We start from the raw sequence: 57,671 nt of genomic DNA on the forward strand, positions 1-57,671 counted from the left end.
CTTCCGTGATCTCGAGCCTGGCGACCGCATCGTCGCCAACCGCGGCATGTCCCACATCCTCGCCATTGGCACCGTCAACGGCGGTTACCGATTCGACGAAACCCGCACCGTGTCACAGCATGTCGTGCCCGTCGACTGGGACACTCACTACGCGCAGGAACTCCCCCAACCACAGCGTGGCTGGAGGCCGACCTTCGCCAGAGTCCCCGAAAAGCTGTTCCAGTCCCTCCTCGAGGGAGGGACTGAGAACCTCGCCGAGACCGTAACCCCTTTGTTGGTGCCGGTACCCGAAGACGTCGCCCCGGTTTTGGCGGCACTGGACCGGAAGAGCCAGGTGATCCTGCACGGGCCGCCCGGCACGGGAAAGACCCGTCTGGCGCTCAACGTCGCGCTCGCCGCGAGCGGTCGTACGGCCTTGATCGACGCACCGGATCGTTCCCGCGCCTTAGCCGACATGCTTGCGGCAGGCCGTGTCTGCTTGGTGACCTTCCATCCGTCCTACGGATACGAAGATTTCGTCGAGGGCTACAAACCTGACCACTTGTCCACCGATCCCGGCTTGCAGCTCGCCCTGTCCGACGGGTTGTTCCACGAACTGTGCACCGCGGCCGCCAAGGACCCGGACCGTCAATTCCTGCTGATAATCGATGAGATCAACCGTGGTGATCTGCCGCGCATATTCGGTGAACTGATCACGCTACTCGAGCCCGACAAGCGCGGAATTCCGGTGCGCCTGCCGATCAGTAAGCGCGAGTTCGCGGTTCCGCCCAATGTACGGATCATCGGCACCATGAACACCGCCGACCGTAGCGTCAGCCACCTCGATGCCGCGATCCGCCGCCGTTTCGCCTTCCTGCACATCGGCCCCGATCCCGAACTCCTGTCCAGCAGCATCGGTCCGCTCGATCTGGCGGCCTTTCTCGAAGCGCTGAACACCCGCATCACCGCATGTCTGGACGCCGACCACCAGATCGGCCATGCCTACCTGCTGCGTGGTGACGAGCCCGTCGCAACCGAGGAGGAACTCGCCGCCGCCTTTTATCACGACATCGTCCCCCTGATCGAGGACTACTCCCTTGGCCGCACCGAACTGCTACGCAGGATCCTGGGCCGCCTGGTCGATGCCGACACCGGTCGGCCCGCTCAGATCGCGGTGCACGATCTCGCCACCTCTCTCGCCGCCGAGTTCACCACCGGGAGTGGCGAACTCGATGACTGACATCTGCCTGGCCGAATACGAATCGGTCGTGGTGCGCACCGACCAAGTCACCGACAGCGACCTCGAGCGGCTGCGCGCCCTGCAGGCCTCCAAGCGATTCACCGTGACTCCCGAACGCACCGGTTGGCGCCTCACCGCGAGCGCGACTGTCGGTGTACTCGGACTCGACCGCCTGCGTCTGATCATCACTCCCAAGATCGCCTTCGACGAGGCGTCGCTGCTGCGGTGGCTTTGCTATGCCGCCCACACGCCCGTACCCACCGACGCCACCCACCGCTGGATTTCCGGCCGGCACGGCCTCACCGATGTCATCGCTGCGGCGCTGCTCGATGAATGCCGAAACCTTCTGCGGGACGGGCTGCGCCGCGATTACATTCGCCGTGCCGCCGTGGACAGCGTGCTGCGCGGACGCCTGGACGTGGCAGCCCAGGTCTCCCGGCGATACGGCATGGTCGACAAGTTGCACATGCAAACCTTCGACCGCGACATTGACACCTGGGAGAACCGCGTCTGCGGCACAGCCCTGCGCACCGCACGCACCTTGGCGATCGACGACCATCTCGCACACCAACTCGGCACCATCGCAACGGAATTCCCGACAGAGATCATTCCAGGCGAGGCGGTTCGGCTGCTCGACCGCGCCTCCTATACCCGCGTAAACCATCGCTACCGCAACGCACACCAGTGGGCGGGACTGATCCTACGTGCGGGCGGCGTCACGAATCTGCTGACCGATCAAGGACATTCGGCCGGCAGCCTGCTGTTGGACATGCCCCGTTTGTGGGAAGCCATCGTGCACCGCCTCCTCAGCGACGCCGCCGCCCCACTCGGCGGCACCGCCGTCTCCTCGACCGGACCGCTCGGCCTCATAATCCGTGGTGACCTGTCCGCACGGCCGCCGTTTCGGCCCGACGTGCTGCTGCGACTACACACCGGAACGCCCAACGAGGCGCTGTTTCCAGCCGACGCGAAGTACAAGCATTACGCCACCCGCACCGTCAGCGCCGCCGACGTCCATCAACTCCTCACCTACATCGTCGGCTACAGCCCCGAGCACACCCCAGTCGCCGCGATCGTTCATCCGCAGCCTGGTGGCAGTACCCGTCGCACTCTGCGGGTGAACGGCAATGACCGGCGGTTGGGCAATGTACATGTGCTGGGCATCGATACCCGCACTGAACCGACACGGGCAGCTGAATGGGTTCGTGCGACGCTCTGGGGCGACGGCACCACCGTATGAAACCGCGGTGAGTGGTGAACCGATCGACCGGTGCCGGGAGTGCCGACCGATTTGACGGCCGGTTGAAGGACGGTCGATTGAGTCAGGTCCGAGCCCGCCCCTCTCCGATCTTGCCTGTCTGGTGAAGTGCCCCAATAGATTCGGATGCGTCGCTCGGGTTTTCGGCGTTACGCGTTGCCGACGCGTCCGACGCGCCGGAGCACCGCTATATCAGCCCCGTCGCGCGTCGTCGCGTACCGCCATCGCCCGCGCGCCGCATTGAACCTATATAGCAAAATTCAGCAGCTTGGCGAACGGATAGACCGATGCCGCACGAAGCTGCGCGGCAAGTTCCTGCCAAGTTGTCGGCCAACGACCAGGAAAGTCACCACTGTTACGAACGCCACGTACATGGAAGCAGACAACGTAATCGAGATCAGAAATACCAATTGCTGTCAGGAACTGCACCGAAATACCGAAGCTGACCGTTATCCGTCAACTTACCGGGTAGAGTCCTGAATCATCTTCGTATGTACAAGCCAAGGCTGTCGTACATACGAAGAGATGGCCAGGCCAAGGAATCGGCCTGGCCGGTGGTGTCAGCAGAACCCCGTCAACGTGAATATAGGTACTGCACTGCTGGTAGCAGGATGGCCCCTGCGACAACCAGCCAACGACCACGCACGGAGACCTCGGCGGTCAACCTGATGACTGCCGAGGGGCTCCGCTCTCTCCTGCGATTGTTAGTCGCCATGGACTCTCCTTCACTGAGACGAGGCGACGTGCCTCGTGTGGGTACATCCCCACGTCCCCACGAAGGTGAGCCCGCTCAGCGTAGCGACCGGATCGCTTGAATCACCGAGCATTTCGAGAATTTTCGTATTCCGTGGGTTTGCCCAGCATGGAATCCAAAATTCGAGCATGTGGGATCCAAGAATCGAGCGCACCGGATCCAGATTCGCCGCAGCTAGGTGTGACGTCTCACGAACCGGGCACGATGTAGCGACGAAACCGCTGACCGATTCACGACGGGCGCAAGGTCGAACGAGTCGCTCACCCTGTGCCGGAGTGTTCGTGAACGTGCTGGTCTCGACGGCTGTCGACCGAATGAAGTGTTGTCGCTGCGCTGATCCGATGACGGTCACTGGCACGATGGTTGATCACGGCGCGGTCAAAGGTGAAGCGCTGCACAGTCAAGATGAACGCAACGGCAATGCGCCCCTCTCGCGGTGCGTGCCTACGCTGGCAGTGGAGGCGTTGGCGAGTCTGCTCGGAAGTGCCGCCGGAGCCGATGGCCCGGGCGCTCACCAACTGCGATGGGTCTGGCGAATTCGCGGCGGCCCATGTAATGGATGGTTTGCAGTGGGAAAGTAGTGGGATTCGCGTGAATTGGTCTGACAACGAGAAAGCCCCTCACCAACTTGCGCTGGTGAGGGGCTTTTCTGGGCTCCCCCATCTGGACTCGAACCAGAAACCTGCCGATTAACAGTCGGCTGCTCTGCCAATTGAGCTATAGGGGATTGTGTCCCGGTTGCCCTCTCGGGCGACCGGAGAAAACTTTAGCGTATGGGTTGTTCAGTTCCCAAATCGTGGCTCTACCTGGGGACATGCGGGTGGAGGGGCGGCGTCGACAGGGGGCGGGGCTTCGGGCAGGATGTACACGCGGACAGGGCCAACGGGAGGAGCTTCTCGACATGCTGCGGTTGATCATCGGCGTCGCGGCCGGGTATGTGCTGGGCGCGAAGGCCGGGCGAGCCCGGTATGAGCAGATCAGTAAGACTACCCGCGCCATCAGTGAGAGTCCGGTCACACGGAAATTGGTGCAGGCTTCGCGGCAGCGGCTGTCGGACAAGTTGAGTACGCAGCCGAAGCTGGAGCCCATGGAGCCGCTGGATGAGCGCACCACCATTCTGGTGCCGCACGACCAGTTGCGGCGGTAGCTTTACCGCAAGACCACGAAACACCCGAAGTTGGCCGGATCTCAGCCAGTTTCGGGTGTTTCGGCGTGTAACCAGGCGGTTAGCGGCCGCCGAAGTCGTCGGAATTGCCCATGGCCTGGGTGAGCAGGCTCTTGCGGTACTGCTCCAGCGCGACCAGGTCACCGAACAGGGCGAAGTACGCCTCGGACTGTTCGGTGGAGGAGATGCGCTGCAGCTTGGACTTCAGTTCGGCGATCTGACGGCCGACCCACGCCTCCTGAACGCGCGCCAGCACGCCGGTGACCAGACGGGGGATATCGGCCTCGGATTTCACCGGTAGCTGCTCTGCGGCCAATTCGGACACCAAAGCGCGCATGGTGAGATCGTCGGTGTTGTCGGCGACGGCGGCAACCCATTCCGCGCCGCCCAAACCCGCTGCGGTACCGCCCGCTTCGACGATCGCGGCGCGGGTCGCCACATAGGCGGCGTGCGTGAAGGCTTCGGGTTCAAGGGAATCGAAGACCGGGCCCGCGAAGGCGGGGTACTGCAATGCCGCCGTCAACGCCTGCCGCTGCGGAGCCAGCACCGGATCGCGCGGGTTGGGGCGCGCCGCCGGTTGATCGGTAACCGGTTGCGCCGCTTCACGTTCGGGCACACCGGTGCGGCGGGTGCCGCCCGCCGCGGCGCCGCGGGCGCTCTTGCGAGCCTCGTCACCCACCCGGCGGACGACCATCTGGATGTCATCCCAGCCGACCCAGCCCGCCAGCTTGGTCGCATACGCCTTGCGCAGGGCGTTGTCCTTGATCTGCGCCACCACGGGCACACCGCGGCGCAGCGCGTCGACCTGTCCCTCGGGCGTATCGAGATTGTGCTCGGCGAGCAGACCGCGAATCACGAACTCGTACAGCGGGACTCGGCGCGCCACCAGATCGCGGACCGAACCGTCGCCGCTGCGCTGGCGCAGTTCGCACGGATCCAGGCCGTCGGGAGCCACGGCGATATAGGTCTGCCCGGCCAGCTTCTGATCGCCGGAGAACGCCTTCAAAGCCGCGGCCTGGCCTGCGGCATCACCGTCGAACGTGTAGATGATCTCGCCGCGCCAGAAATTGTCGTCCATCAGCAGCCTGCGCAGCATGGCGAGATGTTCGTCACCGAACGCCGTACCGCAGGACGCCACAGCGGTTTTCACGCCGGACAGATGCATGGCCATCACATCGGTGTAGCCCTCGACCACCACCGCCTGATGCCCCTTGGCGATCTCGCGCTTGGCCAGATCCAGCCCGAACAGCACCTGAGACTTCTTGTACAGCACCGTTTCCGGGGTGTTGATGTACTTGGCGGTCATGGTGTCGTCATCGAACAGGCGGCGCGCGCCGAAACCGATCACATCACCGCTGAGATTGCGGATCGGCCACAGCAGGCGGCGGTTGAAACGGTCCATGGGGCCGCGCTGGCCCTGCTTGGACAGGCCCGCCGCCTCCAACTCCTTGAACTCGAATCCCTTGCGCAGCAGATGCTTTGTGAGGGTGTCCCAGCCGCCGGGGGCATAGCCGCAGCCGAACTGCGCGGCCGCGTTCGCGTCGAAATTGCGGTCGGTGAGATATTTGCGGGCCGTCTCCGCCTCGGGCTCACCGAGTTTGGCCGCGTAGAACTCGTGCGCGGCGGCGTTCGCGGCGACGAGCCGGGAGCGGGTGCCGCGATCGCGCTGCACCGAGGTGCCGCCACCCTCGTAGGTGATCTTGTAGCCGATCTTGTCCGCGACCTGCTCGACCGCTTCCACGAAACCGACATGCTCGATCTTCTGCAGGAAGGCGAAGACATCGCCGCCTTCACCACAGCCGAAGCAGTGGAAGTGACCGTGATTGGGCCGCACATGGAACGACGGCGACTTCTCATCATGGAAAGGGCACAGGCCCTTCATGGAATCGGCACCGGCACGCCTCAGCGCCACGTACTCGCCGACCACATCCTCGATCCGAGCGCGTTCACGAATCGCCGCGATATCGCGGTCTGGAAGTCGGCCTGCCACGCAGCGAGTCTAGCTCGCCCGCCTCCCCTGAACTCGGTCGCACGGCCCGGGAGCCATTGACCGCACCGGGGGCGACGTCTGCCAGGATCTACCGGTGCTCAGCCTCTATCACGACTCCTCGACCCCGGTGCACAGCGTGCCCGCCGGGGCGAAGCTCGTGGTACTCGCCGTGGCCGGAACCGCGCTCTTCCTCGTGCCGTCGATCATGTGGCTGGCGATCGCGCTCGCGGTTGTGCTGGCGCTGTACGCGATTGCCCGGATCCCCTGGCACGCGACCGCCCGCCAGGTGCTGAGCCTCGCGCCGTTCCTGGCGCTGATCATGCTCGCGCAGCTGCTGTTCACCGGTTGGCAGAGCGCGGTCCTGGTCGGCGAACGCGTGCTCACCCTGGTCCTGCTCGCCAATCTCGTGACGCTCACCACGCGCACCTCGGCCATGATCGACACCATCGAAAAGGCGCTGCGCCCACTGCGTCCCCTCGGTGTGCGACCGGATCGCGTCGGCCTGCTGATCGCGATGACCATCCGATTCATCCCGGTCATTCGCGAACAAGCCGAGCTGGTGCGCGCCGCGCAACGCGCCCGCGGCATCGAACGCAGCACCGTATTCCTCATCCCCCTGCTGATTCGCACCCTCCGCATGGCAGATCAGGTCGGCGAGGCCCTGGACGCGCGCGGCCTCGACTGACGAGTTGCCGGAAGTGTGCGCACCAGACGTGGCCCACCACCCCGGACCCCGGTCCGCATAGGATGCCCCGGTGCGTAGTAGGGATTTGGCGCAGGTAGCGCTGTTCGCGGCAATCATGGTGGTACTCGGGTTCTTCCCCCTGATCCAGTTGCCGGGTGCTTTCGCACCCTTCACCTCGCAAACCCTCGGCGTGATTCTGGCGGGCGCGATCCTCGGCGCGAAGCGCGGCTTCCTGGCGATCCTGCTCTTCGACGCACTGGTGTTCATCGGTCTGCCGGTGCTCTCCGGTGGCCGCGGCGGGCTCTCGGTGATCATGGGACCGACCGGCGGCTTCGTCATCGCCTATCCGATCGGCGCACTGGTGATCGGCCTGCTCACCGAACGCCTGTGGCGGTACTACAACCTGCCGATCGCCTTGGCGATCAACTTCTTCGGCGGCGCGGTCGTGCTCTACGCCATCGGTGTGCCGTGGATGGCGGTGGCCGCGCATCTGCCGCTGCACAAGGCGATCGTCACCTCGGTCGCGTTCCTGCCGGGCGATGTGGTGAAAACCGTGATCGGCTCATTGGCCGCTCTCGCGGTGCGACAGGCCTATCCGATGATTCCGGATCCTTCGAAGAAGAGTGCGGCCCGCACGTGATCGAACTCGACGCCGTCTCGCACAGCTTCGGTGACCGCGAGGTGCTGGCACGCCTGGATCTGACCCTCACCGAACGACGAATCGCGGTGATCGGCTCCAATGGCTCGGGCAAATCCACCTTCGCGCGCCTGCTGAACGGTCTCCAGGTCCCCAGCCAGGGCCAAGTGCGAGTGGACGGGCTCGATACCCGCAAACAGGGCCGGGCCGTGCGCCGCCGCGTCGGATTCGTCTTCCAGGATCCGGACGTGCAGATCGTCATGCCGACCGTCGCCGAGGATCTGGCCTTCGGTCTCAAACACCACGGTCTCGCCAAAGCCGATATCGCCGAACGGGTTTCGGAGGTCCTGGCCGAATACGGTCTCACCGAATTCCGTGATCACCCCGCGCACCTGCTCAGCGGCGGGCAGAAGCAATTGCTGGCCATCGCCGCGGTGCTGTCGATCCGCCCCGACCATGTCATCTTCGACGAACCCACGACCCTGCTGGACCTGCGCAATAAACGCCGCATCACCCGGCTGCTGCGCGAACTCCCGCAGCGGATCGTGGTCATCTCACACGATCTGGATCTGCTCACCGACTTCGACCGGGTGCTGGTCTTCGACGCGGGCCGCCTGCTCGCAGACGGCCCGCCCGCCGAAACCATTCCGTTCTATCTGAACCACTGCGGCTGAATCAGCGCGGCAGTTTGCTGTTCAGCTTGGTCTCATCGTCCTGAATGGCGATGCACTGCACCGACGGATCGGTATTCCACTCCGACTGGCTGTGCGGCCGGTAGTAGAGGTAGCTCAGGCCGGAGACCTTGGAGTCGATCCGGTCGAACACCTCGGCGCATTTGGTCTCGGCGTAATCCTTGGACTGCTGATCACCCTGGAAGCTGGGCAGATTGAAGTTCAGGAACACCTCACCGTCATGCGCGCTGGTGCAGGAGGTGACGGTCGCACCGCTGATCGACACCTTGCGATGCACACCGTTGACGCAATCGCCGTCCTTGAGATTGCGCAGCAGCGTGTACCCGGCACCGGATGTGGACGGCGCCGTGGTGGTCGGCAGCGCGGGCACCGAGAACGACGGCATCGCCGGCATCGAGAACGACGGCGGCGGCGAGATCGAGTCGACGCTGTCCTTCGTATCCGCGACACCCACCGCGAATACGATGACGCCGACCAGCGCCCACACGCCCGTCAAAATCAAGCCGGTGATCGCCAATCCCTTGCCCTGCTGATTGCGATCCTTGATCTGGCTCAGCGAGATCACACCGAACGGCACCGAGAGCAGGCACATGCCGAGCAGACCGGTGATCAGCGCCGCGATGGCGAAACCATTGGTGCCCTGCGGCGGACCCGCCGGACCCTGCGGCGGATACGGCTGGGGGTACTGCTGAGGCGGGAACTGCTGATAGCCACCCGAACCGCCGTAGGGGTCCGCCGGGAAACCACCGGCGGGCGCATACCCCGGCTGCTCCGGGTAGCCACCGGGCGCGGTGTAACCGGGCTGCTCGGGGTACCCGCCGGGCGCGGTGTACCCCGGCTGACCCGGATAGGGCTGCTGCGCACCGTAAGCCGGATCCGACTGATTCGGCCACTGCGGCTGACCCCAGGCCGCCTGCTGATCCTGGGCCGGAGCGCCCGGATACGGCGGCTGCTGCGATGACCACGCCACCACCGTCGGATCCGGGGCGGCCGGCTGTGCGGGCTGCTCGCCCCCGGCCTGCTTGTCCAGCCCGACGGGCTTATCCGGCGAATTCGGGTGATTCGGATCCACGATCCCCCCTCCGCGGACTCGTTGCGGCCCGCTCTAGCGAATTTTCCCGCTCACCGTAGCGGTTTCCGATTCGGTCCGCGAAACCTATATATCAGGGGATTACCGCGGCGACCCGCTCCAGGCGGCTTTCGGTGTACGAGGCGATCTGATCGACGATCACCCGAACCCGAGCGGAGTCATCGTTCGCATCCTCCCACCAGGGCAGCAGCAGTCGGTCCAGGCCACGCGGGGCGATATCGAGCAGATGATGCGCCACCATCAGGATGCGTTCACGCTGCCCCGCCTGGCGGACCTGATGGATCGGATCGGACAGCACATAGCGCAGCGCCATGGTCTTGAGCACCGCGACCTCGGCCGCCACGATCCGCGGCACCTCCAGATCCGCTGTGTACCTGCACAATTGACGACCACCCCAGGCTGCGCGGGTGGCCTCGACGGCGGCGGTGGCGAAACGGCCGACCAGATCGCTGGTGAGGCTCTTCAGCGCCACCGACGACGCCAGCGAACCGTCATAGGAGGCCGCGGCGGTGACCACCGGAAGTTCGGACAGGCGCTGCGCGGCCGCCACCAGATCATCCACGCTGGGCGACTTCTTCTGGCGCGCACCGAGTTCCGCGAGCGCGGCCTGTTCCACCGGATCCGCCAGCGCGCGCAGATCGATGCGGCCGACGATGATGCCGTCCTCCACATCGTGCACCGAATAGGCGACGTCATCGGCCCAGTCCATGACCTGCGATTCCAGGCACTGCCTGCGATCGGGCGCGCCCTTGCGGACCCAGGCCATACGATCCATATCCACGTCGTACGCGCCGAACTTGGAGCCGGGACCCGTTCTGCCCCAAGGGTATTTGATGACCGCGTCCAAAGCCGCACGGGTCGGGTTCAATCCGTAGCTCTGCCCCTGCTCGTCGATGACCTTGGGTTCGAGCCGGGTGAGAATGCGCAGGTTCTGCGCATTGCCCTCGAATCCCCCGTGCGCGTCGGCGAATTGGTCCAGGGCCTTCTCGCCATTGTGCCCGTACGGCGGATGCCCGATATCGTGCGCCAGCCCGGCCAGATCCACCAGATCCGGATCACAGCCCAGACCGTCGGCGATGCTGCGGCCGATCTGCGCGACCTCCAGCGAATGGGTGAGCCGGGTGCGCGGGGTATCGCCATCGCGCGGACCCATGACCTGCGTCTTGTCCGCGAGTCTGCGCAGCGCCGCGGAATGCAGCACCCGCGCTCGATCGCGTGCGAACTCGCTGCGCCGCGCCGGGGCGGGCGACCAGCTCAATCCGGCGGTTCTATCGGTCTCCGGGACCAGGCGCTCCCGATCGTGCTCGCTGTACACCCGGTCGTAGTCGATGCGCATATTCACTGCTCCGCCGTGTAGGTGAAATCGGCCGAATAGTGGGTGAGCTGGTACCACAGCAGCGCGAAGGTCTCGCGAGTTATGCCGTGCGCCTGCGATTCCCGCGTGTACACCGCGGGCCCGGTCCTGGTCGGCGCGGTCCATGCCGAGAGTCCGGCATCGCGCGCCATGGTGCGGGTGCGCAGCGAATGCCAGGGATCACTCACCAGCACCACCGACGACTTACCGCGTGCCAGTAGGGCTCTGGATACCGCTTCGACGCTCTGCAAAGTGTCCGAACCGGTTTCCACCGCCAGCACCCGATCCGCCGGGACGCCGCGATCCTTGAGATAGTTCTTGCCGGACGCGGCCTCGGTGTAGTTGTCCCCCACCTGTTTTCCGCCCACCGTCACGATGAGCGGGGCCACACCCTTCTGAAAAAGCTTGTACGCCTGATCCAATCGGGCCTGGAAGACCGAGGAGGGGGTGCCGTCGTACTGCGCGGCCCCCAGCACCACGATCGCGTCGGCGGGCGCCCAATCATCGATGCGGGCCACCTGCCAGACCCGCACCGCGGTACCGCCGATCACCAGCAGCCCCATGAGCACCCCGCCGATCAGCAGTCGACGCGCCCAGGCCAGCCATCCCGCGACATTGCCGTCACGGGACTGGTCGACCTGCGCCGGCGCCGAGGCGGGCTCGAGGTCGCGGTTCCGGAGTTTTACCAACCGCGCCGCCGCCACTCGGGCAATTGCGGGCGCTCCACACCGAGGGTGGTGTCATCGCCATGGCCGGGATACACGACGGTGTCATCCGGGTAGCGGGCGAAAAGCTTGGCTTCGACATCGCCGAGCAACGAGGTGAACTCCTCTGGCGAGCCGGTCTTGCCGACGCCGCCCGGGAACAGCGAATCTCCGGTGAACAGGTGGGTGCGGCCGTCGCCGTCGGTGTAGGCGAGCGCCACCGAACCCGGGGTGTGACCGCTCAGGTGAATGGCCTCGAACTCCAGCTCGCCGATGCGGATCTTGTCACCGTCGGTGAGGATGCGGGTCGGCGGGACGGGCAGCGCCTCGGCATCGAGTTCATGCGCGGCGGACGGAATCTCGCGGGCGGTGAGCACATCGGCAAGGGCCCACCAGTGATCCGGATGGCGATGCGTGGTGACCAGCAGCTCGACCCCCTGGGGAGCCTCCTGATCCAGCAATTCCAGAATGCGTTCCGCTTCATTGGCGGCGTCGATGAGCAGCGTCGAGCCGGTTCTCGCGCACTGCACCAGGTACACGTTGTTATCCATGGCGCCCACCGACATCTTCACGATGCGCGCGCCGGAAACGCTCCGCTGCTGCGGGTTGGAGCCGGGGGCGAGATGACCCGTGTACGGGGAATCGATCGTGATCACGCCTTTGATCGTAGTCATGGCCGCCGACACGGGTGACCGGATGAAACCTCGCGCCCCGCGTGCGCCGGATAGATTCATACGATGCGGCTTCCGAAGCAGCTCTCCATGCTGCTGTCCGGCTTCGTGCTGGCCTTGATTGTTCCCATCGGCGGGGGCGCTCCCGCGCACGCCGAGCAGCCGCAGCGGCTGCCCAGCTATGTCACCGATCTGGCGGGCGCGTTGCGCGGCGGGCAGACGGCTCAGGTGCAGTCGGCGATCGACGAGCTGTACACGAAAGACCATGAGCGACTGTGGGTTGTGTATGTCCACGACTTCGCGGGGATGGACGCGCAGAGCTGGGGTGAGCAGACTGCGAAAGCCTCCAACTTCGGCAATCGGGATGTGCTGCTCGCGGTCGCGGTGGGTGATCGCGGGTACGCGTTCACCGGCAGTGCGCCCGAATCGGTCAGTGAGAAGCAGGTCGACCAGCTGCTGATCGATCAGGTGGAGCCCAAGCTGCGCGCCGGGGATTGGGCGGGGGCGGCGATCGCGACGGCCAATGGGTTGTCGGCGGCCATGAACGACAGCGGGGGCGGGACCAGCATCTGGGTGGTGCTGGTACTCGTGCTCGTGGTGGCGCTGGTGGTGGGCGCGGTGCTGCTGTGGTCGCGCGGGCGCAAGGCGCGGCGTTCGCGCGCCGAGCTGGAGGCGGCGCGCAAGGTCGATCCGGCGGACACCGCGGCGCTGAACGCACTGCCGCTCGCCGCACTGGACGCGCGATCCAAAGAGTTGCTGGTCGATACCGACAATGCGATTCGCACCAGCGCAGAGGAATTGCGGCTCGCCACCGATGAATTCGGCGCGAGCGCCACCGCGCCATTCACCGCGGCGCTGGAAGCGGCGAAGAACGCGCTCGCCAAAGCCTTTTCCATCCGCCAGCAACTCGACGACGATATTCCCGAAACACCCGAGCAACAGCACACCATGCTGGTGGAACTCATCGGCACCTGCGGGCGCGCGGATCAGGAACTCGACGCCAAAGTCACCGAATTCGACGCCATGCGGAATCTGCTCATCAACGCGGGCGAACGATTGGACGCGCTGACCCGGGATCTGGTCGAGCTGACCGCCCGGGTGCCCGGCTCGACGGCGACGCTCGCACAGCTGGTGGCGGCGCAGCCCGCCTCGGTGCTGGCACCCGTGCATGACAACGTGAATATGGCGCAGGAGCGGATCACCTTCGCGGACAAGGGCATTCAGGAAGGCCGCGCGGCGGCGGCCCGGCCCGTCGGCGAACAGGGCGCGGCGGTGGCTGCCATTCGCGGGGCGGAGGCGGCCATCAATACCGCACGGACACTGCTGGATGCGGTCGATACCGCCGCGACCGATATCGATCAGGCGCGCGCCGGACTGCCCGGCATCATCGAGGAACTGCGCATGGATCTCGGCACCGCGGCGGCCCTCACCAAACACGGCGGGCCCGAACTCGCGACCGCCGCTATCGCCGCGCGCACCGCGCTCGATGAGGCGAGCCGGGACGGTGCGACCAATCCGCTCGGGACGTTCCAGCGGGCGGTGGCCGCGGATACCGTGCTGGACAAGGCGATTGCCGCCGCCACCGACCGCAAGGTCGCCGCCGAAGACCTGGCGCGCCGCCTCGATCAGGCGATGACCGCGGCCCTGAGTCAGATCAACGCCGCCACCGATTTCATCAGCACCCGGCGCGGCGGCGTCGACGCCGAACCCCGCACCCGCCTCGCCGAAGCCCAGCGCAGCCTCGACCAGGCCCGCCAACTCACCGAATCCGATCCCGCCCAAGCCCTTACCGAGGCCCAGCGCGCCACCGAACTCGGCACCCGCGCACTACTCACCGCCCAGGCCGCCGTCCGCGAATGGCAATCACAACAGGCGAGCTCCAACTCCCAAACCGGCGCCATCCTCAGCGGCGTCCTCATCGACGGCATGCTGCGCGGCATGGGCGGCGCAAGTCGCGGCGGCGGCGGATTCAGCGGCGGCAACTACGGCCCCGGCTCCTTCGGCGGCTCCGACGGCTCCCGCCGCATCAGCCGCGGCGGCCGCTTCTGACCAACAGCCCCGCCGGTTCGCGCGGAGGTGAACTATTCGAGCAATCCCCTCGCTCGGGCGCGGGTTTCCCGCAGCGGGTCCACGGGATTGCACGAAAAGTTCACCTGCCCAGCGCAGTCGGCGCGATGAGCGTGGCCTCGGCAGTGTGGGAAGGCGCGCGTCAGAGCCAGCCGAGGCGTTCGGCGGCCTTCACTGCTTCGGCGCGGGTGCGGGTGCCGGTCTTGCCGATCGCGGAGGAGAGGTGGTTGCGGACTGTGCCTTCGGAGAGGTGGAGGGATTTGGCTATCGCGCCCGCGGTGGCTCCGTCGGAGGCGGCGGCGAGGACTTCGCGTTCGCGGGCGGTGAGGGGGGAGGTGCCCGCGGTGAGGGTTTCGGTGGCCAGGGCGGGGTCCACTACGCGCAGGCCCATGTGGACTCGGCGGACGGCGTCGGCCAGTTCGCGGGCGGGGGTGTCCTTGACCACGAAGCCGTCCGCGCCCGCGTCGATGGCGCGGCGCAGGAAGCCGGGGCGGCCGAACGTGGTGACCATGAGGATGCGGACGGAGGGATGTGATTTGTGGAGTTGGGCCGCGGCCTCGATGCCGTCCATACCGGGCATTTCCACATCCAGCAGGGCCACATCGGGATTCGTGCGTTCGACGGCGGCGAGCACCTCATCGCCGCGGCCGACCTCGGCGACGATCTCCAGATCGTGTTCCAGGCCCAGCAGCGCGGCGAGTGCGCCGCGCACCAGTGCCTGATCGTCGGCGAGCAGAAGTTTGATCATCGCGGGTCTCCCATCGGTGCCGCCGGAAAGCTTGCCAGTACCCGCAATCCGCCCTCCGGCCGGTTCGCCACGGTGAGCGTGCCGCCGGTGGCGCGGACTCGTTCGGACAGTCCGGATAGGCCGGAGCCGAATTTCCCGTCGCCCAATCCGCCGCCGTCATCGCTGATCTCGATGCTGAGCGGGGACACCCGCACGGTGGCGTGCCTGGCTCCGCTGTGCCGGACGATATTGGTGATCGCCTCGCGCAGCACCCAGGCGAAGACGACGCTGTGCCGGGTGGGGAGCCCATCCGCGACGGGCAGATCCGCCTCGATCTCGGCGGCGCGCAATGCCGTTCGCGCATTGGTGAGTTCGCCCGCGAGCGATACCTCGCGCAGGCCGCCGACGGTGCTGCGCACCCCGGCCAGGGATTCGCGGGCCAGCCGCTCCACATCGACCAGCTCCTGTTTGGCGCGCTCCGGATCGATCTCCATGAGCCGTTGCGCCAGTTCGGTTTTCACCGTGATGATGGTGAGCGAATGGCCGAGGATATCGTGCACATCGCGGCCCACCCGCAGGCGTTCCTCCGCGATGGCCAGTTCGGTCAGCTGCTGCCGGGCCAGATTCAACTGCTGATTGCGCTGGATGAGCTGACGGATCCCGCCCACCGCGAACGCGGACATCGCCATCGATTGGATGATGTCCCAGTCGGGCGCATCACCGGCCACCGCCTGCGGAATGACCGCCGTCACCAGGATCAACCCGATCAGCGTCGGAATCGCCTGCGCGATAGGCAGTGTGAAGGCCAGGAACGACGCCGGATAGACCGCCAGCGGCACCGCATGCGAATGCAGCGTCACCGCGACCGCACCGAGCAGCGCCAATTGCAGGGCAAGCAGCGGGAATACCAGGCGCGATGGCGGGTTCGGCCAGGCCGGCCCCGTCATCGGCAATTGCAGCAGTCGCCAGAACGAGCCGATATAGGCGATCCCGAACGCCACGATCGCGATGAGCGTGTACACCCGGGCCACATCACCGTCGAGCTCCCAGGCCCGGCGCAGCGGTGTGATCAGGTACACCGACCATACGGCCGCGAAGATCCAGCCGAATCGCCGGCGCCGCGCAATACTCTCCCGACTGTCCACCACATCGCCGGACGTTACCGCAGGCCACGACGGCAGGCGACGCTCGAGGATCTCGTCCGCCCAGCCGACCCGACCGCGGCCCGGCACCGGAGTATTCATGACTCCACTATCGGGCGGGCGGGCGGCGGATACCCCACTCGTCCGTCATGTTCTACCCATGACAGATGTCATCGTCACAGGTAGGCGCGATCCGCGGCCGTGCGCGCGACGGCCTCAGATGGTGAGGGTCACGGTGTGGAAGCCGCTCGGGCCGGAGGGGAAGCTGGGGCGGTCGACGCCGTCCTGTACTTCTCCGGAGCGGCCGGTGACGCGGGCCTGGATGGTGTGCGTGCCGGGTGGCAGATCCACCACGGTGCGCCAGCGACGCCAGGCGGCGGGTGCCGACTCCGCGCCGAGTTCGGTTGGGGTCCAATCGGTTCCGTCCACCCGGATATCGACGGCGGATACACCCTGGGGTGGAGCCCAGGCGACACCGGCGACGGTGGTCTTGCCCGGACTGCCCGCACCCGGCGATGCCACATCGATACGGGATTGCGGTGTCACCCAGAGGGTTTCGTTGGTCCAGCCGCGCTTCCACCAGTAGTCGACGTGTGAGTCGTCCGAGAGTTCGAGTTCGGAGATCCACTTCGCGCCGGTGTACTGACCGTAGATTCCGGGCACGAAAACCCTTGCGGGGAAACCGTGTTCGGGCGGCAGCGGTTCACCGTTCATGCCGATGACCAGGTAGCCGGGCAGCTCCCCCGTGCGCAGCTTCGCCATATCCAGCGAGATCGTGTAGCCGTCCACGGCGCGGGTGACCAGCCGGGTCGCGTCGGTGTCCGGCATGGCGTGATCGAACAGCGCGGTCAGCGGCACCCCGAACCAGCGGGCATTACCGGCCCGATGCTGTCCCGGCGTGTTGTGCACGCACACCATGACCGCGTCGAATTCCACCGCCTGTTCGGCCAGATCCGCCAGCGACAGTCGCAGCGGATGCGCGACCTTACCGGTGATGGCCAGCCGCCATTCGCGCGGATCGATGCGCGGCGGCCGCGAATTCACGTCCGCCACATAGAATCTGCCGACCTTGGTGATCAGCGGCGACAATCCCGGTTCGGAACCGAGCCCGTCCTCGGCCATCGGCACATGCGAACCCATCGGCCCGAGCTGCCGCACCCGTTCGCCGTGCCGCTTATCCGCGCGCCGGATCAAAGTCTCGGCGGCCGCGAGCATGCCGACTCCGCCTGTGGCCCAAAGCAATCCGGACCCCAGCCCACCGGGCGACCGGCGCAGTCCGGCGCGTAGTACGCCCGCCGCCGCGATACCGCCGAACGCGCCCGCGGCCGATCGATTCGCACCGCGCAGCGCCAGCGCGCTCGTCCCCGCACCGAGTGCCGCCACCGCGGGCGTGCGCAGGCGCTCGGGCAGCAGGGCCAAACCCGCCGATCCGGCAACGACATTCGCCACCACGGCGGCGCGGGTGGCCTCCTTGTCGTACCGTCCGGCCCGGGCGACCATGGCCTCCACCACCGGAACGGGCGCGATATCGGCCCCCAGCCGCCCGATCCCGTCGATCACCGAACCGCCCCGGGTCGCGGCGAGCAGTTCTCCGGCGCCGAGCGCACCCAGCCCCACCGCCGCCGCGCGCAGCAGCCGTCTCCCGTTCACCGACACAGTCCGAGCCTTCCGTAGCCGAGCGGGTTGTCCCCGCCCATTCTTCACCAGCCGGAAGCTATGCCAATAGGATTCGCCCGGCCACCCTCATAGCCGATCCAGATATGCGGTGATCAGCGGGCCGATCTCGGCCAGCGCGGCGGCGGTGACCAGTTGGTTGTGGGTGAAAACGACCGGATATTCGGTGATCGCGCCCGCGATGAACGGACGCCAGGTCGCGATATTCGGCGTCGGATCCGGATTGCCCGCGGCGGAGACGAACATCAGATCACCGTCGAAGACATCGGGTCGATGGTCGGAGATCTGCCGCAGCAGATGTTGCAGATCGCTGTAGAAGTGCTCGATTTCGGTTGCGGTGAACGAGATTCCGGAGGCCGCCAGCAGGTCCGCGGCCTGCGCGGGGGTTACGCCCTCGAGACCCGCGGGCACATCGATACCGCCGAATTCGGCCAGCAGCATGGCCAGCGGCGGCAGGTCGGCATCGGCGGTGATCCGTACCTGAGCCCGGGCGTCCATCATGATCAACGACTGGACTCGCGCACCGCGACCGCGCAATTCCACCGCGATGGCGTGCGCGATCGGACCGCCCGCCGAATAGCCGAGCAGGTGATACGGCCCCTCCGGCTGCACCCGGCGGATCTCCTCGACATAGCGCACGGCCAGATCGCGAATCGTGCGATCGGCGGTGCCGCCGTCGACCACGCCCGGCGATTGCAGACCGTAGACCGGGTGGGTGCGATCGATGTACTGCACCAATCCGCCGTAGCACCACGCCAATCCGACGGCCGGATGGATACAGAACAGTGCCGGTCCGTCACCCGCCGGGCGCATGGGGAGCAGCACCCGCAGCGACGGCTCCACGCCCGGCTGTTCGGCGGCCTCGGCGAGCCGCCGGGCCAGCGCGGCGGGGGTGGGGTCCAGGAACATCCACTGCAGCGGCACGGGGATGCCGGTGCGTTCGCGAACCAGGGTGACCAGCTGCACCGCGGCCATGGAGTTGCCGCCGACCTCGAAGAAGTTGTCGTCCACGCCGATCCGATCGGCCGCCAGGACGGTCTCGAAGGATGCGGTGAGCGCGCGTTCGGCATCGGTGCGCGGGGCGCGGTACGGACGCCGCTGCGGCTCGGGGTGAATATTCACCGCGGGGGCGTCCTCGTCATGAATCCTCGCCGTGAGGGGCGGGAGTCCACCCGCCTCGACCACACCGATCGGGGCGTCCGGGGTGGCGGTGACGGCGGCGATCAGGGCGATGAAGGCGTCGGTCATGGATCGTGCGGTGGCGCGGTCGAACAGATCGGTCGCGAAGGTGAGCGCACCGGTGATGCCTGCTGGTTCACCCGCGGGGCCGAACTGCTCGGCAAGCATCCATTCGAGATCGAACTTCGAACCGGGAGCAGGCGCCTCGAACGGGCGAATCTCCAAGCCCGGCAGTGTGGTTCGTGGAATCCGCACATTCTGGAAGGCCAGCAGCACCTGGAACAGCGGATGATGCGCGGTGGAGCGGGCCGGGGCAAGGGCCTCCACCAGGCGTTCGAAGGGCAGATCCATATTGCCGTAGACAGCCAGATCGGCGCGGCGGGTGGCCGCCAGGGTCGCGGCGAAGTTCGCGGCCGGGTTCAGGCGCGAGCGCAGGACGACCGTGTTCACGAACATGCCTACGAGATCATCGAATTCGCCGTCACCCCGGCCCGCCACCACTGAGCCGAGCGCGATGTCGGTCTCATCGGAGAGCCGGGCCAGCAGTACCGCCAGGGCGGCGTGCACCACCATGAACGGGCTCGCACCCTGTGCACGGGCGAGCACCTGGACGCGATCGTGAACCACTGCGGGAATGGCGAATTCGATGCGGTCGCCGATACCGGACGGGAGTTCGGGCCGGGGGCGATCGACCGGGATGCGGTGCACCTCGGGCAATCCGGCGAGCGTGCCGCGCCAGAAGTCCAGTTGGCGGTGCGCGAGGCTCTCCGGATCGGTGTCGGAGCCGAGCAGATCACGCTGCCAGAGCGCGTAATCGGCGTATTGCAGCGGGAGCGGAGCCCAGTTCGGCTGCTCACCCGAGACCCGGGACAGGTACGCGCCCAGCACATCTCGTGCCAGCGGGGCCATGGACCAGCCGTCGGCGGCGATGTGGTGTACGGCCAGCGCCAGCACCGCGTATTGGGGCGCGGTGTGCAGGACGCAGACGCGCAGCGGGGGTTCGCGGGTGATGTCGAAGCCTCGGGACAGCTCCGACATCAGGCGCTGCGTGACTTCACCTACGTTCGTGGCGATTTCGGTGACGGGTGTGGCTTCCGGTGTGGCGGGGAGGATCTCCTGATACGGCAGGCCGTCCGAGTCCACGGGGTAGATGGTGCGCAGGGTTTCGTGTCGTTCCACCACATCGTCGATGGCGGCGCGCAGTGCCGAGATATCCAGTGTCCCTTCGATTCCGAACGCACCCGGAATGTTGTAGACGGGCGATCCGGGGTCGTAGCGGTTGAGGAACCACATGCGCTGCTGTGCGGCCGAGAGCGGAATCCGTTCGGGACGCGGCCGAGGGCCGGGGCGGGGGCGGTCGGCGGCCGTGCCCGAGGCGACGAACGCGGCCAGTTCGGCGACCGTCGGTGCGTCGAAGAGGGCTCGGACCGGAACCGCTCGATCGAGTTGACCACCCAGCCGGGCCACCACCTGGGTGGCGATGAGCGAATTACCGCCCAGGGCGAAGAAATCGTCATCGCGCCAGACCTGATCGATGCCGAGCACCTCGGCGAAGACGGCGGCCACCGCCTCCTCCTCGGGGCCGATCGCCGCCTCGTGCGTACCGGCGATGAGCTGCGGCGCGGGCAGGGCATCGCGGTCGAGCTTGCCGTTCGCGGTGCGCGGGAGCTCATCGAGCACCGTGATGGCAGCCGGGACCATATACGACGGAAGCCTTTGCGCCATCGAACGTTTCAGCGCCACCGGATCCGCCCCGGCTCCGGTCTCCGGAATCACATAGGCGACCAGCATTCCGCCGCGAGCGTCCTCGCGCACCAGCGCGACCGCGTGGGCCACGGCCGGATCGGCTATCAACGCGGCTTCCACTTCACCCAGCTCGATGCGCAGGCCGCGCAGCTTCACCTGGGTATCGGTGCGGCCCAGATACTCCAGATCGCTATTGCGACGGCGGACCAGATCGCCCGTGCGGTACATGCGCCGCCCCGGCATGAACGGATCGGCAACGAAGCGGGCGGCGGTCAAATCGGGGCGGTCGTAATAGCCACGTGCCAAAGGGATTCCGGACAGATACAGCTCGCCGATCACACCCTCCGGGACGGGGCGCATCCGATCATCCAGGACCAGCGCCCGCACACCCGGAGCGGGTGCGCCGATCGTGATCGGATCGCCCGGGCACAGCGGTGCACTGCCGGTCGCCCACACCGTGGTCTCGGTGGGACCGTAATCATTGAAGTGCAGGCGATTCGGTGCGGACCAGGCCGCGACCAGTTCGGGCGGGCAGGGCTCACCGCCGGTGATGATCACACGCAGCCGATCCACACCCGCCGGGTCGACCGTCGCCAGCGCCGACGGGGTAATGGCGATGTGCGAGACCTGCTCCCGGGCAAGCAGTTCCGCGAGATCCGCGCCCGCGAAGACGGTGGGCGGAGCCACCACCAGTGTCGCGGCCGCGCTCAACGCCATGGTCAATTCCAGCACCGAGGCGTCGAAACTCGGTGATGCCACCTGCAATACGCGGGAATCGGCGGTGATTCCGTCACGAACGCGCTGTGCCTCGGCGAGATTCGCCAGACCGGCGTGCGTCACCACCACACCCTTGGGCGCGCCGGTCGATCCGGAGGTGAACATGACGTACGCGGGGTTCCCGGGGTGTGTCCGCGGCGCGAGACCACCGAACGAGCGGCCGAGCCGATCAGACTCTGCGGTGCGACTTCGGTCGGCATCGTCGCCTCGCGACAGAGTGGACTCGTCACCAACTCCGGTCTCAAGCTGCGCCACAGCGGATTTCGCGGTGAGGTCAGCGTCAAGGCACCACCAATCGACGTTGTTGGGCAGACGGTCACGCTGTGCGGAAACCGTCAGGCCGAGAGTTACGCCGGAGACGTCGACGATGCGGGCTATGCGTTCGGGTGGGTAGGCCGGGTCGACGGGGACGAAGGCCGCGCCGGTGCGGGTGATCGCCCAGATCGCGAGGATGGATTCGATCGAGCGCGGGATGCCCACGGCCACCAGGGTTTCCGGCCCGGCTCCGGCGCGGGTGAGGCTGTCGGACAGCTGCCTCGAACGCTCATCGATCTCGCGGTACGTGAGTCGGCGGTCGGCGCAGCTCACCGCGACGCCATCGGGGTTGGCGGCGACCGCTTCGGCCATGAGTTGGGCCAGCGTGCGGGGCGCGGCAGCCGGGGTCATCTCGGTTGACAGCTGATCTCGCTCGGCGGTCGTCAGCAGGTCGATATCGCCCACCGGCAATTCGGGATCGGCCGTGACCGTGGCCAGCAGCCGCACCAGGCGATCAGCGAACGCGGCGACCGTCGATTCGTCGAAAAGGTCTGTGGCATAGGCGCATCGCAGTTGCGTGCCGTCCATATCCGCGACCACCGTCACACTCAGATCGAATCGAGTGTTGCTCTGCGGCAGATCGATTGGAGCCACCGTCAGCTCGGGCAGGCGGAGTTCCGGAATCGTCAGGTTCTGGTACACCAGCATGATCTGCACCAGCGGATGCCGGGCCTCCGAACGCGCCGGGGCGAGCACCTCGACCAGTCGCTCGAACGGCACATCGGCATGCTCGAAGGCGGCCAGATCGGACTCCCGCACCCGGTCCACCAGGGCGGCGAAACTCTCTCCCGGCTCGACGCCGGTGCGCAGCACCAGGGTGTTCACGAACATTCCGACCAGCTCATCGAGGTCCCGATGCCCGCGCCCCGCCACCGGCGTGCCCACCACCACGTCCCCGCTGCCACTCAGCCGGGCCAGCAGCACCGCCAGCGCGGCGTGTACGACCATGAACGGGGTCGCCCGGTGCCTCCGGGCAAAACGGTCGATTCCGGCCGTCAGCGTGCCGTCCAGCCGGGCTGTCGTCTCCCCCGCGCGATGGCTCGCACGCGCCGGACGTGGCCGATCGGCGGGCAACTCGACGTGATCCGGCAGTCCCGCCAACGTCCTCGACCAGAACTCCACCTGCCGAGCCAGCAGCGACCCGGAATCCCCCTCATCCCCGAGCCGCGCCAACTGCCACAGCGTGTAGTCCGCGTACTGCACCGGCAGCTCCGCCCACACGGGCCGCTGCCACGCCGCCCGCATCGCATATGCGGCGGCCACGTCCCGAGTGAGCGGGGCCATCGAGAAACCGTCGGTGGCGATATGGTGCGCGACCAGCACGATGACATGCTCGTCCACATCCGAGTCTGCATGCGATGCCGCTGAGCGCGAACCCGATGCCGCAGCGCCTTGATCAGGTACGGTGAGCGGCCCATTCGAGGGCACCGGAAGCGACCCGCCCGACGTAATGCGGAACAACCGCAAGCGCAAAGGGACAGCGGCGGTGACGTCGAAACCGCTTGTCACAGTATCGATCACCGCGGCAGCCAGTCCTTCGGCGGCAATCGCGACGGGTTCCAGATTCAGCGGCACCTCGTCGACGGTGAGCACAAGCTGCCCGCCGACGCCGTCGATATCGGGGTACACGGTGCGCAGGCTCTCATGCCGCTCGAGCACATCGCGAAGCGCGGCCCGCAACGCGACCCGGTCCAATCGGCCCGAAAGCCGCAGCGCCACAGGCACGTTGTACGCGGGCGAAGCCGGATCGTAGCGATTCACGAACCACATGCGCTGCTGCGCGGGCGACAGCGGCACCGGATCCGGGCGCGGGCCCGGCACCAGCGCAGGACCAGATACGCGGCGCACTCCGGTCTCGGTCAACAGCCGAGCCAAATCGGCGACAGCCGGGGCATCGAACAGCAGTCGAACCGGTACGGGAGAACCCAACTCGGCTGCGAGTCGGGCCGCCACCCGGGTCGCGATCAGCGAATCGCCACCGAGGGCGAAGAAATCGTCATGGGCACCCACCCGTTCATGACCGAGCACCTCGGCGAAAGTCTCGGCTATCAACACCTCGACCCCAACCGGCTCGACGTACTCCGCCTGCGCCACTTCAGGTTCCGGCAGCGCGCGCACATCGATCTTGCCGGTCCGGGTCCGAGGCAATTCCGCAAGGATCTGAATGCTCGACGGCATCAGGTAACGCGGCAGCCGAGCCGCAGCCCAGGACATGAGGTCCGTCGCGGCCACGTGCGCCGTCGCAGCTACGGCGAGGGTGAGGTAAGAAACCAACATGGTTGCGCCGGTAGCGGTTTCCCGCGCCACGGTAACCGAGGACTCCACCTGCGGATGGGTGACAAGCATGGCATCGACTTCACCGGGCTCGACGCGAATCCCACGCACCTTCACCTGAAAATCCGTACGCCCCACGTACTCGAATCCCGCCGCGGTACAACGCATCAGGTCACCGGTGCGGTACATACGCAGTCCGACGGAATACGGATCGGCGACGAACCGGCTCGCGGAAAGTCCTGCGCGCCCGGCATATCCGCGTGCCACGCCCAGACCGGACACGTACAGCTCACCGACGGCTCCCATCGGTACCGGGCGCAGCCAGCCGTCAAGCACCAGCAGGGTCGCACCGGGGACCGGAGCGCCCAACACGGCGGCGGTCTCGGCCATCATCGGCTCGCCGTATGCGGCGGCGATCGTGGTCTCGGCTGGTCCGTACGAGTTCACTATGATGCGCCGCGGCATGTCGCGGGTTGCGGTCATGCGGGTTACCAGGGCGGGTGGGCAGGGCTCGCCGCCGGTCGCGATGACGCGGACCGAGTTCAGGGCGTCGATGTCCACGGTTGCGAGGACGGTGGGGGTGCAGATCAGGTGGGTGGCCGAGCTCGCGATGAGAGCGGCGCCGAGTTCGGCACCGGCGTTCGTTTCGGGCGGGGCCACGACCAGTGTTCCTCCGGCCGCGAAAGTGCTGAGCCACACCAGGATCGCAGCGTCGAAGGCTGGGTTGAGGCAGTGCAGCATGCGGGTGTCGCGGTTGAGGAGGCAGTGCTGCGCGGTGGCATTCGTGAGGTTCGCCAGGCCGGTATGGGTGACGGTCACGCCCTTCGGGGTGCCGGTGGAGCCGGAGGTGAAGATGACGTAGGCCGCGTGGTCGGGGCGCAAGGGGGTGGTGCGGTCGGCGTCGGTGATCCGGTCGGCGGGCGACTCTTCAAGCCTCGCAGACGTTTTCGCGGAGTCGAGCAGCAGCCAGGGCAAATCCTGCGGTAGATCGCCGGATACCGTGGAATCGGCGATGCCGAGCAGGGCATCGCATTCGGCGGCGATGGCCGCGGTTCGGTTCGCGGGCTGGGAGATATCGACCGGAGCGAAAGCCGCGCCGGATTTGGCGATGGCCCAGATCGCCACCATGGCGGAGAGGGTGCGCGGGAGCGCGACAAGTACCGTCCGCTCCGGCCCCGCTCCGGCTTCGATCAGCAGGCGCGCCAAACTATTTGATCGAGTGTCGAGATCGGTGTACGTCATCATTTCCGGATCACCGCGAGTGTCGGCGATCGGCGCAGCGTTGGTGATCGCGACTGCATCCGGCAGTCCCGCTGCGGTGAGCAGGTCCGGGAGCAGGCGTACCGGGTTCGCCGGTGTGCCATGGCGGACGGCAGGGGAATCCAGCACATCGCCGGTGCGCAGGGCTCCGATTCGGCGCTGCGGATCCTCGGTTAGGGCGAGCAGCAGGTGCGCGAGGGACGCTGCTATCGAATCTGCTTGTGCACCATCGAAATAGCGGGGCGATCTGGTTAGTTCCAGGCGTAATCCGGTATTGGCGTAGGTGGCCAGGGAGAGGGGGTAGTGGGTGCCGTCGTGTGCGTGGATGCTGGTTACGGTCAGTTCGGCTTGGTGGGTGGCGGTGGTCAGGGCGGCCGCGTCGACGGGGTAGGACTCGAAAACCGTTGCGGTGTCGAAGAGGGGGCCTAGGCCGGTGTGGGCGTGGATCTCGTCCAGGCCGAGGTACTGTGCGTCGGCGAGGGCGGCCTGTTCACGTTGTATGCGGGTCAGTAGATCGGTGACGGTTTCGCGCGGGTTCAGGGTGATGCGGACCGGGACGGTGTTGACCAGCATGCCGACCATGCGGTCGGAACCCGGCAGCTCCGGTGGCCGTCCGGAAACCGTTGCGCCGAAGACGATATCGGCCGAGCCGGTGAGCGTGCCGAGCAGCAGCGCCCACGCCGACTGGACGATGGTGTTCACGGTGACCTGGCAGGAGGCGGCCAGTGCGCGCAGACGTTCGGCGGCGTCATCCGGCAGGGGAACCGCGTGCGCGACCGGTGCGGTGGTCGTATCGGCGCGCGGGGCGGCGGGCGCGACCAAGGTCGGGCCGTCGAGATCGGCCAGCGAGCGCGCCCACATCTCCCGGGCCTGCCCGAAATCGCGGCCGGAGAGCCATTCGAGGTAGTCGCCGAACGGGACCGGCGGCGCGAATCCGCTGTCGTCCCCGAAGGTTTCGTACAGGCCGACGAGTTCGGCGAACAGCAGCGGCATGGACCAGCCGTCGAGAATCAGGTGGTGGTTCGTGATGACGAGCCGATACCGGCGCTCGCCCATCGCGAGGCACAGGAATCTGATGAGCGGTGGCATGGCCACGTCGAAGGGTTTTGAAAGCTCCTGCGCCGCTATCGCATCCAACTCCGACTCGGTCGCGCCGAAAGCCTCGCGATACTCGCACGGGGCCTGTGCGCGGGCGGCGATGACCTGCACCGCGTGCTCTCCCGACTGCGCGAAGCCCGCCCGCAGCACCTCATGCCGTTGGACCAGCGCCTGGGTGGCCGCCGTCAGGCGAGCCGGATCCAGATCGCCTTCCACATCGATGACTGCCTGCACCGAATACCCATCGGCCTCGCCCCCGGCCAATTGCGCCTGGAACAGCAGTCCGCGTTGCAGCGGGGTCAGCGGCAGCGCGGTGTCCAACCGTCCGTAATCCCGCTCCCACGAATCGATTTCGTGCTGATTGACAGCCAAGAGGGGCACATCGACCGGTGTGATTCCACCGGCCTCCGGATCGCGAATCGAATCGGCGATCTCCTCCACCGCCGCCGCCCATTCGCGCGCCAGTGTCTCGACTTCACCGCTCTCGACAGCTCCGGGGGCGTACTGCCACACCGCCCGGATCCGCAGCCCGCGCTCCGACTCCAATGCCACCGCATCCACGGAAACCACGGCGGCCAAAGGCATTTCCGGGTCAGCGTGACCGCCGAGCCGGGCCGCCATCCCCACCGGCAACCACTCCCCCGCAATCTCGAGCGCCGGAATCACGCCGAGATAGTTGAACCCCACCTGCGGCTCCGGCAACTGAGCCAGGCCCGCACCGGTGTTCTCGTTCGAATACCGCAGCAGCCCGTATCCGAGTCCGCCCCTGGGCACACTTCGCAATTGCTCCTTGACCAGTTTCAACGCTCCCACCGCCGAATCCGCGGCAACGGGTCCCAGTCGCACCGGCACCTGCGCGGTGAACCAGCCGACGGTCCGCGACAGCTCCGCGCCCGGCACCACCGTCTCGTCCCGCCCGTGTCGCTCAACTGCGACAACGGTTTCCGAGTCGACGGCCCCGCGGCGACGAGCCAACGCCAGGGCCAGCCCGGCCAGCAGCGCATCTTCGACGCCGCAGCGATAGGCAGCGGCAATCCGGCTCACCAATGTTGCAGAGGCGGTATCGGATATCTCGACTTCGAGCCGCCCAGCGGAGCCGTGTGTATCGACCGCCGGGTCCAGCCGCCGCGTGCCCAACAGCGGGTCCTCGGCCAAAACCGTTCGCCAGTAGTCGTATTCACTGGCGGGCCACGCCGGGGCCTCGACGTCCGGCATTGCCTCCGTGCCCGCCGAGTCACGGGCTTCCGCGATATCGCGCAACGCGTGCGCCCAAGCACGCATGGAGGTGCCGGTGGGTTGCAGGACCGGAACGGCCCCGGCGGAAGCCTGGGACCAGGCAGACATCAGGTCCGGCAATAGAATTCGCCACGACACCGCGTCACAGGCCAGATGGTGCACCGCGATCACGAGTCGGCCGGATACGCCGGGACCCGCATCCAGCCAGGTGAGCGCGACCATGATTCCGGCACGCGGGTTCAAGCGCGTCACCGCCGCGGCCAACTCGGGTTCGATCGCATCCGCAATGGCCTGATCGGCAGTATCTGATCCCGTGTCGCGGGACCGTCGGGTGACGGTCTGTGAGACCGTCGAATCGTATTGGGCACAACCGACTCTCGCGATCAGAGCGGCGGCATCCACCAGGTGCGGCGGCTGCACCTCCAACTCCAGCCCGGATGCAGCCGGAGCGATGCGAGCGCGCAGCATGTCGTGCCGATCCAGCAGTGCCTGAACAGTGCGGGTCAGCGCCGCATGTTCGATACCCAGCGGCAGCTGAACGACCATCGATTGGGCGAAGTGCTCCCAGCCCGGCCGGGACAACAACCACGCCGCGACCGGGGTGAGCGGCAGCCGACCCACACCACCACCGGGCAACTCGGCGAGCTGCGCGGGACGATCGTCCGCGAGAGCGACAACGGCCGCCAGACCCGCCGGGGTGCGATGCTCGAAAACCTCCCGCGCCGAGAAGATCAACCCCGCCGCCCGCGCCCGCGAGACCAGCGTGATGGCCATGATCGAATCGCCGCCCAGCGCGAAGAACGAGGTATGCGGCCCCACTTCGGCCGTACCGAGAATCTCGGCGAACAGCGTGCACAGCATCCGCTCGGTCGCACTCGCCGGTTCCGCGCGCTGAACAGGCTGCGCGACAACGGGTTCGGGTAGCGCCCGCCGATCAACCTTGCCATTCGCCGTCAGCGGCAACGCCCCCAGCACGGTGACCGTGCCCGGAACCATATAGGGCGGCAGCCGCCGCGCGGCATGATCCAGCAGATCCGCCTCGGTGACATTCACCCCCGCGTGCGGCACGACATACGCCGCCAGCACCGTCCCCCCGCTCGGCCCCGGCCGCGCCACCGTAACCGCGATCTCAACCGCCGCATGCGCATTCAGCGCCGCATCGATCTCCCCCAGCTCGATCCGCATACCCCGCAACTTGACCTGGAAGTCTCCTCGCCCCACGTACTCCAGCACCAGGGCGGGGCGGCTGCCGCGCAGTTCGGAATCCACTTCCGACGCAGCGGGAGTCGAGACCGACCCGAGCGTCCAGCGGACCAGATCGCCGGTGCGGTACATGCGACCGCCGCCGGGGGCGGGGACGAAGCGTTCGGCGGTCAGGCCGGGTCTGCCGACGTAGCCGCGGGCGACACCGGGGCCGGTCACATACAGCTCACCGGCGACGCCGATGGGGACCGGGCGCAGCCAGCGATCCAGGACCAGCATGCCCGCACCGGGGATGGGGTCGCCGATGCCCGCGTTCTCACCGGGCACCAGGCCCTTGGTGTAGGTGACGGCCACGGTGGATTCGCTGGGACCGTAGGAGTTGAGCAGGTCGCGGCCGATTCCGAAGCGCGCCACTATATCCGGCGGGGTCGGCTCGCCGCCGGAGGAGACCGCGCGCACGCCGTCCAGAGCATCCGGCTCCAGGGTGGACAGCACCGCCGGGGTGGAACACACCTGGGTGATGCCGTAATCGCGTACCAACGCCGCCAATTCGTCCCCGAGCACCGGATCGGATTCGGCGACAACCAATGTCGTACCGGAGGCGAAGGCCATCAGCCATTCCAGCACCGACGCGTCGAAACTCGGGTTCAGGCATTGCAGCACCCGGGCACCAGGGGTGACCCGGTATGAATCAACCACCGCCGCAGCCAAACCCGCGAGACCCGCATGGGTCACCACCACACCCTTGGGCGTCCCGGTCGACCCGGAGGTGAACACCACGTACGCCGGGTTGGCCAACTCCGGCCGACCACGCAGTTCATCCGCAGCCAGTGGAATGTCCGGGCCGGGGTGCTCGGAGAGCAAGTGGTCCAGGGGGATCCAGTGCACCGTGTCGGGGAGGTCAGCGGAATTCGCGAGGGTCAGGCCCAGGGTTGCGCCGCATTCGGAGGCGATGCGCGCCATTCGGTCGGCGGGCATGGCGGTGCCCAGAGGGACGAAGGCGGCTCCGGTCTTGGCCACCGCCCACAACGCGACCATCGCCTCGACGGAGCGTGGGAGGGCCAGCAGCACAGTTGATTCCGGGCCCAGCGAAGGGGACGACGCCAGTGTGGATTCGGCGGATTCGTGTAGGAGCCTGCGCGCCAAGCGGTTCGACAGCGTGTCGAGTTCGCCGTACGTGAGTTGACGGTCTCGGCCGATGACGGCGAGGCCGTCGCGTCCTGCCTGTCGCAGCCCCGCTGCCAGAATCTCCGGTAGCAGGCGGGGTTCCGGGGCTTTCGCGCCGTGTGAACCCGCGAGCAGTGGCTTCTCGTCGGCGGTGTAGTACTCCAGGGATGTCAGCGGCGTATCGGCCTCGGCGGACAGCAGGGATTCGAGCAGGGTCAGGAAGCGGCGGTGCTGGCGGGAGAGCGAATCCTCGTCGTACAGCCGGGGATTCGCGGCGAAGTCGACGTGAATCGGTGCGCCCGCACCATGCTGGTAGAAGTTGACGAACAGGTCCTCGATCGGGCCGGAGGTCAGCACGTGCAGGCTGGAATCGACTCCCGCGAAATCGATTCCGGCCGGGAACAGCATGATGTTGATGACCGGGCCGACGAAGCCGCGACCGAACTCCGGCCGCGCCGCGTCCTTCCGAGCATCGCCCGGCCGCATACCGTCGCCGCCCGACGGCACCCCCGAATCAGGCCCGGCATCCGCGCCGGCAGCGGGGTGATCCCCCGCACCCCAGTGCATATCCTCGGCGCGAAAACGCTGGTGGCGCAATGCACCCGAGGCCGCCACCCGAACCGCGTCGAGAACCTCGCCCACCGTGCCCTCGCGGGGCACGCGGAGGCGCAGCGGCACCACATTGGCGATCATGCCGCCGGAGCGGCGCAGTACCGCCGTGGTGCGGCCCGAGACCGGCAGGCTCAGCACCACGTCCTCGGTGGCGGTCAGTCGCGCGTAGTACAGCGCGAGCGCCGCCATCACCACGGTCGCCGAACTGGCGTCGAAGCGATGCGCCGCGCTCTCCAGGCGTGCGGCGATATCGGCTCCGAGTTGGGCGCGGGCTTCGCGGCCCAGGGCGCAGGCGGGGGCGGTGGCCGAGACCAGGCTGCACCGTTCGGGCATGCCCGCGGTGACCTCGCGCCAGTACCGCTCATCGGAGCCGAAGCGGCTCGAATCACGGTATGCCAGTTCGGCTTCGTGCACCTGTAGCAGGGAGGCCGCGGTGCCCGCGGGCGCGGGTTCGCCGCGTACGGCCGCGTTGTACAGCTCGGCGACCCGGTACAGCATGGTCACCGAACCGAAGCCGTCGATGAGAATGTGGTGGGCGCGGGTGTACCAGAGGTGGTGGTCGGGCCCGACCCGGATCACCACGGTGATGCCCGCCCGCTCACCCAGCAGATCGATGGGCGCGGCCACATCCGCGCGCATCCATTCCAGCGCCGCCGCAACGGGTTCCGCCCGATCGGCGAAGTCCGCGAACTCCACGGCGGGTTCGATATTGGGGTCGACGACCTGGTAGGGCCGGTCCTCGATCTCCACCAATCGCACTACGCCGGAACCGAATTCGCGCCCGGCGACGGCCGCGGCGTTACGCAGCGCCCCCAGATCGAGCGGCCCGCGCATCTCGATGTACTGCGCCTCCGACAGCGGCACGCTCGGATCCAGTTGCTGCGCATACCACATGCCGAGCTGGGCCGGGGAGAGCGGGAAGACTGTGGCGGTCTGTTCCGCCGCGAGTTCGCGCGTCATAACGCCTCATCGAGTACCGGTCGAACACGATTCGTCTTCCCGCTGTTCCTCATACGCCGGAACCCAGGAGTCGGGACGGGCCGTCAGGCGACCCACCATGACCGTCCGCACATGTGCGGGCAGACCGGGTGCGAACTTGCGCACATACGCGTCCATCCATTCCGGCTTTTCCAGCAGGAAAGGGAAATCGGTTGTCATCATCGAGCGCACCACCAACATGGGCAATGGCGCGTCCAATGGCCGGAAGTCTTTGTTCCACAATCCCGGCTGATCGCATCCCGGATAGAATTGCCCGAGCATCGCACCGCGTTCGACGAATTTGGTCTTGAATTCCGCATGAATCTCGTCGATCAATGAATAGTCAACTAAATTCGGGAATACCGTGATCATTCCGCGCAACACCGATGTCGAACTGCCATTGCCCGTCGGCAGTTCGGGATAGACCTCGAGGGCGTCCTCGATGATGGCCCGCACCCACATCGGTCGCGGCTCCGCGGCCGGGACCTGCGCGAGCCACAGCAGGTCCCGCCGCATGGACGGTTTCACATACGGACATACCGGTCCGTCACGGCCCAGTTCCGGACTGGGTCGGGTCAGAAAGGAATCAGCCCAAGATCGAAAGGCCGCAACCGTGGAACGGGCGGCAGGACAAGACGATCCAGAGTCCCCCAATGAGACCCATTGCAGCCCCGAACGGGGGCCGATAACAAGCTCGCTCATGACTCACCTCGACAGATTGAGCTACAGCGACAGGCGCCGTTGCCCCATACCTATCAATACTGCTCCGGTCATGGGCCGTTAACACGAGTAGTGGCATACCCAATTGCCAATCAGCGCCCCGAATTTCAGGGGCAACCGAATAAAGAAAAGACCGGTCAGGCCTTGACCGGTCTTCCTCGGGAGTCGGAAATCAGGCGCCGATCAGGCGCGCGGCCAGGTAGCCCTCTACTTGATCAAGCGCGATTCGCTCCTGCGCCATGGAATCCCGCTCGCGCACGGTCACCGCGTGATCCTCGAGCGTGTCGAAGTCGACGGTGATGCAGAACGGGGTGCCGATCTCGTCCTGACGGCGGTAACGGCGGCCGATGGCGCCCGCGTCATCGAACTCGACATTCCAGTTGCGGCGCAGCTGCGCGGCCAGATCCTTCGCCTTCGGCGACAGCTCGGCATTGCGCGAGAGCGGCAGCACCGCGGCCTTCACCGGCGCGAGACGACGATCCAGGCGCAGCGTGGTGCGATCCTCCACACCACCCTTGGCGGTCGGCACCTGCTCCACGTGATACGCGTCCACCAGGAACGCCATCAGCGAACGGGTCAGACCGGCCGCGGGCTCGATCACGTACGGCGTGTAGCGCTCACCGCTGGTCTGATCGAAGTAGCTCAGATCCTGTCCCGAATGCTCGGAATGGGTCTTCAGGTCGAAGTCGGTGCGGTTGGCGACGCCCTCGAGCTCACCCCACTCGCTGCCCTGGAAACGGAAGCGGTACTCGATATCCACCGTGCGGGTGGAGTAGTGCGAGAGCTTCTCCTTCGGATGCTCGTACAGCCGCAGGTTCTCCGGATCGATGCCCAGATCGGTGTACCAGGCCAGCCGGGTGTCGATCCAGTACTGATGCCACTGCTCGTCCTCACCCGGCTTGACGAAGAACTCCATCTCCATCTGCTCGAACTCGCGGGTGCGGAAGATGAAGTTGCCCGGGGAGATCTCGTTGCGGAAGCTCTTGCCCATCTGGGCGATACCGAACGGCGGCTTCTTACGCGCGGTGGTCTCGACGTTCTTGTAGTTCACGAAGATGCCCTGCGCGGTCTCCGGGCGCAGGTAGTGCATGCCCTCTTCGGACTCGACCGGGCCCAGGTAGGTCTTGAGCATCATGTTGAAGTCGCGCGGTTCGGTCCACTTGCCGACGGTGCCGCAATCGGGGCACACGATGAGCTCCATGGACACCGAATCGGGATCATCGAGCTTGTGCTTCTCGGCGTACGCCTCCTGCAGGTGGTCCTGCCGATGCCGCTTATGGCAGTTCAGGCATTCCACCAGCGGATCGTTGAACACCGCGACGTGACCCGAGGCGACCCACACCTGACGCGGCAGGATGATCGACGAATCGAGGCCGACCACATCCTCGCGGCTGGTGACCATCGAACGCCACCACTGCCGCTTGATGTTCTCCTTGAGCTCGACACCCAGCGGTCCGTAATCCCACGCCGATTTGGTGCCGCCGTAAATCTCACCGCTCGGGTACACCAGACCCCGTCGCTTGGCGAGGTTGGCGACGGTGTCCACCTTCGACTTGGGTGCCACTGAGGAAATCTCCATCCGGTCCGTGAAAACTACAAGGGACGTGCTCAAGCCTATCGGTACCGGGCTAGGCGATATTCGCCGGGAGCGAGCACGGCCCCGAGGGTGGGTTCGCAGGTCGCTGCCCCTGGGATTCGGGGATACGTTCCGGGGTCGCCCACGCGAGATAGTAGGTAGGGCGACCGGTCTTTCCCTCGGGATCACGCCGCTGTCGCGGGCAGTGATGACGGCAGGGCCGGGGGCGACATGACGTGGAACTATCCGAGCGACGACGACGAGTACAAGCCTTGGGACCACATCTCGACGCCCGCACCGCCACCCGCACAGCAGCCCGGGGTACAGCCATCCGCGCCGCCGCCGGGACCGCAACCGCCGCGCAGGTGGATGTCGATCGCGCTCTGGCTGTCACTGCCGGTACTGCTGGTCGCGTGGTTCACGGTGCCTCGGCTACTGCCGCACGATGATCGGTCGATCAAGGCGACGATTCCGGCGATACCGACGCTGACGACGCTGCCCAACGGGTATCTGCGCGTGAATCCGGACCATCCGTTCCGGGATACCCCCGCCAATCAGTGGCGGGAAGGGTCGGACGGTATCGAGGAACCGCCCGCGGTACCGGTCGGCCGCTTCCCGATCGAGCAGGTGGCGGCGGCACAGGACCGTGCCAAACAGCTGATCGTGCTGGCGCGACTGGATCAGCACACGCTCGACACCGGGGACGCCGAACCGATCATCGCCCTCGTCGCGCCGGGGCAGGGCGATGAGATCCGGTCCAAGTCGGCGCCGGGGAACGAGGCCGAAACCTGGTGGGTCACAACCAAACTCGCACCGGGATTCAAGCTGCTCCCGGCCCGCCCGCGCGTCAACGGCTCCATGTCGGCCACCCAGGACGACAAGGGCGAGCTGGTGATCAAGACGAATTACCTTGTCGCGTACGCCTTCCAGGCGCCCGATCCGAAGGCGATCAGCGATCCGATGGAGATCATCGTGCTGGTGCGCGAGGAGATCGACTACACCTGGGTCGACGACTCGGCCTACGACGCCCCCTCGCAGGGTATGTGGCTCGACCACGCCAGCTCGTTCACGTACGCGGGCAACTGTGCCTGGTTCAAGAAGGGCTTCCTGGCCCCCTCCTACAGCGACACCCCCAGTTACGGCACCCAGGTCCGACCCACCGAACAGTACTTCGACCCCACCATCCCACTCCCCACCGAAAACGATTGCTGACCGGGCACTGGAAGCCCCCCGCGACATGCCCGGCCGTCTCCTTCGCGAGAACTCCTCCGAGTGTCGGGTTTGACATGCATATGCTTGCATATAAGAATGGCATCGGTTTCCAATAAGGAGTTGGTTCGATGACCACCGACAGTGGTGCCCCCCTGCGGCGCTCACGCGTCGCCACCGAGGCCCCGACCGCGATTCCGCACGACCCGTACCCGTACCGGTCGCCCCAGCCGCCCATGGTGCCCTCCCGCACCATTCTGGACTCGGCCGGCGAACTGCTGCGCGCCCTGGCCGCACCCGTGCGCATCGCCATCGTGCTGCAACTACGCGAATCGCCGCGCTGCGTCCACGAACTGGTCGACACCCTCGGGGTGACCCAGCCGCTGATCAGCCAGCACCTGCGAATCCTCAAGTCCGCGGGCGTGGTGCGCGGGGAGCGCACCGGGCGCGAAGTGATCTACGAACTGGTCGACGAACATCTGGCGCATATCGTCATCGATGCCGTCGCACACGCAGAGGAGGGGTGAGTGGTGGGAACAACCGAGAAGACGGTCGGCGTCCGCAGCACCCGTCAGCGCAGCGCCATCGCGGCGCTGCTCGCCGATATCGACGAGTTCCGGTCCGCCCAGGAGCTGCACGATGAACTCCGGCGGCGCGGTGAGGGCATCGGACTGACCACGGTCTATCGGACGCTGCAATCGCTCGCCGAGGCCGGACTGGTCGACATGCTGCGCACCGACTCCGGCGAGTCCGTGTACCGGCAGTGCTCCACCGGACACCACCATCACCTGGTGTGCCGCCATTGCGGGCGCACCGTCGAGGTCGAAGGACCGACCGTGGAGGCGTGGGCGGATTCCATTGCGGCGGAACATGGTTTCACCGATATCAGCCACACCATGGAGATCTTCGGCACCTGCGGCGGCTGCGCGAGCGGCAAGAGCTGAGAGCGTCGGCCGAACGACGTATTGCGCCCCTTGAAGTGAGACTGCAAGGGGCGCAATGCATTCGGCGATTGTCAGCCAGCGACGGGGACGGGCTCCCTGAGATCGGCCGTCGCGGTCGCGGGGCGCGAGCGCAGAATGCCGATGCCCAGCAGGGCGAGAGCGGCCGCAGCCCAGACCAGTAGGACCGTCAGCGGGCCGCCCGCCTTCGCGCCGTCGAAGAAGGCGACCGAGCGGAGCAGGCTGGCGGCGGCACCCGGCGGGAGCAGTTGGCCGATCGTGCCCCAGGGCCGCGGGAGCAGTTCGGGCGCGGAAGTGGCCGCGGAGAACGGGTTTCCGATCAGCACGATGAGGATGGCGGCCAGCCCGATACCCGCTCGGCCGACCGCCGCGGCGAGGCCGACCACGGTTCCGGCGACCGCGAAGGACACCAGCCCGGCTATCGCGGCGAGGGTCAGGTAGGAACCGGGGAGCAGGGACAGCCAGCCGCTGATGATGCTCATACTGAGCAGTCCACCGGCGATCGCGAAGGTCGCCAGACCCAGGCCGCGCGCGGGAATGGACGGGATCAGCAGGGTCAGCAGAACGCCCGCGGCGATGCCGGACAGGGCCAGGGGCAGCACCATCGCGCCGAAACCGGTGCCGCGCGGGTCATCCGGATCGGCGGCGATCACATCCCGCACGGCCGGGGCGGGAGTCCCGGACAGCTGCTGCGCGATGGCCGAGAGCTGTTGTGCCACCGCCGGACTCGCGGCGGAGGCGATCAGCACCACCGGCTGACCGCCGGTCACGATGGCCCCGTACACATCCCGGTCCGCAATGGCGGTACGGGCGGCGGATTCGTCTGCGACGGTGCGGATATCGAAGGCGTCGGCGTCATGTTCGGCCAACTGCTGAGCGACCGCCGCGGCCTGCGGGCCGGTGACGGCGATGGGCAGTTCGCGGGGCTTGATATTGGTGGCGGGCCAGGCGAAGGCAATGAGCATGATCGCTTGGATGAGGGCGGCCGCGAGGCCGAAGGCGACAGCGCGCTGGGTGGTGGTCATCAGGCACTTCCCGTAAATCGGATGTTCGTTCTCTTTTATTGGGACAACCCTGACATCGAGCTGTCAGCTTGTCAAGAACGGATATTCGTTTTACTTTGGGCGTATGCCCAGAGTCAGCGAAGAACACCTGGAACGCCGCAGACAGCAGATCCTCGACGCCGCGCAAACCTGCTTCGCCCGCAAGGGTCTGCACACCACCACCATGCAGGACGTCTTCGCCGAATCCGGACTGTCCGCGGGGGCGGTGTACCGCTACTTCAAATCCAAGGACGACATCATCGCGGCCCTCACCACCGAGGCCACCGTCGATCTGCGCGCCGCCCTGAGCGAAGCGGTCTTCAGCGATCCGCTGCCCACTCCCCCGGAGCTCATCCTCACCATCTCCGAAACCATCGTGCGACTCTCCGGGCCCGGCGGCCCGGTCCGGCTCATTCCGCAGGCCTGGGCGCTGGCGCTCACCGATGCCAATATCGCCGACTACGTGCGCACCAATATCGGTGGCATTCGCCGACTCTGGGTCGACTACGCCATCCGCATGCGCGAAATCGGCTGGCTCCCACCGGATGCCGATGTGGAGGCGGTGGCCAAGGCATTCCTCGGCCTGCTACCCGGATTCATCCTGCAATTCCTGATCCTGGGCGATACCGACCCCGAATCCTTCGCGCGCGGAGTCGAACAGATGCTGCCCGCCTACGCGAGACTGCCGCTGCCCGAAACCTCACCCAACTGAGCCGAATTCACCGGCGGCAGCGAAAACCGTTGCCGCCGGGCGGATTTAGGGCAACACCAGACCCTGGCGGGCGCGGCCCGCACCGGACAGCACCAGCAGCAGCATGGTCGCGAGCGCTTCATCCTCGAGGCCAGCGGCCGGGAACGTGTAGCGCAGGATTATGTCCGCCAGCTTGTCATGGCCGACGATCGTGATCGAGCCGAACTGCAGCGCCGCGTTGCGTTCGGCAACCCGCTTGTGCAGCTGCGGTTTCAGCGGGCGATCCCAGGCCAGCACACAGGTCAGGGTGAGCACATCCAGGCCGGGGGCCAGATTCACCCCGCGCAGTGAGCAGAGCGCGCCGTCGAATTCGAAACCCAGGCCGCCGCCCTCCTCCACCCGGACCGCGACGTCATAGCGGGACAGCGCGGCTCCGGCGCGCGCCTGCAATTCCGCCGCCGGGGCGATCGCATCGCTCACTTCGCGCCACCGAAGCGGCGGTCGCGCTTGGCGTACTCCAGGCAGGCGTCCCACAGGTTGCGGCGGTCGAAATCCGGGAAAAGCGTTTCCTGGAACACGAATTCGGCGTACGCGGACTGCCACATCAGGAAGTTCGAGGTGCGAAACTCACCCGACGGGCGCAGGAACAGATCCACATCCGGCATATCCGGCTCATCCAGGAAGCGGGCGACGGTGTCCTCGTTCACCTTCTCCGGATCGATCTCGCCGGACTTCACCCGGCGCGCGATTTCCCTTGCGGCATCGGCGATTTCGGCGCGACCGCCGTAGTTGACGCACATGGTCAGCGTCATCACGTCATTGTCCTTGGTGAGCTCCTCGGCGATCTCGAGCTCCTTGATCACGCTGCGCCACAGGCGCGGCCGGCGGCCCGCCCAGCGCACCCGCACACCCATCTCGTGCATCTCATCGCGCCGCCTGCGGATCACATCGCGGTTGAAGCCCATCAGGAACTTCACCTCGTCCGGGCTGCGCCGCCAATTCTCGGTGGAGAAGGCGTACGCCGACAGCCACTTCACCCCGATCTCGATACAACCCTCGACGGTGTCCATGAGCACCGCTTCCCCGCGCTCATGCCCCGCGGTCCGCGCCAGCCCGCGCTCCTGCGCCCAGCGGCCATTACCGTCCATCACCAGCGCGACATGCCTGGGCACGAACTCGGCGGGAATCGCGGGCGGCGTCGCACCCGAGGGATGCGGCGAAGGCGGACGCACCGCGCGCTGGACAGCGGAAGGTTTGCGAGTACCGATCACGCCCACCATCCTGCCCGATGCCCCCAACCCCGCGAACACACCCACGGACTTCCCACCGACTCCCCACACTTCCCCCACACCGACCGGGTCGACGCGATATCGGGAGCACGGTATGCCACCACGACGAAAACGCACCGAGCGCGCGTGCCGAAGCAGCTATCTCGCCACGCGGCGAGCCGGCCGATACGACGAGCCGGACATGGACACGCTCGCGGCAGGGGATGCGCGACTTGCGGGATCAGCCGACGGCGGCGGATTCGGCGGCTTCGTGTGGGCGGGTGCGCTCGATCAGGGGCAGGGTGCGGAGTTGGCGTTCGAGGTGCCATTGCAGGTGGGCGGCGACCAGGCCGCTGGCTTGGCGGCGGAGGTTGTCGGGGACCGCGTTGACGCCGGACCAGTCGCCGCGGTGCAGGGCGCTGAGGTGTTCGAGGACGCCGAGCATGGGGGTGGCCGAGCCCGGGGGACGGCAGTGCACGCAGACCGCGCCGCCGGCCGCCACGTGGAAAGCGCGGTGCGGGCCGGGGGTGGCGCAGCGGGCGCAGTCGTCCAGAGCCGGTGCCCAACCGGCGAAACCCATGGCGCGCAATAGGAATGCGTCGAGGATGAGTTCGTGCGGGCGGATGCCCTGTGCGATGGCGCGCAGAGCCCCGGCGGTCAGGGTATGCAGCCGAGGCGCGGGGGCGCGCTCTTCACCCGCTAGGCGTTCGGCGGTTTCCAGTACGGCGCAGGCGGTGGTGTAGCGGCCGTAATCGGCGACGATGTCCGAGGCGAAGGCTTCGACCGTATGCACCTGGGTCACCACATCCAGATTGCGCCCGGGATGCAACTGCACGTCCACATACGCGAACGGCTCCAGCCGAGCCCCGAATTTGGAGCGGGTGCGGCGCACGCCCTTGGCGACCGCGCGCACCAATCCGTGCTGGCGGGTCAGCAGGGTGACGATACGGTCGGCCTCGCCCAGCTTGTGCTGGCGCACCACTACCGCATTGTCTCTGTACAACTGCACCGCAACAGTCTCGCACGCGATACCGACCGCGCGACGACGGTGTGCGAGCGCGCCGAAAGATTTGGTACGGGCGCGAATACCGGAAACTCCCGATGCCCGGCATCCGATCGCCCGTCTGTGCAGCGCCGGGATCGCAGCAGCCCCGAGGATATCGCCGACTGAGAACTCTCGGGTTCCTAAATGGCCGCCAACCCTGGACGTGTGACCAGAATCGCGCTAGGTTTCCGGCGTGCGGCAGGGAGACGGGATTCACGGATGACTACGGCATCGGTACATGAACTCGGGTTGGCGGAGCTGGCGGCGGCGCTCGAGCGGGGGAAGATCAGTTCGGTGGCGGCTACCGGCGCGGTGCTGGACGCCATCGACGCGAGTCAGGATGGGCTCAACGCGTTTCGGATCGTGCGGCGGGAACAGGCGCTGATCGAAGCCGCCGAGGCCGATCGGAAATTGGCGGCGGGTGAACGGGCACCGCTGTTGGGGGTGCCGATCGCGGTGAAGGATGACACCGATATCGCCGGTAGCCCAACGGCTTTCGGGTGCGGTGGCGAATTCCCGGATAAGACCGAGGACGCGGAATCGGTGCGCAGACTGCGCGCGGCGGGTGCGGTGATCGTCGGTAAGACCAATACCTGTGAGCTGGGACAGCTTCCGTTCACGAGCGGTAATGCGTTCGGGCACACCAGGAATCCGTGGAGTGCCGAGCACACGCCGGGCGGGTCGTCCGGTGGGTCGGCGGCGGCGGTCGCGGCCGGATTGGTGCCCGCCGCACTGGGATCCGACGGTGCGGGGTCGGTGCGCATTCCGTCGGCGTGGAACAATCTGGTGGGCATCAAACCGCAGCGCGGGCGCATCTCCACCTGGCCGCTGCCCGAGGCGTTCTACGGGCTCACCGTGAACGGGCCACTGGCGCGCACGGTCGCCGACGCGGCGCTGCTGCTGGATTTGGCGGCGGGACCACACGCGGGCGATCTGCATACGCCGCAACCGATTCGGGCCTCCGACGCGGTCGGCCGCGATCCGGGCAAGCTGCGCATCGCGCTCTCGCTGCGCACCCCGTTCACGGCCATCAAGACCGCACTGGATCGCGAGGTCGAGGCGCGCGTGCACGACACCGCCAATACATTGCGCGGTCTCGGGCACGAGGTCACCGTCGCCGATGTGCACTACGGCGTACTGCTGGGCGCGACCTTCCTGCCCCGCTCCATGGTCGGCATCCGCGACGCACTGAATCGGCTACCCGGCGCACAGGTCGATCCGCGTACCCGGAGCAACGCCGTCACCGGTCGCGTACTCGGCCCGGCGCTCTTCGCCGCCCGACGCGCGGAACCGTTGCTGCGCATGCGAATCGGCCGCTTCTTCGACAGTTACGACCTGGTGCTGGCCCCCACCACCGCCACTCCCCCGCCCGGCGTGCACGAGATCGACGATATCGGCTCGTGGGCCACCGATCAGCTCATCACATCGTCATGCCCGTACACCTGGCCGTGGAATGTGCTGGGCTGGCCCGCGGTGAACGTCCCCTCCGGCTTCACCGATGCGGGCCTGCCCGTCGGATCCCAGCTCATGGGCCCGGCCAATTCCGAACCGCTGCTGATATCGGTTGCGGCCCAACTGGAATCCGAACTCCAATGGCAAAAACACCGCCCCACCCCTTGGTGGAACCGCCCCGCCGCCTGACCAAGATCAGGCGGCGGCATCACGCGGGTAGCCGGTGTCAGAAGCCCAAGCGGCCCAGCTGTTTCGGGTCGCGCTGCCAATCCTTGGCCACCTTCACGTGCAGATGCAGGTAGATGCGGGTGCCGAGGATCTTCTCGATCTGCTTGCGGGCGCTGGTGCCGACCTCTTTGAGGCGGGCGCCGCCCTTGCCGATAATGATGGCCTTCTGGCTGGGGCGCTCCACGTAGAGCAGGGCGTGCACATCGAGCATGCCCTCGTGGGTGCGGGTGCCCTCGGTGGCGGTGTCCTCGTTCTCCTCGCGCTCGAGGATGTCCTCGATGACAACCGCGAGGGAGTGCGGGAGCTCATTGTCCAGGCCCTCGAGCGCGGCTTCGCGAATGAGCTCGGCCATGAGGGTTTCCTCGGGCTCATCGGTGAGCTCGCCGTCCGGATAGAAGGCCGGGCCCTCGGGCATCTGCGAGGCGATGACGTCGATCAACGTCTCGACCTGTTCACCCTTGACCGCGGAGACCGGCACCAGTTCGGCTTCGGGGCCGAGCAGCGCGGATACCGCCATGAGCTGATGTGCGATGGCGTCGCGGCTCACCTTGTCGATCTTGGTGACCACGCCCAGCAGCTTGGTCTTGGGGGCCATCAGCTTGATCTGCTCGACGATCCAGCGGTCGCCCGGGCCGATCTTCTCATCCGCCGGAATGCAGATGGCGATCACGTCGACCTCGGAATAGGTATCGCGCACCAGGTCATTGAGCCGTTGTCCGAGCAGTGTGCGCGGCCGGTGCAGACCGGGGGTGTCCACCAGGATCAGCTGCGCGTGCTCACGATGCACGATGCCGCGAATGGTGTGCCGGGTGGTCTGCGGGCGCGAGGAGGTGATGGCGATCTTCTGCCCCACCATGGCATTGGTCAGCGTGGACTTGCCGGTATTCGGCCGTCCCACGAAACATACGAAGCCCGAACGGAATACGTCTTTGCTGCTCATTCGAATACCTCCGACTCGGTTTCCAGATCGAAGCCCTCGGGAATACCGGGCCGTGTCGCCGGGTCACCTTCGACCGGCCCTTCCACTACCTCGAACACCGAGCCCTTGGCATCGGTGAACACGATGCGCGCCGTCGCCGACACCTCACGCACCGCGTGCACGCCGGGATCGGAGAACCGCCCCGCCACCACCACCGCGGCCTCGAAACCCTCTGCGCCACTGGAGATCGCGGCCGCCACGGCGGCTTGCAGAGCGGTCAGCTTCAGACTGGCCAGACCGACCTCGCCCGCCGCGTAGGTGCGCCCATCGGTATCCCGGATGGCCGCGCCCGCACCACCGCCGGTGCGGCCCATCGCGCCGCGCGCGAGGATCAACAGTTTGCCGTCCTCGGCGTCCAAGTCAGTCATCGGATTCTCCCTCTTGATGTGCGCCGTCCGGTTTCCCTTCGGCCGCTTCGTTTTTGGCTTTCTCCAGCGGGCGACGCACCACGACCGTGTGCACCCGCACCCGGCCGCGCGCATCCGAACCGCCCTCACCGCGCAGCTGCAAACCGTGGATCACGGCCTTGGAACCCGGCAGCGGGACACGGCCCAGCGCATGCGCGAGCAGACCACCGACGGTGTCGACATCCTCATCGTCGATCTCCATATCGAACAGCTCGCCCAGGTCCTCGACCGGAAGTCGCGCGGAGACACGGTATTTGCCCGGGCCGATCTGCTCGACGGGCGCGGTCTCATCGGTGTCGTACTCGTCGGCGATCTCGCCGACGATCTCCTCCAGCACATCCTCGATGGTGACCAGACCGGCGATACCGCCGTACTCGTCCACCAGCACCGCCATATGGTTGCGGCGGCGCTGCATCTCATCGAGCAGGGCGTCCAGGGGTTTGGAGTCGGGCATGAAGACGGCGGGGCGCATGACCTCGCGCACCTTCACCTTCTTGGCCCGATCCGCGTACGGCACAAGGTCTTTCAGATAGACGACGCCGAGAATGTCATCGACGTTCTCACCCACCACCGGAACTCGGGAATGCCCCGACCGCACCGCGAGCGACATGGCCTGCGCCGCGGTCTTCTCCGCCTCGATCCAGACCATCTCGGTGCGCGGCACCATGACCGCGCGCGCCGTGGTCTCACCGAGTTCGAATACCGACTGGATCATCCGGCGTTCCTCGGCGTCCACCACCCCGCGCTCACCGGCCAGATCGACCACCTCGCGCAATTCGATCTCGGAAGCGAAGGGGCCGTTGCGGAATCCCTTACCCGGGGTGATGGCATTACCGACCAGGATCAGCAGGCGACTGATCGGACCGAGCAGCGTGCCGATGGCCTGCAAGGGCAGCGACGCGCCCAGCGCCAGCGAATACGCGTGCTGGCGACCCAGCGTACGCGGGCCGACCCCGATCACCAGATAGTCGACCAGCACCATGACGGCGGCCGTAACCACCAGTGCCGCAACCTCGTTCAGCCAATCCAGCAGCACCGCCGCCAGCAGCACCGTCGCGGTGATCTCGCACAGCACGCGCAGCAGCACCATGAGATTCACATAGCGCGGGCGATCGGCGATGATCTTCGCCAGCCGAGTCGCGCCGGTGCGATCGGCGCGCACCATATCGTCAACGCGCGCAATCGAAATCGTGTTCAATGCCGAATCCAGCGCGGCGAAAACGCCGCCGGCCGGAACCAGCACTACAGCCAGCAGCAGCAGGACGAACGAATTCACGCGGGATCCAGCGGATCACCGGAATCGGTGAAACCGGTCTTACCCAGCAGCCGGCGATCACGCTCACGATCCCGCTCGGCGATCTCGGCACGCACCTGCGCCTCGCGCAGGCTCTCGTACCAGCCCTCCAGCAGCGAAGCCTGGAGCGCGAACATCTCCTTCTCCTCCTCCGGCTCGGCATGGTCGTAGCCGAGCAGGTGCAGGACGCCGTGCACGGTCAGCAGGGCGAGCTCGTGATCCATGGAATGCCCGGCCTTCTCGGCCTGCTGGGCCGCGAACTCGGGGCAGAGCACGATATCGCCGAGCATGGAAGGGCCGGGCTCGGCGGCATCGGGCCGCCCGCCCGGCTCCAGCTCATCCATGGGGAAGGACATGACATCGGTCGGACCCGGCAGGTCCATCCAGCGCATGTGCAGGTCCGCCATGGTGTCGAGATCGACCAACACCATCGACAGCTCCGCGGCCGAATGGACATCCATCTGACCGATCGCGAAGCGCGCGACGCTGACCAGTTCCTCTTCGGATACTTCGATACCCGATTCGTTGGCGATCTCGATACTCACCCGCTCAGCCTATCGGCCGAGTTCAGTGCCGCCCCTCCCGGCTCGCGGCACGCCGCTGCGCGCGGTTGCCCGGATAGTGCGCCACCTGTGGCCGGGACTCGGCCTCATAGCGGTCGTAGGCGTCCACGATCTCGCCGACCAGGCGATGCCGGACGACATCCGCGCTGGTGAGCTCGGCGACGTGAATATCGTCGACATCGGCCAGGATCTCGGTCGCGGCCCGCAGCCCCGAACGCGAGCTGCCGGGTAGGTCGACCTGGGTGACGTCACCGGTCACCACGATCTTCGACCCGAAGCCCAGACGCGTCAGGAACATCTTCATCTGCTCGGCCGTGGTGTTCTGCGCCTCGTCGAGAATGATGAACGAATCGTTCAGGCTGCGGCCACGCATGTACGCCAGCGGCGCGACCTCGATGACGCCCGCGGCCATGAGCTTGGGAATGGCCTCGGGATCCATCATGTCGTGCAGGGCGTCGTAGAGCGGGCGCAGGTACGGATCGATCTTCTCGTTGAGAGTGCCGGGCAGGAAGCCCAGCCGCTCACCCGCCTCGACCGCCGGACGCGTCAGGATGATGCGGGTGACCTGCTTGTTCTGCAGGGCCTGCACCGCCTTGGCCATGGCCAGATACGTCTTGCCGGTACCGGCCGGACCGACACCGAACACGATGGTGTGATGGTCGATGGCGTCGACATAACGCTTCTGGTTCAACGTCTTCGGGCGAATGGTCTTGCCACGCCGGGACAGGATGTCCAGGCTCAGCACCTCCGCCGGGGAATCGGAGGAACCCTCGGTGAGCATGGAGTAGGTGTGCCGCACCGCCTCCGGACTGACCTGGCGATTGCGCGCCGTCAAGGCCACCAGCTGCGCGATGACGCGCTCGGCGAGGGCGATATCGGCGGGCTTGCCGGTGAGAGTGACGGTATTGCCGCGGACATGGATATCGGCATCGAGGAGTCGCTCGAGCTCACGCAGGTTCTCATCAGCCGAACCCAGGAAACCGAACACCGATTCCGGTGCCAATTCAATGCTGGAGCGAACGGTCCGGCCCGCCGGTCCGGACCCATTGTCGCCGGCGCCGATGCCGACATTGGGGATGTTCTGGTCGCCGATTTTGCCTGGTGTACTCAAAAGTGACTATGGCCTGCTTCCCGGTCTAGAGAGTCACATCTTTGATGGAAGTTTACCGCCGCCCACCGACACCGCCCAGTGAATAAGCCGCTACCGGCAGGGTGACGCGAGAACGCCGCATCGCCGCTGCCTGGGCGTTATGCGCCGCCGGAACGCTGTTGCGCCCAATCGACGGTGAAATCGCGAAAACGGCGCACCGCGTCCGACGGCGCGCCGCCGGTGCGCCAGATCAGGCCCACCTCGCGCACGGCGTCCGGTTCGGCGAGCGGGATGAGCGCCGCGTCCGGCTGCGGACCACCGGTCAGCGGATATTCCAGCGGCACCACCGAAACGCCCAAACCGACCGCCACCAGACCCGCGATGGTGCCGAGATTGCTGCATTCGAACCCGATGCGCGGCCGGAAATCCGCCGCCGCGCACAGCTCGTCGAGCACCTGCCGCATACCGAATCCCGGATGCATGGCGATGAATTCGGCATCGGCCACCTCCGCCAGCCGCACCTGCCGCCGCGCCGCCAGCCGATGATCCGGCGGCACCGCCAGCGCCAGCCGCTGCCGCAGCAGCGGCCGCCACCCGACTCCCGGCCGCTTCGGCCGGGGCGACAACATCCCCAGGTCTGCGCTGCCATTCAGAACCACATCGGTGACGATGTCGGCGGCGTCCTGTTGCAGGGTGAAGGTGATCCGGCCGGACACCCGCCGGAATCCGGCGATCAGCTCCGGCACCACCCGAGCACCCAGCGAATGCTGGAAAGCCAGCCGCACAACGCCTTTCGCCGGATGTGCCAGATCCGCGAGTTCGCGTGCGGCGGAGTCGAGCTCGGCCTGCGCGCGCCGCGCGTGCTCGTAGTAGACCCGTCCGAAATCATTGAGCGCCAACCGTTTTCCATAGCGATCGAACAGCCGGACACCCAACCGCGCCTCCAACCGGGCCAGCATCCGCGACAGCGTCGGCTGCGTCAGATGCAACCGCTCCGCCGCCACCCCGACCCGCTCGAGCTCGGCCAGCGTGATGAACCAGTGCAGATCCTCACCGGCCACGAGTGCCCCCGTCAGTTGGACGACCACGCATGGCCCGCTTCGACTCCGCATAGGTCACCACTGACGAGTGCGGATTGTCACTCGGCATGGTCTGCCTCCCTCCGAGTAGCTGTACTAATACCGCAGGTGCATGAACTAGGACTTGATTATGCATTTCCTTTGGAATCGGGGCGCGCTCATGCTCGGATGATGACCGCCACCGTGCTCGATTCCGATGACACCGCGGTGCATGAGCGTCGAATCACGGTCGCGCTCTTCGCCGCCGGGCTGACCACCTTCGCGTCGATGTACAGCGCGCAGGCGCTGCTGCCGAGTCTGTCGATCGCGTTCGGGGCGACTCCGGCGCGGGCCGCGCTGGCGGTATCGCTGACCACCGGGCTGCTGGCATTGGCGATCGTGCCGATGAGTGTCCTGTCCGATCGAGTCGGGCGCACCCGCGTGATGATCGGATCGGCCGTGGCGGCCAGCGTCATCGGGCTATTGCTGCCGTTCAGCCCGACGCTGGACGCGCTGCTGGTGGGCCGGGCGATACAGGGTGTGGCGCTGGCCGGAGTGCCTGCCGTGGCCATGGGGTATCTGGCCGAGGAGATCGGTGCGGCCGGACTGGGAGCGGCCATGGGCGTCTACGTCGCAGGGACCAGCCTGGGCGGATTGACGGGGCGGCTCATCCCGGCGTTCACCCTGGAAGTCGGATCGTGGCGCTGGGGTGCGGCCACGATCGCCATCGCCGCGGCGGTATGCGCCGGAATCTTCGTGCGAATGCTGCCGCATTCGCGCCGATTCACCCCTCGTCCGCTCCAAATACGCACTGTCGCCGCCGGTTTCGCGGCACACCTGCGGGATCGCACCCTCCTGCCGCTGTATGGTCTGGCGTTCGTGATGATGGGCGGTTTCGTCTCGCTGTACAACTTCCTCGGCTACCGACTCACCCGCGAACCATTCGGGTTATCCGCTGCCACAGTGGGTTTGGTGTTCGTGCTGTATCTCGCGGGTACGGCCACCGCCGCCGCCTCCGGCCGGATGACGGCGCGGCTCGGCCGATCCCGCGTCATGGGGCTGGGGCTGCTCGGCATGATCATCGGGCTGCTGCTGACCCTGCCCGACCTCTTGCCGGTCATCCTCTTCGGTGTACTGCTGTGCACCGCAGGCTTTTTCGCCATCCACGCCGCCGCCAGCAGCTGGGTCGGCGCGGCGGCCAACGGCAATCGCGCGGCGGCCTCCGCCCTGTACATGTGCGCCTACTACCTGGGCAGCTCCATCGCCGGTGGACTCGGCGGGCTGGTCTTCGGCAGCTTCGGCTGGCCCGGACTGGCGGGGTACGTCGCGGCACTGGTCGCGCTCGCAGCCGGTCTGATCGGCACGCTGGCGATGCGCTCGCGACCCGCGCCGATCGAATCACCGGTGATCGCAACCGATTCCATGCGGTCTTCGTAGCGCACTCGATATCGGGGCGGCAATGATGACCTCGACCACAGCATCCGGTGCGAACTCAATGACCGGGCCGGCTCGGCCAGGGGGCGCGTTACCAGCGCGGGGTCAGTGCGCCCAATGCGCCGAGAGCCACGGCCGCGGCGGTGGACGTGCGCAGCACGGTGGGACCGAGCAGAACTATGTCCGCGCCCGCGTCGGCGAGGGCCGTCAGCTCCGAATCATCCAGGCCGCCTTCGGGACCGACGATGAGGACGACCTCGGGGACGCCGTCGAACGGCAGGTCGGTGAAGCGGCCCGCGCCGGATTCGTGCAGGGCCGCGACGATCGCGCCGTGGGATTTGGCTTCGCGCACCAGGTTCAGCAGGTCGCGGGTGTGGTGCAGGTCGGCTACATCGGGGATGTAGGGGCGGCGGGATTGGCGGGCGGCCTGTTTGGCCGCGGTGCGCCATTTCTCGACGGCCTTGTGCGCCTTGTTCTCCCATTTGGAGACGCAGCGAATGGCCTGCCAGGGAACGATGGCGTCCGCCCCCGCCTCGGTCATGAGTTCGACTGCGAGTTCGGAGCGTTCCGATTTGGGCAGCGCCTGGACGACCGTGACCTGCGGGGTCGCCGGTGCGGCGACCCGGCGGTCCAGCACCTTCAGTTCGAGGCGATCCTTTTCGGCCGCAACCACTTCGGAGTCGGCGAGCAGCCCGTTGCCGTCGGAGAGCGTGATGGGCTCTCCGACGCGGATGCGGCGGACGGTCGCGGCGTGGCGGCCTTCCGGGCCGTCCAGTACGGCCGTGGCACCCGGTTCCGGGATGTCGTCGAGGTAGAAGACGGTGGCGGCCAAGGGATCAGCGTCCGCTGAAGGAGGCGCGCAGGCGGGCGAACAGACCACTGTTGTGCTCGGACTGCGTGGAGAGCACCTCGGTGCGCTCATTGGGTCGCATGCCCTTGTACTTGCGCAACAGTTCCTGCTGCTTGGAATCCATCTTGGTGGGGATGACGATGTCCAGGTGCGCGATCAGATCACCGCGGGAGTTTGCGCGCAGCTTGGGCATACCGTGGCCGCGCAGCACCGAGACCTCGCCGGGCTGGGTGCCCGCGGGAATGGTGAGCTCGACCGGGCCGTCCAGGATGGTGTCGATGACGACCGTGGTGCCCAGCGTCGCGTCCACCATGGGCACGCGAATGGTGCAGTGCAGATCATCGCTGTCGCGCACGAAGGTGTCGTGCGGCTGCTCCACGATCTCGACGTAGAGATCACCTGCGGGACCGCCACCCGGACCGACCTCGCCCTGCGCGGCCAGGCGCACGCGCATACCGCTGGCCACACCGGCCGGAATCGGCGCGGCGATCTCGCGGCGCGAGCGCACGCGACCGTCGCCGCCACACTTGCGGCAGGGGTCCGGAATGGTCTCGCCCGCGCCACGGCAGGTGGGGCACGGTCGCGAGGTCATGACCTGACCCAGGAACGACCGCTGCACGGTCTGCACTTCGCCCGCGCCACCGCAGGTTTCGCAGCGCACCGGCTTGGAGTTGCCGTTGGTGCCCGAACCCACGCACACATCGCAGAGGATGGCGGTGTCGACGGTCAGGTGTTTGGTGACACCGACCGCGCACTCCTGTAGCGAGAGCCGGGTGCGCAGCAGCGAATCCGCGCCGGGCTGCACCCGGCCGCGCGGCTTGCGCGGGTTGGACGTGTTCATCCCGCCGAAGAAGGCCTCGAACACATCACCCAGACCGCCGAAGCCCGCACCGGAGAATCCGCCGCCGGCGCCGCCGCCGGATTCCATCGGGTCACCGCCGAGGTCGACGATGCGCCGCTTCTCCGCATCGGTCAGTACCTCGTAGGCCGTCGACACCTCGCGGAAGCGCTCCTGCGCCTCCGGTTCCGGGTTGACGTCGGGATGCAGTTCACGCGCCAGCTTCCGATAGGCGCGCTTGATCTCCTGGTCGGTCGCGTTGCGTGCGACGCCGAGCAGTGCGTAATAGTCCCGTGCCACTTGTGCTCTCTAGTCCTGTTTCGTCTCGCTGGTTGCTCACCGTTCGGCGAGCACCTCACCGATGTACCGGGCCACGGCCGCTACCGAGGCGATGGTCCCCGGATAGTCCATACGCGTCGGGCCCAGCACCCCCATGCCGCCAAGAACGGTACCGGGCATCCCGTATCCGGTGGACACCACCGCCGTTCCACGCATCTGTTCGACCTTGGTCTCCTCCCCGATCTGCACGGTCACGGTACCCGGCTGCTGTGAGGCGGCCAGCAACTTCAGCACGATGACCTGTTCTTCCAGGGCCTCGAGGACTGAACGCAGGGAGCCCGGGAATCCGTTCCCGGCGAAGTCCCCGGCATTGCGGGTGAGGTTCGCGGTGCCGCCCAGCACCAGGCGCTCCTCGGGATGTTCGACGAGGGTTTCCACCAGCACCGTGGAGACGCGGATGAGCACATCGCGCAGCTTGCCGGTGGAGTGCTCGGGTAGTTCGGCGACCGAGGCGGACGCGGAGGCCAGGCGCTTGCCCTCCATGGCCTTGCCGAGCATGGCGCGCAGTGCGCCCAGATCGTCATCGCCGACGATATTGCCCAGATCCACCAGACGTTGATCGACGCGACCGGAATCGGTGATGACCACCAGCAGCAGCCGGGCCGGATTGAGCGCCACGACTTCGATATGGCGGACGGTGGAGGCGCTCACGGTCGGGTACTGCACCATGGCGACCTGACGGGTCAGCTGCGCGAGCAACCGGACACCGCGGCGCAGCACGTCGTCGAGATCGACGCCGCTCTCCAGGAATTCCATGATGGCCCGGCGCTCGGCATTCGAGAGCGGCTTCACCTCGGAGATGTGATCGACGAACTGCCGATATCCCTTATCGGTCGGTATCCGCCCCGAGCTGGTGTGCGGCTGGGTGATGTACCCCTCGGCCTCGAGCACCGCCATGTCATTGCGGACGGTCGCACTGGAGACACCCAGATTGTGCCGTTCCACCAGGGTTTTCGAGCCGATCGGCTCCTTGGTCGAAATGTAGTCCGCGACGATCGCCCGCAGGACCTCGAGCCGCCGTTGCTCCGTGGTCGACATTCAGCCCCACCTCCTCGCTCGCGTTCGGGTTCACCGTGACCGCTGCCGTGGGCAGTGCGCGGATGATTCCCTGATAGTCGCGCTCCAGTTTAGTTGCCGATCGGCAAATTACCTGCGCGACCTCAGCGCGATCCGGGGGCGGGACGGAACGCCGGGGTGTGGGTCAGCCCGTGGAACCGGAGCGGTAGAGACTCGTCAGCAGGGCGTCCAGTCCCCTTCGAGTCGTATTGCAGGGCACCTGACTCGAATTGTCGGTGCTCCCGGTTCCGGTCGCCCCGTCGTAGAGCAGACCGAGCACGTTCGCTCCCAGATCGAGGACGGCCGAACCGGTGCCCAGGAACTGGACTCGCGTGCCGTCGTCACAGTGGATGGTCTCGGTGCTGCCGGTGCCCGCGCTGCCGATCGTGGCCGGGCCCTCGGCCTGGGCGGGCGCTGCCGATACGGCAATGGCGGCGGTGGCGAGTAGTCCGGTGGCTATGGCGCGTTTCATCGATCCCTCACGAAAACAGCTGTGCGACAACCGACCTCGATAGCCGGTTGGACACGATGCTATTGCGGCCCTGGTTTGAAATAGGCGGATTTCAAACCGAGAGGAATGTAACGCCCATCACATTCTCGATCGGTCCGCGCGCTAACGCAGTCCCGCGAAGAATGCGCGAATATCCGAAACAAGCAGGTCCGGGGTCTGCATGGCCGCGAAATGGCCGCCGGTGTCGAACTCGGTCCAGCGCACGATGTTGTTGAGCTGCTCGGCATAGCGGCGGATGGCCGGGTCGCCGGCGAAATTGGCCACGCCGGTGGGGACGCGGGAGTGGGTGGGGTGCTGCGGGGAATGCAGGGATTCGTAATACATTTGGGCCGAGGAGCTGCCGGTGTTGGTGAACCAGTAGATGGAGACGTCGGCGAGCATGTGGTCGCGGTCGATGCGGTCTTCCAGGGCGCCGCGGGATCCGGTCCAGGCGTGGAACTTCTCCACGATCCAAGCCAGTTGGCCTGCAGGGGAATCCGCCAACGCGAAGCCGAGGGTGTGCGGGCGGGTGCCCTGGATCTGGTAGTAGCCGCTGCCGTCGGTGAGGAATTCGCCTATGAGCGTGAGCTTTTCGCGTTCCAGCTCGGTGAGGGTGGCGGCGTCGTCATCGGGCACCTGACCGTGCGGCATGAAACCCCAGGTGGCGGCGTTGACATGGACGCCGAGCACGCGATCGGCATCGATGCGGCCCAGATCGGGGCCGATGAACGCGCCGTAGTCGCCGCCCTGCACGGCGTAGCGCGGATAGCCCAGGCGGCGCATGAGTTCGGCGTAGGCGCGCGCGGTGCGGATACTGTCCCAGCCGGAATCGGTTGTGGGACCTGAGAATCCGAAATTCGGGTGCGAGGGGATGATCAGATCGAATGCGGGACTGCCGTCCTCGGGATCGCTGAGCGGTTCGATCACGTCCAGGAATTCCAGCACCGAACCGGGCCAGCCGTGCAACATGATCATCGGCGTCGCACCCGTGCGATGAGATCGTATGTGCAGGAAGTGAATTCGCGCACCATCGATGACCGTCGTGTACTGCGGGTAGGAATTGAGCCGCTTCTCCCACACCTGCCAGTCGAACCGCTGCGCCCAGTACTCGGCGAGCTCGCGCAGATAGTCACCCGGCACCCCGCGCGCCCAGCCGGTGCCGGGAATCTGTGCGGGCCAACGGGTTTGACTCAAGCGCTGCCGGAGATCACGCAGCTGTGCCTGCGTGACCTCGACTTGAAAGGGAATGATGTCCTCGTCGAACGTACTGATAGAGGCCAGGGTAATCCCGCATCCGACCGCTCGTGGCCGAATAAACGGGATCACCGGAGGACGGGCGAGGCAGCGACCAGGTTCGGCGATCCCGGCGAGCCCGGTGCACCGGAGCGCACAGCGCGCGACGGGCCTGTCCCGCGAATGAGCAACGCGACAGTCGAATGAGCCGCGTGCCGATCAAGTGAGCAGGGTACGGACGACGGCATCGGCCAGCAGGCGACCGCGATCGGTAAGCACCAGCCGGTCGGCGTGCAGTTCGGCAAGGCCGTCCGCCACCACACGCTGTGCCGCCGCCGCGCCGTCGGCATCCAGATCGCCCAGCGGCAATCCGGTGCGCAAACGCGCGGTGAGCATGACCCGCTCGGTGTAGCGCTCGGAGTCGGTGAGCTGCTCCCATCCGGCTGCGGGCAGACCGCCGAGCGCGACCCGATCCGCATAGCGCGCAGGGTGTTTCACATTCCACCAGCGCACGCCGCCGACATGGCTGTGCGCACCCGGACCCGCGCCGAGCCAATCGCCGCCATCCCAGTAGCCGAGGTTGTGGCGGCAGCGCGCGGCATCGTTCGCGGCCCAGTTGGAGACCTCGTACCAGCCCAGACCGGCGGCTTCGAGGCGCGAATCGATGCGTTCGTAGCGGGCGGCGAGCACATCGTCATCGGGTGCGGGGAGTTCACCGCGCCGGACGCGGCGGGCCAGCGCGGTGCCGTCCTCGACAATCAGCGAGTAGGCGGAGACGTGATCGACCCCGGCGGTGAGCACCGCGTCCAAGCTGGCATCGAGATCGGCGTCGGTCTCCCCCGGCGTGCCATAGATCAAATCCAGATTGACGTGCTCGAACCCGGCCGCCCGCGCCTCCTGCGCGGCGGCGACAGCTCGCCCCGGAGTGTGCGTGCGATCCAGCACCTTCAGCACATGCGCGGCCGCGGACTGCATGCCCAGCGAGATCCTGGTGAAGCCACCGTCCAAAAGCCTGGCGAAGAACTCCGGCGAGGTCGATTCCGGATTCGACTCGGTCGTCACCTCGGCCCCCGGCGCGAGCGTGAAGTTGTCCCGAATAGCGGTCAGCACATTCGCGAGCCCGTCCCCGCCGAGCAGCGAGGGCGTGCCCCCGCCAACGAAGATCGTCTCCACCGGCGGCGTCGCACTCGGAAAAGCCGCGAATTGCTCAGCAGCAGTTGCCAATTCCCCACGCAGTGCCTCGAACCAGGATTGCGGCGACGCCGAAGTCCCCAGCTCCCCCGCCGTATAGGTATTGAAATCGCAGTACCCGCACCGCGTCGCGCAGAACGGCACATGGATATAGATCCCGAACGGCCCGCCCCCGAAGTCCCGCAGCTCCAGCGAAGGCTGATCTGCGGAAACGGTTGGGGCGACACCGACGGAATTCACCCCTCCAGTGTGACCGGTAGCCCAGCTCACACCGCACGCGCCCGGCCACCGGATGGCGAGTGGCCACGATGCGACCGCCATCCGCTCACCGCACTCACGCGAATCCAGCCCGTGCGCACCACGGATGACGCAACCCGCTGTTTCTCCCGGCAGGCGATACCGAGCACCGACTGACATGCTGTCCCCGCACATCCGCGAACAGGGGGGATCTATGTGGGATGACGACAAGCGGCCGGGTGATGTGATCCCTCGGCATGCGATCGATGTGGCGGAGCTCGCGATCGTCGATGCCGGATCGGTGGCGCCGATCGTCTATCACGTGCCGATGCCCGCGGTGCGGCCCGACGGCCCGAATTTCGCGCGGTCGTTCGGCGGAGAGTTGTTGGCGCGCACGCTGATCTGGGATCCGCACGCGACGCAGGAGATGACCTGGCGGTACGCGAAGATGGCGGTCGAGACGATTACCGATCGATTCCGGGCCGGGGGAATCGAGTCCGGATTCGATAACCATGATCGGGTCACCGGGTGGCGGGCGGCGTTCTTCTGGGCGCTGATCGCACGCGATCCCGATGCCATGAACGAGATCGTGGCGTATCCGATCGAGCGGTTGCGGGAGACCGGCGGGAACTCCTTCGACGAGTTCCAATACGAGTGGGCGCGGATTCTCCAGGATGCCTGGAAGTTCGGGCCGGAAGCGGTCGGTGAGCGGGCGCGGGCGCTGGACACCACCAGCCGGGTGGGGGCGCAGGACTCCGTGAACGGGTTGCTGCGGCCGGCTATCGAGGTGTTCGCCCGGTTCGCCGACGGTGATGCCGATGGCTTCCTGTGGGAGCTCGGCAGTGGTCTGCGCATGCATCGGTCGTTCTTCGACACCGACATCTGGCGGCATGATCCCGAAGGCGTGTTCTCGCTGCCGTTGCTGGCGCTGGCCTGCTGGGCGAGTGATCTCGGACTGCGGATCGATATCGAATCCGAGTATCTGCCTTCGGGTTTCATCCTCCGCCCGGATTGGCTGCTCGCGCTGGAAGCGGTCGAGCAGCCGGGTTGAGGCTCAGTCCGTGACGACCGGGGTGTTCTGGCAGAAGGTGAGCAGCCAGCGGCCGTCCTCCTTGGTCATGCCGTAGAGCGGCGTGCCTTCGGAGACGAGTTCGTCATTGTGGGTGAGGTACTGCTGGCGAACCTTGACCACGGCGACATCGGGGCGGATGAAGCGGATGAAGAACGGTTCGTAGGTGGCGTAGCCGTCCTTGGTCGCGCCGGGGAGCACCGCGCGGGTGAAGGTGGAGATCTCGTCGCGCCCGTTGAGGAATTTGCCGTGGCCGGTGGTCCAGATGGCGTCGGGGTGGAAGAGGGCGAGGAAGGCGTCGGCGTCCTCGGCGCGCTGTGCCGCGGCGACCTGGGCGACGACGGCGTGGATGGCTGCGGTCTCGGCCGCGGTGTCGAGTTCTACGGTGCTCATGGGTCCAGTTTCGAACCTCGAGTGCGGTGAAGGTCAACTGTCCAAGATCGATAACGCGGTGATCTATGACTGTTGTCACAAACCGGGTGCGCTTACCAGGGGATTTCCCTCTAAAGTCCGGAAAATATCGGCGGGCGGTCGGAACAACCCATCTGACATGGCACAATAAGCTCCATGACGGAACTTGGAGTGCGACTCGTGGCCCGGCGCCACGTCGACTTCAAGCGTGTCTGCAGCGCGAGCTGTCTGGCCGGAAGCCTCCGGTAGATCGGCTCCCCCCTTTCCCGGATCGACGCCAATTCTGCGGCGTCGAACTCACCGGTTCGCTGATATCGGAGGCGTGAGTCAGCCCCTCTCGCCTGCCCGCAAGACCCTCAGGAGCGACCCCCATGACGTCGAGCACCGACGCCGACAGTTCCGAATCCGCTCGTCCCGCACGCCCCGAACGGCCCGCCGCCGAACGCCGCGTCCGACCGGACCGCCCCCGCTCGGACGCGCCCGTCGCGCCGCGTGAGCGCACCGGTAAGCCGGTGCGGCGCAAGTCGGAAGGACAGTGGGCGCTCGGCTATCGCGAGCCGCTGAACGCGAACGAGCAGAGCAAGAAGGACGACAACCCGCTCAACGTGCGCGCGCGCATCGAGAACATCTACTCGAAGCAGGGTTTCGCCTCCATCGACAAGAGCGATCTGCGCGGCCGCATGCGCTGGTGGGGTCTGTACACCCAGCGCGAACAGGGCTACGACGGCACCTTCACCGGTGACGAGAACATCGATCTGCTCGAGGCCGAGTACTTCATGATGCGGGTGCGCTGCGACGCCGGCGCGCTCAATGTGCGCCAATTGCGCACGCTCGGACAGATTTCCACCGAGTTCGGCCGCGATACCGCGGATCTGTCCGATCGCGAGAACGTGCAGTACCACTGGATCGAGATCGAGAACGTGCCGGAGATCTGGCGGCGGCTCGAAGAGGTCGGCCTGCAGACCACCGAGGCGTGCGGCGACTGCCCGCGCGTGGTGCTCGGCTCCCCGCTGGCCGGTGAATCGTTCGGTGAGGTGCTCGATCCGACGCCCGCCATCGACGAGATCGTCAAGCGGTACATCGGCAAGAAGGAATACTCCAACCTGCCGCGCAAGTTCAAGACCGCCATCTCGGGCCAGCAGGATGTGGTGCACGAGATCAACGACATCGCGTTCGTCGGTGTCGAACATCCCGAACACGGTCCGGGACTTGACCTTTGGGTCGGTGGCGGCCTGTCCACCAATCCGATGCTGGCGCAGCGCCT

The 57,671-nt window shown here is 66.8% G+C and carries 44 protein-coding genes and 1 tRNA gene (2 of these 45 cut by a window edge); 15 read left to right on the forward strand and 30 right to left on the reverse strand.

The features are described from left to right. On the forward strand, positions 1 to 1,219 hold the 3' portion of the coding sequence (locus ACFC0O_RS45090) for an AAA family ATPase (protein WP_375968449.1). 905 nt of this gene lie to the left of the window's left edge; 1,219 of the gene's 2,124 nt are visible here — the last part of the coding sequence; its start codon lies beyond the left edge, outside the window; the stop codon is at positions 1,217 to 1,219. Further along, entirely contained in the window at positions 1,212 to 2,459 is a 1,248-nt protein-coding gene (locus tag ACFC0O_RS45095; RefSeq protein ID WP_375968450.1) for an McrC family protein, read from the forward strand. The genes ACFC0O_RS45090 and ACFC0O_RS45095 overlap by 8 nt, the downstream gene beginning before the upstream one ends. A gap of 264 nt (positions 2,460 to 2,723) precedes the next feature. Here the strand turns inward: ACFC0O_RS45095 and ACFC0O_RS45100 are convergent, their stop codons facing one another. Then, positions 2,724 to 2,906, reverse strand: coding sequence for a hypothetical protein (locus ACFC0O_RS45100; RefSeq protein ID WP_375968451.1), 183 nt, complete (start codon positions 2,904 to 2,906; stop codon positions 2,724 to 2,726). Between the two features lie 979 nt (positions 2,907 to 3,885). Next, positions 3,886 to 3,958 (reverse strand) — tRNA-Asn (locus ACFC0O_RS45105). Between the two features lie 174 nt (positions 3,959 to 4,132). On the opposite strand from ACFC0O_RS45105, the gene ACFC0O_RS45110 reads away from it, so the two are divergent. Next, a complete protein-coding gene (locus ACFC0O_RS45110) occupies positions 4,133 to 4,378 on the forward strand; it encodes a hypothetical protein (RefSeq protein ID WP_364638469.1) in 246 nt (81 codons plus the stop codon). A 79-nt stretch (positions 4,379 to 4,457) separates the two neighbouring features. Here the strand turns inward: ACFC0O_RS45110 and dnaG are convergent, their stop codons facing one another. Next, entirely contained in the window at positions 4,458 to 6,386 is a 1,929-nt protein-coding gene (gene dnaG / locus ACFC0O_RS45115) for a DNA primase (RefSeq protein WP_375968452.1), read from the reverse strand. A gap of 94 nt (positions 6,387 to 6,480) precedes the next feature. Between dnaG and ACFC0O_RS45120 the strand changes: the two genes are divergently transcribed. The 3 genes from ACFC0O_RS45120 to ACFC0O_RS45130 all read left to right on the forward strand — a co-directional run bounded on the left by ACFC0O_RS45120 (position 6,481) and on the right by ACFC0O_RS45130 (position 8,382). Further along, complete coding sequence (locus ACFC0O_RS45120) at positions 6,481 to 7,071, forward strand: energy-coupling factor transporter transmembrane component T family protein (RefSeq protein ID WP_375968453.1); 591 nt, start codon at positions 6,481 to 6,483, stop codon at positions 7,069 to 7,071. Positions 7,072 to 7,141: 70 nt separating this feature from the next. Next, positions 7,142 to 7,711, forward strand: a complete 570-nt coding sequence (locus ACFC0O_RS45125) for a biotin transporter BioY (RefSeq protein WP_375968454.1) — start codon at positions 7,142 to 7,144, stop codon at positions 7,709 to 7,711. After that, entirely contained in the window at positions 7,708 to 8,382 is a 675-nt protein-coding gene (locus tag ACFC0O_RS45130; protein ID WP_375968455.1) for an energy-coupling factor ABC transporter ATP-binding protein, read from the forward strand. Before ACFC0O_RS45125 ends, ACFC0O_RS45130 begins: the two co-directional genes overlap by 4 nt. A gap of 1 nt (position 8,383) precedes the next feature. Here the strand turns inward: ACFC0O_RS45130 and ACFC0O_RS45135 are convergent, their stop codons facing one another. The 4 genes from ACFC0O_RS45135 to ACFC0O_RS45150 form a co-directional block, all read right to left on the reverse strand. After that, positions 8,384 to 9,472 carry a DUF4190 domain-containing protein gene (locus ACFC0O_RS45135; protein ID WP_375968456.1) on the reverse strand — a complete coding sequence of 363 codons (1,089 nt, stop codon included), beginning with the start codon at positions 9,470 to 9,472 and terminating at the stop codon, positions 8,384 to 8,386. A gap of 91 nt (positions 9,473 to 9,563) precedes the next feature. Further along, positions 9,564 to 10,826, reverse strand: coding sequence for a deoxyguanosinetriphosphate triphosphohydrolase (locus ACFC0O_RS45140; protein ID WP_375968457.1), 1,263 nt, complete (start codon positions 10,824 to 10,826; stop codon positions 9,564 to 9,566). A gap of 2 nt (positions 10,827 to 10,828) precedes the next feature. Beyond that, entirely contained in the window at positions 10,829 to 11,407 is a 579-nt protein-coding gene (locus tag ACFC0O_RS45145) for a YdcF family protein (protein WP_364640376.1), read from the reverse strand. A gap of 119 nt (positions 11,408 to 11,526) precedes the next feature. Then, positions 11,527 to 12,222, reverse strand: coding sequence for an MBL fold metallo-hydrolase (locus tag ACFC0O_RS45150; protein ID WP_375968458.1), 696 nt, complete (start codon positions 12,220 to 12,222; stop codon positions 11,527 to 11,529). Between the two features lie 63 nt (positions 12,223 to 12,285). On the opposite strand from ACFC0O_RS45150, the gene ACFC0O_RS45155 reads away from it, so the two are divergent. Next, positions 12,286 to 14,268, forward strand: a complete 1,983-nt coding sequence (locus ACFC0O_RS45155; protein ID WP_375968459.1) for a TPM domain-containing protein — start codon at positions 12,286 to 12,288, stop codon at positions 14,266 to 14,268. 160 nt (positions 14,269 to 14,428) lie between these two features. On the opposite strand, the gene ACFC0O_RS45160 is transcribed toward ACFC0O_RS45155, so the two are convergent. The 6 genes from ACFC0O_RS45160 to ACFC0O_RS45185 form a co-directional block, all read right to left on the reverse strand. Beyond that, entirely contained in the window at positions 14,429 to 15,034 is a 606-nt protein-coding gene (locus tag ACFC0O_RS45160) for a response regulator (RefSeq protein ID WP_375968460.1), read from the reverse strand. After that, positions 15,031 to 16,257, reverse strand: coding sequence for a sensor histidine kinase (locus ACFC0O_RS45165; RefSeq protein ID WP_375968461.1), 1,227 nt, complete (start codon positions 16,255 to 16,257; stop codon positions 15,031 to 15,033). Before ACFC0O_RS45165 ends, ACFC0O_RS45160 begins: the two co-directional genes overlap by 4 nt. A gap of 114 nt (positions 16,258 to 16,371) precedes the next feature. Beyond that, on the reverse strand, positions 16,372 to 17,805 hold the full coding sequence (locus ACFC0O_RS45170) for a molybdopterin-dependent oxidoreductase (protein WP_375968462.1): 1,434 nt from the start codon (positions 17,803 to 17,805) through the stop codon (positions 16,372 to 16,374). A 93-nt stretch (positions 17,806 to 17,898) separates the two neighbouring features. Beyond that, complete coding sequence (locus tag ACFC0O_RS45175) at positions 17,899 to 31,656, reverse strand: amino acid adenylation domain-containing protein (RefSeq protein ID WP_375968463.1); 13,758 nt, start codon at positions 31,654 to 31,656, stop codon at positions 17,899 to 17,901. Between the two features lie 6 nt (positions 31,657 to 31,662). Then, positions 31,663 to 32,376: a DUF6875 domain-containing protein gene (locus tag ACFC0O_RS45180; protein WP_375968464.1), complete on the reverse strand. Its 714-nt coding sequence runs from the start codon at positions 32,374 to 32,376 to the stop codon at positions 31,663 to 31,665. Positions 32,377 to 32,566: 190 nt separating this feature from the next. After that, a complete protein-coding gene (locus tag ACFC0O_RS45185; protein ID WP_364638511.1) occupies positions 32,567 to 33,958 on the reverse strand; it encodes a glycine--tRNA ligase in 1,392 nt (463 codons plus the stop codon). A gap of 243 nt (positions 33,959 to 34,201) precedes the next feature. Here ACFC0O_RS45185 and ACFC0O_RS45190 point away from each other — a divergent pair, with 243 nt between their 5' ends. The 3 genes from ACFC0O_RS45190 to ACFC0O_RS45200 all read left to right on the forward strand — a co-directional run bounded on the left by ACFC0O_RS45190 (position 34,202) and on the right by ACFC0O_RS45200 (position 36,123). Next, positions 34,202 to 35,182, forward strand: coding sequence for a hypothetical protein (locus ACFC0O_RS45190; RefSeq protein WP_375968465.1), 981 nt, complete (start codon positions 34,202 to 34,204; stop codon positions 35,180 to 35,182). Positions 35,183 to 35,415: 233 nt separating this feature from the next. Beyond that, a complete protein-coding gene (locus ACFC0O_RS45195; protein WP_364640379.1) occupies positions 35,416 to 35,706 on the forward strand; it encodes a metalloregulator ArsR/SmtB family transcription factor in 291 nt (96 codons plus the stop codon). Further along, positions 35,707 to 36,123, forward strand: coding sequence for a Fur family transcriptional regulator (locus tag ACFC0O_RS45200; RefSeq protein ID WP_364638517.1), 417 nt, complete (start codon positions 35,707 to 35,709; stop codon positions 36,121 to 36,123). Between the two features lie 71 nt (positions 36,124 to 36,194). Here the strand turns inward: ACFC0O_RS45200 and ACFC0O_RS45205 are convergent, their stop codons facing one another. After that, entirely contained in the window at positions 36,195 to 37,166 is a 972-nt protein-coding gene (locus tag ACFC0O_RS45205; RefSeq protein WP_375968466.1) for a hypothetical protein, read from the reverse strand. A gap of 103 nt (positions 37,167 to 37,269) precedes the next feature. On the opposite strand from ACFC0O_RS45205, the gene ACFC0O_RS45210 reads away from it, so the two are divergent. Then, positions 37,270 to 37,896 (forward strand): TetR/AcrR family transcriptional regulator, encoded by a 627-nt coding sequence (locus ACFC0O_RS45210; RefSeq protein ID WP_375968467.1) that lies wholly within the window; start codon positions 37,270 to 37,272, stop codon positions 37,894 to 37,896. Positions 37,897 to 37,941: 45 nt separating this feature from the next. Here the strand turns inward: ACFC0O_RS45210 and ACFC0O_RS45215 are convergent, their stop codons facing one another. From ACFC0O_RS45215 to recO, 3 genes are all read right to left on the reverse strand, one after another. Then, a complete protein-coding gene (locus ACFC0O_RS45215) occupies positions 37,942 to 38,355 on the reverse strand; it encodes a hypothetical protein (RefSeq protein WP_375968468.1) in 414 nt (137 codons plus the stop codon). Next, positions 38,352 to 39,155: an isoprenyl transferase gene (locus ACFC0O_RS45220; protein ID WP_364638526.1), complete on the reverse strand. Its 804-nt coding sequence runs from the start codon at positions 39,153 to 39,155 to the stop codon at positions 38,352 to 38,354. Before ACFC0O_RS45220 ends, ACFC0O_RS45215 begins: the two co-directional genes overlap by 4 nt. A 229-nt stretch (positions 39,156 to 39,384) precedes the next feature. Continuing rightward, entirely contained in the window at positions 39,385 to 40,152 is a 768-nt protein-coding gene (recO, locus tag ACFC0O_RS45225) for a DNA repair protein RecO (RefSeq protein ID WP_364638529.1), read from the reverse strand. A 255-nt stretch (positions 40,153 to 40,407) separates the two neighbouring features. Here recO and ACFC0O_RS45230 point away from each other — a divergent pair, with 255 nt between their 5' ends. After that, positions 40,408 to 41,829 (forward strand): amidase, encoded by a 1,422-nt coding sequence (locus tag ACFC0O_RS45230; protein WP_375968469.1) that lies wholly within the window; start codon positions 40,408 to 40,410, stop codon positions 41,827 to 41,829. A 37-nt stretch (positions 41,830 to 41,866) separates the two neighbouring features. On the opposite strand, the gene era is transcribed toward ACFC0O_RS45230, so the two are convergent. The 6 genes from era to ACFC0O_RS45260 all read right to left on the reverse strand — a co-directional run bounded on the left by era (position 41,867) and on the right by ACFC0O_RS45260 (position 47,262). After that, positions 41,867 to 42,808 carry a GTPase Era gene (gene era / locus ACFC0O_RS45235; RefSeq protein WP_364638534.1) on the reverse strand — a complete coding sequence of 314 codons (942 nt, stop codon included), beginning with the start codon at positions 42,806 to 42,808 and terminating at the stop codon, positions 41,867 to 41,869. Next, positions 42,805 to 43,215, reverse strand: coding sequence for a cytidine deaminase (locus tag ACFC0O_RS45240; RefSeq protein WP_375968470.1), 411 nt, complete (start codon positions 43,213 to 43,215; stop codon positions 42,805 to 42,807). Before ACFC0O_RS45240 ends, era begins: the two co-directional genes overlap by 4 nt. Further along, positions 43,208 to 44,530, reverse strand: coding sequence for a hemolysin family protein (locus tag ACFC0O_RS45245; protein WP_375968471.1), 1,323 nt, complete (start codon positions 44,528 to 44,530; stop codon positions 43,208 to 43,210). The genes ACFC0O_RS45240 and ACFC0O_RS45245 overlap by 8 nt, the downstream gene beginning before the upstream one ends. Then, positions 44,527 to 45,093 carry an rRNA maturation RNase YbeY gene (ybeY, locus tag ACFC0O_RS45250; RefSeq protein WP_364638543.1) on the reverse strand — a complete coding sequence of 189 codons (567 nt, stop codon included), beginning with the start codon at positions 45,091 to 45,093 and terminating at the stop codon, positions 44,527 to 44,529. Before ybeY ends, ACFC0O_RS45245 begins: the two co-directional genes overlap by 4 nt. A 22-nt stretch (positions 45,094 to 45,115) precedes the next feature. After that, positions 45,116 to 46,189 carry a PhoH family protein gene (locus ACFC0O_RS45255; protein WP_375968618.1) on the reverse strand — a complete coding sequence of 358 codons (1,074 nt, stop codon included), beginning with the start codon at positions 46,187 to 46,189 and terminating at the stop codon, positions 45,116 to 45,118. A gap of 170 nt (positions 46,190 to 46,359) precedes the next feature. After that, positions 46,360 to 47,262, reverse strand: coding sequence for a LysR family transcriptional regulator (locus tag ACFC0O_RS45260; RefSeq protein WP_375968619.1), 903 nt, complete (start codon positions 47,260 to 47,262; stop codon positions 46,360 to 46,362). 189 nt (positions 47,263 to 47,451) lie between these two features. On the opposite strand from ACFC0O_RS45260, the gene ACFC0O_RS45265 reads away from it, so the two are divergent. After that, positions 47,452 to 48,696, forward strand: a complete 1,245-nt coding sequence (locus tag ACFC0O_RS45265) for an MFS transporter (RefSeq protein WP_375968472.1) — start codon at positions 47,452 to 47,454, stop codon at positions 48,694 to 48,696. Positions 48,697 to 48,784: 88 nt separating this feature from the next. Here the strand turns inward: ACFC0O_RS45265 and ACFC0O_RS45270 are convergent, their stop codons facing one another. The 6 genes from ACFC0O_RS45270 to hemW all read right to left on the reverse strand — a co-directional run bounded on the left by ACFC0O_RS45270 (position 48,785) and on the right by hemW (position 54,930). Further along, a complete protein-coding gene (locus tag ACFC0O_RS45270) occupies positions 48,785 to 49,525 on the reverse strand; it encodes a 16S rRNA (uracil(1498)-N(3))-methyltransferase (RefSeq protein WP_364638552.1) in 741 nt (246 codons plus the stop codon). Between the two features lie 4 nt (positions 49,526 to 49,529). Then, complete coding sequence (gene dnaJ, locus ACFC0O_RS45275; protein ID WP_375968473.1) at positions 49,530 to 50,681, reverse strand: molecular chaperone DnaJ; 1,152 nt, start codon at positions 50,679 to 50,681, stop codon at positions 49,530 to 49,532. 36 nt (positions 50,682 to 50,717) lie between these two features. Further along, positions 50,718 to 51,758 (reverse strand): heat-inducible transcriptional repressor HrcA, encoded by a 1,041-nt coding sequence (gene hrcA, locus ACFC0O_RS45280; RefSeq protein ID WP_375968474.1) that lies wholly within the window; start codon positions 51,756 to 51,758, stop codon positions 50,718 to 50,720. Positions 51,759 to 51,921: 163 nt separating this feature from the next. After that, positions 51,922 to 52,248 carry a hypothetical protein gene (locus tag ACFC0O_RS45285; RefSeq protein ID WP_375968475.1) on the reverse strand — a complete coding sequence of 109 codons (327 nt, stop codon included), beginning with the start codon at positions 52,246 to 52,248 and terminating at the stop codon, positions 51,922 to 51,924. Between the two features lie 141 nt (positions 52,249 to 52,389). After that, positions 52,390 to 53,589 (reverse strand): epoxide hydrolase family protein, encoded by a 1,200-nt coding sequence (locus ACFC0O_RS45290; protein WP_375968620.1) that lies wholly within the window; start codon positions 53,587 to 53,589, stop codon positions 52,390 to 52,392. A gap of 129 nt (positions 53,590 to 53,718) precedes the next feature. After that, complete coding sequence (hemW, locus tag ACFC0O_RS45295; RefSeq protein WP_375968476.1) at positions 53,719 to 54,930, reverse strand: radical SAM family heme chaperone HemW; 1,212 nt, start codon at positions 54,928 to 54,930, stop codon at positions 53,719 to 53,721. A 211-nt stretch (positions 54,931 to 55,141) separates the two neighbouring features. Between hemW and ACFC0O_RS45300 the strand changes: the two genes are divergently transcribed. Further along, complete coding sequence (locus ACFC0O_RS45300; protein WP_375968477.1) at positions 55,142 to 55,978, forward strand: immunity 49 family protein; 837 nt, start codon at positions 55,142 to 55,144, stop codon at positions 55,976 to 55,978. 3 nt (positions 55,979 to 55,981) lie between these two features. Here ACFC0O_RS45300 and ACFC0O_RS45305 read toward each other — a convergent pair whose 3' ends face one another. Further along, positions 55,982 to 56,389: an SgcJ/EcaC family oxidoreductase gene (locus ACFC0O_RS45305; RefSeq protein ID WP_375968478.1), complete on the reverse strand. Its 408-nt coding sequence runs from the start codon at positions 56,387 to 56,389 to the stop codon at positions 55,982 to 55,984. A 389-nt stretch (positions 56,390 to 56,778) separates the two neighbouring features. On the opposite strand from ACFC0O_RS45305, the gene ACFC0O_RS45310 reads away from it, so the two are divergent. Then, positions 56,779 to 57,671, forward strand: partial view of a nitrite/sulfite reductase gene (locus ACFC0O_RS45310; RefSeq protein ID WP_375968479.1) — the start only. Its footprint extends 898 nt past the window's final position; 893 of the gene's 1,791 nt are visible here — the first part of the coding sequence; the start codon lies at positions 56,779 to 56,781; its stop codon lies off the right edge, out of view.

This window comes from Nocardia sp. NPDC056100, assembly GCF_042266325.1.
In the GTDB taxonomy this organism is placed as follows: Bacteria; Actinomycetota; Actinomycetes; order Mycobacteriales; family Mycobacteriaceae; genus Nocardia.

What these genes read in the sequence shown, in the direction of transcription:
- ACFC0O_RS45220 (WP_364638526.1), bottom strand. Translation starts at nt 39,155, where the DNA reads ATGGTGGGCGTGATCGGTACTCGCAAACCTTCCGCTGTCCAGCGCGCG.
- ACFC0O_RS45230 (WP_375968469.1), top strand. Translation starts at nt 40,408, where the DNA reads ATGACTACGGCATCGGTACATGAACTCGGGTTGGCGGAGCTGGCGGCG.
- ACFC0O_RS45305 (WP_375968478.1), bottom strand. Translation starts at nt 56,389, where the DNA reads ATGAGCACCGTAGAACTCGACACCGCGGCCGAGACCGCAGCCATCCAC.
- ACFC0O_RS45155 (WP_375968459.1), top strand. Translation starts at nt 12,286, where the DNA reads ATGCGGCTTCCGAAGCAGCTCTCCATGCTGCTGTCCGGCTTCGTGCTG.
- ACFC0O_RS45265 (WP_375968472.1), top strand. Translation starts at nt 47,452, where the DNA reads ATGACCGCCACCGTGCTCGATTCCGATGACACCGCGGTGCATGAGCGT.
- ACFC0O_RS45165 (WP_375968461.1), bottom strand. Translation starts at nt 16,257, where the DNA reads ATGAATACTCCGGTGCCGGGCCGCGGTCGGGTCGGCTGGGCGGACGAG.
- ACFC0O_RS45140 (WP_375968457.1), bottom strand. Translation starts at nt 10,826, where the DNA reads ATGCGCATCGACTACGACCGGGTGTACAGCGAGCACGATCGGGAGCGC.
- ACFC0O_RS45180 (WP_375968464.1), bottom strand. Translation starts at nt 32,376, where the DNA reads ATGAGCGAGCTTGTTATCGGCCCCCGTTCGGGGCTGCAATGGGTCTCA.
- ACFC0O_RS45160 (WP_375968460.1), bottom strand. Translation starts at nt 15,034, where the DNA reads ATGATCAAACTTCTGCTCGCCGACGATCAGGCACTGGTGCGCGGCGCA.
- hrcA (WP_375968474.1), bottom strand. Translation starts at nt 51,758, where the DNA reads ATGTCGACCACGGAGCAACGGCGGCTCGAGGTCCTGCGGGCGATCGTC.
- ACFC0O_RS45150 (WP_375968458.1), bottom strand. Translation starts at nt 12,222, where the DNA reads ATGACTACGATCAAAGGCGTGATCACGATCGATTCCCCGTACACGGGT.
- ACFC0O_RS45145 (WP_364640376.1), bottom strand. Translation starts at nt 11,407, where the DNA reads ATGGGGCTGCTGGTGATCGGCGGTACCGCGGTGCGGGTCTGGCAGGTG.
- ACFC0O_RS45285 (WP_375968475.1), bottom strand. Translation starts at nt 52,248, where the DNA reads ATGAAACGCGCCATAGCCACCGGACTACTCGCCACCGCCGCCATTGCC.
- ACFC0O_RS45205 (WP_375968466.1), bottom strand. Translation starts at nt 37,166, where the DNA reads ATGACCACCACCCAGCGCGCTGTCGCCTTCGGCCTCGCGGCCGCCCTC.
- ACFC0O_RS45095 (WP_375968450.1), top strand. Translation starts at nt 1,212, where the DNA reads ATGACTGACATCTGCCTGGCCGAATACGAATCGGTCGTGGTGCGCACC.
- ACFC0O_RS45110 (WP_364638469.1), top strand. Translation starts at nt 4,133, where the DNA reads ATGCTGCGGTTGATCATCGGCGTCGCGGCCGGGTATGTGCTGGGCGCG.
- era (WP_364638534.1), bottom strand. Translation starts at nt 42,808, where the DNA reads ATGAGCAGCAAAGACGTATTCCGTTCGGGCTTCGTATGTTTCGTGGGA.
- ACFC0O_RS45240 (WP_375968470.1), bottom strand. Translation starts at nt 43,215, where the DNA reads ATGACTGACTTGGACGCCGAGGACGGCAAACTGTTGATCCTCGCGCGC.
- ACFC0O_RS45190 (WP_375968465.1), top strand. Translation starts at nt 34,202, where the DNA reads ATGACGTGGAACTATCCGAGCGACGACGACGAGTACAAGCCTTGGGAC.
- ACFC0O_RS45195 (WP_364640379.1), top strand. Translation starts at nt 35,416, where the DNA reads ATGGTGCCCTCCCGCACCATTCTGGACTCGGCCGGCGAACTGCTGCGC.
- ACFC0O_RS45300 (WP_375968477.1), top strand. Translation starts at nt 55,142, where the DNA reads ATGTGGGATGACGACAAGCGGCCGGGTGATGTGATCCCTCGGCATGCG.
- ACFC0O_RS45175 (WP_375968463.1), bottom strand. Translation starts at nt 31,656, where the DNA reads ATGACGCGCGAACTCGCGGCGGAACAGACCGCCACAGTCTTCCCGCTC.
- ACFC0O_RS45210 (WP_375968467.1), top strand. Translation starts at nt 37,270, where the DNA reads ATGCCCAGAGTCAGCGAAGAACACCTGGAACGCCGCAGACAGCAGATC.